Annotated in this window: 53 protein-coding genes and 1 pseudogene (1 of these 54 running past the window's edge); 11 read left to right on the top strand and 43 right to left on the bottom strand. The window is 40.2% G+C overall.

Features of this window, described 5'->3' with window-relative positions; genetic code table 11:
• Positions 1-2,220, bottom strand: partial view of a replication restart helicase PriA gene (gene priA / locus BLP54_RS11545; RefSeq protein WP_090169855.1) — the 5' portion only. 12 nt of this gene lie to the left of the window's left edge; 2,220 of the gene's 2,232 nt are visible here — the first part of the coding sequence; the start codon lies at positions 2,218-2,220; the stop codon falls past the left edge of the window.
• Between the two features lie 95 nt (positions 2,221-2,315).
• Between priA and pyrB the strand changes: the two genes are divergently transcribed.
• A complete protein-coding gene (gene pyrB, locus BLP54_RS11540) occupies positions 2,316-3,230 on the top strand; it encodes an aspartate carbamoyltransferase (protein ID WP_090169813.1) in 915 nt (304 codons plus the stop codon).
• Between the two features lie 13 nt (positions 3,231-3,243).
• Complete coding sequence (locus BLP54_RS11535) at positions 3,244-3,681, top strand: aspartate carbamoyltransferase regulatory subunit (protein ID WP_090169811.1); 438 nt, start codon at positions 3,244-3,246, stop codon at positions 3,679-3,681.
• Between the two features lie 42 nt (positions 3,682-3,723).
• Here BLP54_RS11535 and BLP54_RS11530 read toward each other — a convergent pair whose 3' ends face one another.
• The 21 genes from BLP54_RS11530 to BLP54_RS11435 form a co-directional block, all read right to left on the bottom strand.
• A complete protein-coding gene (locus BLP54_RS11530; protein ID WP_176754544.1) occupies positions 3,724-5,358 on the bottom strand; it encodes a GH25 family lysozyme in 1,635 nt (544 codons plus the stop codon).
• Between the two features lie 45 nt (positions 5,359-5,403).
• Positions 5,404-5,595, bottom strand: coding sequence for a DUF6472 family protein (locus tag BLP54_RS11525; RefSeq protein ID WP_072918289.1), 192 nt, complete (start codon positions 5,593-5,595; stop codon positions 5,404-5,406).
• On the bottom strand, positions 5,583-5,759 hold the full coding sequence (locus BLP54_RS15885) for a hypothetical protein (protein ID WP_159430896.1): 177 nt from the start codon (positions 5,757-5,759) through the stop codon (positions 5,583-5,585). The genes BLP54_RS11525 and BLP54_RS15885 overlap by 13 nt, the downstream gene beginning before the upstream one ends.
• 1 nt (position 5,760) lies before the next feature.
• Positions 5,761-6,252, bottom strand: coding sequence for a COG2426 family protein (locus BLP54_RS11520; protein WP_330386165.1), 492 nt, complete (start codon positions 6,250-6,252; stop codon positions 5,761-5,763).
• The gene (gene hisC, locus BLP54_RS11515) at positions 6,252-7,307 is read right to left on the bottom strand and encodes a histidinol-phosphate transaminase (RefSeq protein WP_090169853.1); all 1,056 of its coding nucleotides are present in this window, start codon (positions 7,305-7,307) and stop codon (positions 6,252-6,254) included. The genes BLP54_RS11520 and hisC overlap by 1 nt, the downstream gene beginning before the upstream one ends.
• Positions 7,291-9,006, bottom strand: coding sequence for a L,D-transpeptidase family protein (locus BLP54_RS11510; RefSeq protein ID WP_090169806.1), 1,716 nt, complete (start codon positions 9,004-9,006; stop codon positions 7,291-7,293). Before BLP54_RS11510 ends, hisC begins: the two co-directional genes overlap by 17 nt.
• A 107-nt stretch (positions 9,007-9,113) precedes the next feature.
• Positions 9,114-9,983, bottom strand: coding sequence for an Hsp33 family molecular chaperone HslO (gene hslO / locus BLP54_RS11505; protein WP_090169803.1), 870 nt, complete (start codon positions 9,981-9,983; stop codon positions 9,114-9,116).
• A complete protein-coding gene (locus BLP54_RS11500) occupies positions 9,983-10,726 on the bottom strand; it encodes a class I SAM-dependent DNA methyltransferase (RefSeq protein WP_090169800.1) in 744 nt (247 codons plus the stop codon). The genes hslO and BLP54_RS11500 overlap by 1 nt, the downstream gene beginning before the upstream one ends.
• Before the next feature lie 3 nt (positions 10,727-10,729).
• On the bottom strand, positions 10,730-11,566 hold the full coding sequence (locus tag BLP54_RS11495; RefSeq protein ID WP_242870696.1) for a DUF6709 family protein: 837 nt from the start codon (positions 11,564-11,566) through the stop codon (positions 10,730-10,732).
• 223 nt (positions 11,567-11,789) lie between these two features.
• Positions 11,790-12,734, bottom strand: coding sequence for an alpha/beta fold hydrolase (locus BLP54_RS11490; RefSeq protein ID WP_090169796.1), 945 nt, complete (start codon positions 12,732-12,734; stop codon positions 11,790-11,792).
• Between the two features lie 82 nt (positions 12,735-12,816).
• Positions 12,817-13,242, bottom strand: coding sequence for an ATP synthase F1 subunit epsilon (gene atpC / locus BLP54_RS11485; RefSeq protein WP_090169793.1), 426 nt, complete (start codon positions 13,240-13,242; stop codon positions 12,817-12,819).
• Positions 13,243-13,245: 3 nt separating this feature from the next.
• Positions 13,246-14,643: a F0F1 ATP synthase subunit beta gene (atpD, locus tag BLP54_RS11480; protein WP_028248520.1), complete on the bottom strand. Its 1,398-nt coding sequence runs from the start codon at positions 14,641-14,643 to the stop codon at positions 13,246-13,248.
• A gap of 55 nt (positions 14,644-14,698) precedes the next feature.
• Positions 14,699-15,709: an ATP synthase F1 subunit gamma gene (gene atpG, locus BLP54_RS11475; protein ID WP_090169792.1), complete on the bottom strand. Its 1,011-nt coding sequence runs from the start codon at positions 15,707-15,709 to the stop codon at positions 14,699-14,701.
• A gap of 3 nt (positions 15,710-15,712) precedes the next feature.
• Positions 15,713-17,722: a F0F1 ATP synthase subunit alpha gene (gene atpA, locus BLP54_RS11470; protein ID WP_242870695.1), complete on the bottom strand. Its 2,010-nt coding sequence runs from the start codon at positions 17,720-17,722 to the stop codon at positions 15,713-15,715.
• A gap of 2 nt (positions 17,723-17,724) precedes the next feature.
• The gene (gene atpF / locus BLP54_RS11465) at positions 17,725-18,207 is read right to left on the bottom strand and encodes a F0F1 ATP synthase subunit B (protein ID WP_072918269.1); all 483 of its coding nucleotides are present in this window, start codon (positions 18,205-18,207) and stop codon (positions 17,725-17,727) included.
• A 130-nt stretch (positions 18,208-18,337) separates the two neighbouring features.
• Positions 18,338-18,562 (bottom strand): ATP synthase F0 subunit C, encoded by a 225-nt coding sequence (gene atpE / locus BLP54_RS11460; RefSeq protein WP_090169789.1) that lies wholly within the window; start codon positions 18,560-18,562, stop codon positions 18,338-18,340.
• Positions 18,563-18,582: 20 nt separating this feature from the next.
• On the bottom strand, positions 18,583-19,269 hold the full coding sequence (locus tag BLP54_RS11455) for a F0F1 ATP synthase subunit A (protein ID WP_090169788.1): 687 nt from the start codon (positions 19,267-19,269) through the stop codon (positions 18,583-18,585).
• 212 nt (positions 19,270-19,481) lie between these two features.
• Positions 19,482-20,777, bottom strand: coding sequence for an amidohydrolase family protein (locus BLP54_RS11450; RefSeq protein WP_090169785.1), 1,296 nt, complete (start codon positions 20,775-20,777; stop codon positions 19,482-19,484).
• On the bottom strand, positions 20,777-21,043 hold the full coding sequence (locus BLP54_RS11445; protein WP_072918264.1) for a kinase to dihydroxyacetone kinase: 267 nt from the start codon (positions 21,041-21,043) through the stop codon (positions 20,777-20,779). Before BLP54_RS11445 ends, BLP54_RS11450 begins: the two co-directional genes overlap by 1 nt.
• A 93-nt stretch (positions 21,044-21,136) precedes the next feature.
• Positions 21,137-23,245 (bottom strand): amylo-alpha-1,6-glucosidase, encoded by a 2,109-nt coding sequence (locus BLP54_RS11440; protein WP_090169784.1) that lies wholly within the window; start codon positions 23,243-23,245, stop codon positions 21,137-21,139.
• A gap of 74 nt (positions 23,246-23,319) precedes the next feature.
• Entirely contained in the window at positions 23,320-23,862 is a 543-nt protein-coding gene (locus tag BLP54_RS11435) for a glutathione peroxidase (RefSeq protein ID WP_090169781.1), read from the bottom strand.
• Positions 23,863-24,056: 194 nt separating this feature from the next.
• Here BLP54_RS11435 and BLP54_RS11430 point away from each other — a divergent pair, with 194 nt between their 5' ends.
• Together BLP54_RS11430 and BLP54_RS11425 are read left to right on the top strand one after the other, a co-directional pair.
• Entirely contained in the window at positions 24,057-25,211 is a 1,155-nt protein-coding gene (locus BLP54_RS11430) for a D-alanyl-D-alanine carboxypeptidase family protein (protein ID WP_090169779.1), read from the top strand.
• A gap of 118 nt (positions 25,212-25,329) precedes the next feature.
• Complete coding sequence (locus BLP54_RS11425) at positions 25,330-26,046, top strand: N-acetylmuramoyl-L-alanine amidase family protein (protein WP_176754543.1); 717 nt, start codon at positions 25,330-25,332, stop codon at positions 26,044-26,046.
• 222 nt (positions 26,047-26,268) lie between these two features.
• Here the strand turns inward: BLP54_RS11425 and BLP54_RS11420 are convergent, their stop codons facing one another.
• From BLP54_RS11420 to BLP54_RS11365, 12 genes are all read right to left on the bottom strand, one after another.
• On the bottom strand, positions 26,269-26,964 hold the full coding sequence (locus tag BLP54_RS11420) for an L-ribulose-5-phosphate 4-epimerase (protein ID WP_090169776.1): 696 nt from the start codon (positions 26,962-26,964) through the stop codon (positions 26,269-26,271).
• A gap of 4 nt (positions 26,965-26,968) precedes the next feature.
• Positions 26,969-28,564 (bottom strand): xylulokinase, encoded by a 1,596-nt coding sequence (locus tag BLP54_RS11415; protein WP_090169775.1) that lies wholly within the window; start codon positions 28,562-28,564, stop codon positions 26,969-26,971.
• A gap of 24 nt (positions 28,565-28,588) precedes the next feature.
• Positions 28,589-29,245 carry a fructose-6-phosphate aldolase gene (fsa, locus tag BLP54_RS11410; RefSeq protein WP_090169773.1) on the bottom strand — a complete coding sequence of 219 codons (657 nt, stop codon included), beginning with the start codon at positions 29,243-29,245 and terminating at the stop codon, positions 28,589-28,591.
• 132 nt (positions 29,246-29,377) lie between these two features.
• Positions 29,378-30,877: an L-arabinose isomerase gene (gene araA / locus BLP54_RS11405; protein WP_090169772.1), complete on the bottom strand. Its 1,500-nt coding sequence runs from the start codon at positions 30,875-30,877 to the stop codon at positions 29,378-29,380.
• 151 nt (positions 30,878-31,028) lie between these two features.
• On the bottom strand, positions 31,029-32,096 hold the full coding sequence (locus tag BLP54_RS11400; RefSeq protein WP_090169770.1) for a GntR family transcriptional regulator: 1,068 nt from the start codon (positions 32,094-32,096) through the stop codon (positions 31,029-31,031).
• A 12-nt stretch (positions 32,097-32,108) separates the two neighbouring features.
• Entirely contained in the window at positions 32,109-33,110 is a 1,002-nt protein-coding gene (locus BLP54_RS11395; protein WP_090169768.1) for an acyltransferase family protein, read from the bottom strand.
• Between the two features lie 125 nt (positions 33,111-33,235).
• The gene (locus BLP54_RS11390) at positions 33,236-34,450 is read right to left on the bottom strand and encodes an LL-diaminopimelate aminotransferase (protein WP_090169766.1); all 1,215 of its coding nucleotides are present in this window, start codon (positions 34,448-34,450) and stop codon (positions 33,236-33,238) included.
• A gap of 31 nt (positions 34,451-34,481) precedes the next feature.
• Positions 34,482-35,270 carry a phosphoribosylformimino-5-aminoimidazole carboxamide ribotide isomerase gene (gene hisA, locus BLP54_RS11385; RefSeq protein ID WP_090169765.1) on the bottom strand — a complete coding sequence of 263 codons (789 nt, stop codon included), beginning with the start codon at positions 35,268-35,270 and terminating at the stop codon, positions 34,482-34,484.
• 62 nt (positions 35,271-35,332) lie between these two features.
• Positions 35,333-36,637: a M18 family aminopeptidase gene (locus tag BLP54_RS11380; RefSeq protein ID WP_090169763.1), complete on the bottom strand. Its 1,305-nt coding sequence runs from the start codon at positions 36,635-36,637 to the stop codon at positions 35,333-35,335.
• The gene (locus BLP54_RS11375; RefSeq protein ID WP_090169762.1) at positions 36,637-37,209 is read right to left on the bottom strand and encodes a flavin reductase family protein; all 573 of its coding nucleotides are present in this window, start codon (positions 37,207-37,209) and stop codon (positions 36,637-36,639) included. Before BLP54_RS11375 ends, BLP54_RS11380 begins: the two co-directional genes overlap by 1 nt.
• Before the next feature lie 124 nt (positions 37,210-37,333).
• Positions 37,334-38,215 carry an exonuclease domain-containing protein gene (locus tag BLP54_RS11370; protein WP_176754542.1) on the bottom strand — a complete coding sequence of 294 codons (882 nt, stop codon included), beginning with the start codon at positions 38,213-38,215 and terminating at the stop codon, positions 37,334-37,336.
• 4 nt (positions 38,216-38,219) lie between these two features.
• Entirely contained in the window at positions 38,220-40,070 is a 1,851-nt protein-coding gene (locus BLP54_RS11365; RefSeq protein WP_090169758.1) for a GGDEF domain-containing protein, read from the bottom strand.
• Positions 40,071-40,591: 521 nt separating this feature from the next.
• Between BLP54_RS11365 and pflB the strand changes: the two genes are divergently transcribed.
• Both pflB and pflA read left to right on the top strand, forming a co-directional pair.
• Entirely contained in the window at positions 40,592-42,850 is a 2,259-nt protein-coding gene (pflB, locus tag BLP54_RS11360) for a formate C-acetyltransferase (RefSeq protein WP_090169756.1), read from the top strand.
• Positions 42,851-42,910: 60 nt separating this feature from the next.
• A complete protein-coding gene (gene pflA / locus BLP54_RS11355) occupies positions 42,911-43,645 on the top strand; it encodes a pyruvate formate-lyase-activating protein (protein WP_090169754.1) in 735 nt (244 codons plus the stop codon).
• Between the two features lie 34 nt (positions 43,646-43,679).
• On the opposite strand, the gene BLP54_RS11350 is transcribed toward pflA, so the two are convergent.
• Positions 43,680-46,997: a DEAD/DEAH box helicase family protein gene (locus BLP54_RS11350; protein ID WP_090169752.1), complete on the bottom strand. Its 3,318-nt coding sequence runs from the start codon at positions 46,995-46,997 to the stop codon at positions 43,680-43,682.
• Between the two features lies 1 nt (position 46,998).
• Positions 46,999-48,027: an Eco57I restriction-modification methylase domain-containing protein gene (locus tag BLP54_RS11345; RefSeq protein ID WP_090169749.1), complete on the bottom strand. Its 1,029-nt coding sequence runs from the start codon at positions 48,025-48,027 to the stop codon at positions 46,999-47,001.
• 222 nt (positions 48,028-48,249) lie between these two features.
• Between BLP54_RS11345 and BLP54_RS11340 the strand changes: the two genes are divergently transcribed.
• Both BLP54_RS11340 and BLP54_RS16120 read left to right on the top strand, forming a co-directional pair.
• Positions 48,250-48,492, top strand: coding sequence for a helix-turn-helix domain-containing protein (locus BLP54_RS11340; RefSeq protein WP_090169747.1), 243 nt, complete (start codon positions 48,250-48,252; stop codon positions 48,490-48,492).
• Positions 48,493-48,738: 246 nt separating this feature from the next.
• A complete protein-coding gene (locus tag BLP54_RS16120; protein ID WP_242870694.1) occupies positions 48,739-48,834 on the top strand; it encodes a putative holin-like toxin in 96 nt (31 codons plus the stop codon).
• Positions 48,835-48,965: 131 nt separating this feature from the next.
• Here BLP54_RS16120 and BLP54_RS11335 read toward each other — a convergent pair whose 3' ends face one another.
• From BLP54_RS11335 to BLP54_RS16255, 3 genes are all read right to left on the bottom strand, one after another.
• Positions 48,966-49,874: a restriction endonuclease subunit M gene (locus BLP54_RS11335; RefSeq protein WP_090169744.1), complete on the bottom strand. Its 909-nt coding sequence runs from the start codon at positions 49,872-49,874 to the stop codon at positions 48,966-48,968.
• 146 nt (positions 49,875-50,020) lie between these two features.
• Complete coding sequence (locus BLP54_RS11330) at positions 50,021-50,227, bottom strand: hypothetical protein (RefSeq protein ID WP_143002019.1); 207 nt, start codon at positions 50,225-50,227, stop codon at positions 50,021-50,023.
• Positions 50,203-50,328 (bottom strand): cyclic nucleotide-binding domain-containing protein, encoded by a 126-nt coding sequence (locus tag BLP54_RS16255; RefSeq protein ID WP_278335362.1) that lies wholly within the window; start codon positions 50,326-50,328, stop codon positions 50,203-50,205. Before BLP54_RS16255 ends, BLP54_RS11330 begins: the two co-directional genes overlap by 25 nt.
• Positions 50,329-50,559: 231 nt before the next feature.
• On the opposite strand from BLP54_RS16255, the gene BLP54_RS11325 reads away from it, so the two are divergent.
• The gene (locus BLP54_RS11325) at positions 50,560-51,015 is read left to right on the top strand and encodes a DUF2798 domain-containing protein (RefSeq protein WP_090169739.1); all 456 of its coding nucleotides are present in this window, start codon (positions 50,560-50,562) and stop codon (positions 51,013-51,015) included.
• A gap of 40 nt (positions 51,016-51,055) precedes the next feature.
• Here the strand turns inward: BLP54_RS11325 and nagE are convergent, their stop codons facing one another.
• Positions 51,056-52,495, bottom strand: a complete 1,440-nt coding sequence (gene nagE, locus BLP54_RS11320; RefSeq protein ID WP_176754541.1) for an N-acetylglucosamine-specific PTS transporter subunit IIBC — start codon at positions 52,493-52,495, stop codon at positions 51,056-51,058.
• A 165-nt stretch (positions 52,496-52,660) separates the two neighbouring features.
• Between nagE and nagB the strand changes: the two genes are divergently transcribed.
• On the top strand, positions 52,661-53,425 hold the full coding sequence (gene nagB, locus BLP54_RS11315; protein WP_090169737.1) for a glucosamine-6-phosphate deaminase: 765 nt from the start codon (positions 52,661-52,663) through the stop codon (positions 53,423-53,425).
• Entirely contained in the window at positions 53,422-54,528 is a 1,107-nt protein-coding gene (gene nagA / locus BLP54_RS11310) for an N-acetylglucosamine-6-phosphate deacetylase (RefSeq protein ID WP_090169735.1), read from the top strand. Before nagB ends, nagA begins: the two co-directional genes overlap by 4 nt.
• 29 nt (positions 54,529-54,557) lie before the next feature.
• Here nagA and BLP54_RS11305 read toward each other — a convergent pair whose 3' ends face one another.
• The 3 genes and pseudogenes from BLP54_RS11305 to BLP54_RS11295 form a co-directional block, all read right to left on the bottom strand.
• Entirely contained in the window at positions 54,558-55,535 is a 978-nt protein-coding gene (locus tag BLP54_RS11305) for a diaminopimelate dehydrogenase (protein ID WP_090169733.1), read from the bottom strand.
• Positions 55,536-55,650: 115 nt separating this feature from the next.
• Positions 55,651-57,243: a DUF3298 and DUF4163 domain-containing protein gene (locus tag BLP54_RS11300; protein ID WP_090169732.1), complete on the bottom strand. Its 1,593-nt coding sequence runs from the start codon at positions 57,241-57,243 to the stop codon at positions 55,651-55,653.
• A 257-nt stretch (positions 57,244-57,500) separates the two neighbouring features.
• A pseudogene (locus BLP54_RS11295) lies at positions 57,501-57,671 on the bottom strand (transposase); the annotation flags it as partial.

Raw genomic sequence — 57,671 nt, 5'->3', positions numbered from 1 at the left:
AATTGGGTCGAAATCAAACCATGTGCTGGTGTTTCGATATTGCTTTTGTTCTAATAAAAATTTATCGATTGCATCTTTAATTCGGACAAGCCTGTCATAATCATCTGCCCTGAGATATATTACCCTGCGGTAAACATCCTTGAGCTTTCCGATATAGGCATCCTCTGGACCCATTATAACAATTTCAGGGTCGGTCCGTCTAATCAGGTCCGCCAGAACATCAGCCTGACCATAGGCATCCTTTTGCTTGTCGCAGCTCACCTGAATACCAAGCATGTGTGAGCATGGTGGATATGACAGAAGTCTTCTGTAGGCAATCTCCTGTGAATAGAAGCTGTCATAATCCTGATTTGCTGATGATACTACAGCATAGTTCTCTGGCTGATAAGTCTGGATAACAGCGATACCTGGCTCAACACCACGGCCTGCACGTCCTACCGCCTGTGTAAGTAGCTGGAAGGTACGCTCTCCACTGTGGAAATCAGACTCATTCAAAGAAATATCTGCTGCGATGATTCCTACCAGTGTAACATTGGCAAAATCATGGCCCTTAACAATCATCTGTGTGCCGATAAGCACATCTGCTTCGTGGGCTGCAAAGGCTGCCAAAATCTCCTCATGACCATTCTTACCTGAGGTGGTGTCAGCATCCATACGAAGTACTCTGGCCTGTGGGAAGGATTCTTTTACAATCTCCTCTAAGCGCTGAGTACCAGCCTTGAAACTGCCGATGTATTTACTGCCGCAGCTAGGACAAATCTTTTCTGCCTTGGTAGTAAATCCACAATAGTGGCACTTCATAATACCGCCATTGTGCAAATGCAGGGCAACATCGCAATGTGGACATTTTAACACATGACCACAAGCCCTACAAGAAACGAAGCCCATAAGGCCTCTTCTATTTAAAAACAGCATGATTTGCTGATTTTTGCTTAATTTGTCAGCCATGAGCTCCTTCAGCCTGCGGCTAATCATGGAGCGATTACCAGACTGCAGCTCTGCTCTAAGATCTACAATCTCGCAGCTGGCCATATCCTGCCCCATAGCTCTATTGTGAAGAGTAATTAGCTGATACTCTCCTGATGTAGCTCTGCTATATGCCTCAAGGCTTGGTGTGGCTGAACCCAAAATTACTGTAGCCCCCGAAAGCTTTGCGCGATACACCGCTGTCTCTCTGGCATGATATCTAGGAATGACTTCTGATTTATAGCTTGGCTCGTGTTCCTCGTCTATGATAATAAGACCAAGATTTGCAAAAGGTGTGAACAAAGCAGAACGTGGTCCTACCATAATGCTAATCTCACCTGACTTGGCACGCTCGAACTGATCGAAACGCTCGCCAGGTGACATGCGGCTATTCAGAATGCTGACCTTATCACCAAAACGGGTGTAGAAACGCATGACCGTCTGATAGGTAAGCGCAATTTCAGGAATCAACACGATAACCTGCTGCCCCATGTTAATCACATGCTCCATAACATCCATGTAGACTTCTGTCTTTCCTGAGCCAGTGACGCCATGTATGAGATATGTCTTGCGGCGTCCTGTATCAATGTCTGCCTTTATCTGCTCTGCCGCTGCTTCCTGTTCTTCATTAAGTGTAATCTGCTTTCTGTTAGCATCTTTATTAAGATGTGGATTACGGAAGGTTCTCACCGATTCTATGTGGATAATCCCCTTCTTTTCCAAATCACGAATGTTTGCTGTAGGAACCTGAAGCTTTTTTGTGGCAAGCTCCCAGTCGAGAGTGTCTACTTCCAGAAGCTCTCTTAAGAGTCGTTCCTTACCAAGGGCGTGACGTGGCTTGGCCATGAGTTCATTAAGCTCAATCTTCGCTTGCTCCAAAGAGATTGCAAGAGCGATTTCCTTCTTCATCTTCTCATTCTCTTTTTTCTTAATAGGAATGACAGTCTTAAGCGCCTGATTCATTGTGCTACCATAATTACGTTTTAAAAAGGCAGCCAAAGAAATAAGCTGAGACTCTATGGCGATACTGTCCTTTACAACTCTCGCAATAGGCTTCAGCTTAGTAACATCGAAACCCGGCTTATCATGGCAATCCACCACATAACCTGTGATAGCACGATTGCCCTGACCGAAGGGAATAACTACCTGTACCCCTTCTGTAACCTGCTCTTCCAACTCATCTGGAATTATATATTCAAATGTTTTATCCAATCTCTCGTGAGAGATATCAATAATAACGTCTGCGTATTTCATAAAAAATATTTTAGCATAAAAGGGTTTTATTTTGAATTCAATATGGTAGAATAAATTGATTTGAAAACAATCATTCATTATCAGGGAGGATACATATGCGTCATCTAATGAGCCCTCTGGACTTTACCAGAGAGGAGCTAGAGCAGCTTATGGACCTGGCGGATGATATTAAAGCTCATCCAAGCTCGTACAGCGAGAAGTGCCACGGCAAAAAGCTAGCTACATGTTTCTATGAACCAAGCACCCGTACAAGACTTTCTTTTGAAGCTGCCATGCTTAATCTTGGTGGTTCTGTCCTTGGTTTTTCTTCAGCTGATTCTTCATCAGCAGCAAAAGGCGAAAGTGTTTCTGATACTATTCGTGTAATTTCTTCTTACGCAGACATCTGCGCTATGCGTCATCCAAAGGAAGGCGCTCCATTAGTCGCTTCTCAGCGATCTCTTATTCCCGTTATCAATGCCGGTGATGGTGGTCATCAACATCCCACACAAACACTTACAGATTTATTTACCATTCGCTCTTTACGTGGCGAAATCAAAGACCTTACTATCGGACTTTGTGGTGATTTGAAATTCGGCCGTACAGTGCACTCTCTTATCAACGCACTTGTTCGTTATCCGGGAATTAAATTCGTTCTTATCTCACCAGAGGAGCTTCGTGTTCCAGAGTATATTCGCGAGGATGTACTAGATAAAAATGGATATGAATATAAGGAAGTAGATTCCTTAGATGATGTTATGGGCGAGCTGGACATCCTCTACATGACAAGAGTTCAGCGTGAGCGTTTCTTCAACGAAGAAGATTACATTCGCTTGAAGGATTTCTTCATTCTCACTCCTGAGAAGATGCGTCTTGCCAAGAAAGATATGATGGTTCTTCATCCACTTCCACGAGTAAACGAAATCTCTGTTGATGTGGACGACGACCCAAGAGCAATGTACTTTACCCAGGCTAAGTACGGTGTATTCATCAGAATGGCGCTGATACTGACGCTTCTTGAATTAGTATAGGGAGGGAATACAAATGCTTAATATTTCTGGAATTCATCAGGGATTCGTACTTGACCACATCAAGGCTGGCGAATCCATGACAATATACAATGATCTTCAGCTTGGCAATCTTGGTTGTGACTGCACCGTGGCCATGATTATGAATGCCAAATCTAACAAGATGGGTCGTAAGGACATCATCAAAATCGAATGCCCTATCGAGCGCGTTGATTTAGATATCCTTGGTTTCATCGACCACAACATCACCTGCAACATTATCAAGGATGATGCCATCGTGGAAAAGCGTAAGCTTGCGCTTCCAAAAGAAATCAAGAACGTAATCTCCTGCAAGAACCCTCGTTGCATCAGCACCGTAGAGCAGGGCCTCGACCAAATCTTCGTATTAACCGACGAAGAAAACGAGGTATATCGCTGCAAATACTGCGAAGAGAAATACACTGGAAAGAAATAAAAAAATGGCTGTGGAAAATCCCCACAGCCATTAATTTTTTAATTATTTTGCAGGTGCTGGTGTTGCTGGAGCCTGAGCTGTTACGATACCTGCTTCGTCTGTCTGATAGTACATGTTGCCAACCTGTACAAGCTGGTTGATTACGAGCTTGCCATCTGCTCCAAAGAGATATGGCTTCTTATCAAGTGTGACAACCTGATTGAATACAAGCTTGCCATCCTTGCCTGCATAGTAGATGCCATCCTTTGTAGCGAAGGTACCTGTAACCATCGCTCCGTCTTCACCGAAGTAGAAGATTCCATCTCCGATAGTCTGCATTCCTGTCTGCATCTTACCGTCAGCTCCGAAGAAGTAGGTTGCTCCGTTGACCTTAATAACGCCAATCTGCATCTGACCCTGCTCGTTGAAGTAATATACTGCTCCATCGATAGCTGTAAGACCTGATACACGGTGAGCATCTGTAGGATCTAAGTAGTAAACGCCAGTAGCATCCTTCCACCAACCCTTGAATAACTTACCACCATCAAGAGGATTGAACATGTATGTAATCTTATCGATTACAACCCAGCCAACCTGAAGGAAGCCCTTCTCATTGAAGTAATAAACATCCTTATCAATGGCATTAAGCCCCTTTACCATATGTCCGTCTGTAGTATCTAAGTAACGAACACCTTCGGCATCGTTCCACCATCCTGTGTAAAGCTTACCATTTTCAGCTGGATTGAAGAGGAATGTGTTTCCGCTAAGCTCTATCCAACCTGTCTGAAGCTGTGCAGCCTCGTTGAAGTAATAAATTCCATTGTCAATTGTGTTGAGACCTGTAACTGCATTAGCTGCTCCTGGAAGGAAGTAGTATGCACCAGTCTCGTCCGCAAACCAGCCTGTGGTGACAATACCTGTAGCAGGATCTGTGTGATATTTAACTCCTGCAATGTCTACCCAACCATACTGCTTACGGAAGTTATTAAAGAAAAATACATTGCCCTGTCCAAGGTCAAGCAAACCAACCTGTGGAATGAAAGCAGTGTAATCCTTAACTGCCACGTTCATATCTACACGACCATTTACACCAGGTACTGCTCCGCCTGAAGAGTACTGCCAAATAGCCCAACCTGCAATATCGTTGTGGTCTGCATACTGTGCAATCCACTTATCGCAAGCAAGTGCAGATGTGAAATGTGCCTTATAGAAATTTGTGTATGTGTAAAGAATTGGTGTGTAACCAGCTGCATTGATAACACTTGCAAATGCATTTGCCATAGCTGTACATGTGTTAGCATCCAATCCCTTTTGAGTCTTGTCCTCAATATCGAAGGCTACTGGGAAATTGATATTGTATCCTTCAATCCACTGTACTACCAGCTGAGCCTCCTGAATAGCTGCCTCTACAGATGTAGCATAGGAATAAATATATACACCTGTACGAATACCCGCTGCCTGAGCTCCCTTTACATTCGCTGCAAAATATGGATCTATTCCACTGTTTGTGCTACCAACCTTAATAAAAGTATAAGTAACACCTGACTGGGCAACTGCTGCCCAATTAATTGCTCCCTGATATTTAGATACATCAATACCCTGAATACCAGCAGCACTAGCTGAAATTGGTGCTGAAACCATAAGTGCTGCTGAAAGCATTAGCGCAGCACACGCCTTTACCAAACGTTTTAAAACCATGAACTTACCCTCCTCAATCATACTAAGTTCATTCTAACACATTTACTAGTTCTGATGTCTAACAACTTTATATTCATCCCCATCTACGAAATATGGACATTCCTTATAGTGTCCTGAAACAAGACGGACATAATCGTCCTCATCCATGTCCATTTCGCAATAATACTGCTCATCCTCTTCGTCCCAGACGAAGTTGTTGCAGTATTCACATGCTGTAGAACTTTTTACACCAGCCATCTGATAAATCCTCCTATTAAAACCGCACAGAGAATTGTTCCAAGCATGATAGCATATTGATATCCTTCATGCTCCTTTCCCCACTTTGTATTTGTAATACCAATGTAGAGAAATAAACCTGATAAAATTGCAACTACGTTTATTAACATATTTGCTGTATCCATACTAAGCTGCCACTCCTATGTAAGCACCAAGGCCTAATGCACAAACTAATCCGATAATACAACCTGCTAATGCAATACCACATACAACTGCAAGAATTGTAGATTTGAAATCCATATCAAGTATTGATGCAGCAAGTGTACCTGTCCAACCGCCAGTTCCTGGAAGTGGAATACCAACAAAAAGCATAAGGGCTACAAAAAGACCACGACCTGCTTTTTCCTGAAGCTTCTGTCCACCCTTTTCACCCTTTTCAAGGCAGAATGTAAAGAAACCACCGATAACTGGCTTATCCTTACCCCACTCAAGAACCTTACGGGCGAAGAAATAAATGATTGGCATTGGAAGCATATTTCCTATTGCAATAATAATGTAAGCAGTAAGCAAATTAAATGTAGGGTCATTTGCCTTGATGAAATATGCTGCTGGAATGGCACCTCTAAGCTCTATAAGTGGTACCATCGAAATAAAAAATACGTATAAATAGTTCTTCATCAAATGATCTCCTTAAGTGAATTTATTAGCGTATGCATCTCCTCATCTGTACCAATACTGATACGAAGGTAATCTGCAATGCGCTCTGGCTTTGAGAAGTGACGGACATAGATGCCCTTCTTTTTAAGCTCCTCAAAAATGTGTACCGCATTTACGGATTCATGTTTTGCAAAAATAAAATTGCTCATTGAATCTGGGAAGGTAAATCCCATTGCTGAAAGCTGCTTTTTGGTCCACTCTCTGGTGGCTATAACAGCATCAACCTTTTCTTTGAAATACTCATCATCCTCTATTGAAGCAACGCCTGCTGCAAGGGTGATAGTATCCATGGTGTAGGAATTGAACGAGAATTTGCAATCAGACAAATACTTTATCAATTCTGGTGAACCGATGGCGTAACCAATACGGTTGCCTGCCATAGCTCTTGATTTTGAGAATGTGCGAACTACTAACACATTATCATATTTATCAGTTAAATCGATGCAGGATTTTGAACCAAAGTCCACATATGCCTCATCGATAATAACTACACATTCTGGGTGAGCCGCAACTATCTTTTCAAAAAATTCTACTGGCTCAGCCACACCTGTTGGTGCGTTTGGATTTGGAATAACTATTCCACCGCACTGCTCCTCATAATCGGTCGCCTTAATTTTAAATGCATCATCAAGTGGCTTCTGAACATAAGGAATCCTAAATAAATCTGCCCAAACATCATAGAAAGAATATGTGATATCTGGGAATAAAACTGGCTTGTCCGAATTGAAAAATGTAAGGAAGCTCATTGCCAGAACATCGTCTGAGCCAACTCCTACAAATACCTTTGAGACATCCTGCATATGATAATCAGCGATTGCTTTTATCAATACCGAGCAGGCTGGATCCGGATATTTTCTAAGTGAATCCATGCTAACATCAGATATAGCTTTACCCACCAAAGGACTTGGTGGGTATGGATTTTCATTTGTATTAAGCTTAATGATGTTTTTAACTTTTGGCTGTTCGCCTGGTGTGTAAGGTGTAACTTTTCTAACGTTGTTATTCCATAACTGCATTTCCATCTACAACTTCTCCCTCTGTAGGTGCTGCTTCTGCTGTCTCTGCTGCCTGTGCCTTTAATGTCTGCAGTACAGTCTCTGCGTTAACAAGGTCCTGATAATTTGTTACAAGAGCTTTCTGCTCTTCAGTAAGTGAATCGTATTTCTGTCTTGCTGCTACTATCTTTGCTTCTGATTCAAGTGTAACTGACTCGATATCAGCAATAAGATTCATAGCATCAATCTGTGGATTCTGAAGACGGAAGTTCTCCTCCTCAGTATCACCTGTGTAAAATACGATTACTGGCCATCCTGCCTCAACGATATCGTAAATCTTCTCTGCCTGTGAAAGTGGAAGGTTTACACATCCATGGCTACCACTAGTCTTATAAATGGTGCCACCGAACTTCGAACGCCAAGTAGCATCGTGAAGTCCTTCACCTAAGTTGAATGGCATCCAGAAATTAACATGTGATTCGTAATTGTCCCCTCTAAGAGTAGCATCCTTCTGCTTGTAGGCAATAGGATAAACTCCTGTGTGGGTGCCGTGTCCCTTTGATACATTACCGGATACACAACTGGTATCAAGTACCATGACACCCTCTTTATAAACATATACATGCTGAGTTGTAAGATTTACCTCAACATATGAATTACCATAATCTTTTTCGCCATGGCTGGTTCCACGATAAAGATATGTGAAATCTCTGGTGACATCCTGGCCTGCTTTTATATCAGCGATGATGGCATCAATCTCACCATCATAGGCTATTCTCCAACCAAATGAACCTGCTGGTACTTCGATTTCTTCACCCTCAGTAGTAACGAACTGTTTCTTCTTTCCATAGGTGTTGTACTTATCGCCCATGGAATTAACATACTCACCGATAGCTTCTCTATCAAAATCAATCTTAAAGTCCTCATCCCATTTGAAGAACTTAGCCTTAACCTCTGTAGGAATCTCTTCTGTGATACCCTCACCTAAATCATAGTGAATATTAACATCCATGTATTTATTAAGAAGGGCTGTGGCTTTATTAATATTAACATCCTCAGCCTTAACTGCTGGCTTGTGATAGCAGGTACCATCTGAAAGATTAATCTTTGTCTGAAGATTCTCTACTGCGAAGATGATTGCCTCTTCTACACCCTCAGCATCGATTACGTCACCGTAAACCTCATCTACAATAACAAACTTGTCACCATCAAATTTGATGTATGCATTTTCTGATTCCTTTGTAGATTTCTGATGGCTAAAATCAAGGCTTGAAACAACCTTCTTAACCTTTTCTTCATCGTAGGCATTACCTGTTTTTGTGTAATTTTCTGCTGGTACAAAAAGACGACCAATCCAATTCATACCAGTCTGCTGATCCAGAAGATACTGAACCTCATCAACCTGATAATTAACCTCTACTCCAAGGTCTGCTGCACTAACCTCGTTCACAACATCCCCTTCGTCATTTATGAAAGTGATAGTGTATTTATCTGCATTTGAAAGAATCTTTTCGTAAGCACCCTCTGCTGTTCTAAAAGAGGCGCCAACGCCGTTAACCTTGCTTCTAATATAGAAGTGATTCTCGAAGAAAACGCTTCCAGCCAAATACACAAATAAAACAATGCCTGCAATAATTTCTATTCGAAGCATTGTTTTCTTATCTAAATAAAATCTATGAGCTTTCTTTTGAGCTTTTACTTTTCTCTTTACTCCACTCATTATCTATATTCCTCTATAAATAAGTATATACTTGTTCCGTGTGTTAGTTTACAGGAAAAACAGAAGTAAAAAATACTAAAGTTTGTCCTGCAAAACCACATATATCATTAATTTTTCCTAAAGCTCTTTAATTCATCGATAGCGAACTCATAAGCCTCATTACAGAACTGGCATCTTACCTCAACAGGCTTGCCATCCGCAATGATGTCGTCCATGTCTTCCTTACCAAGAGAAGCAAGACTCTTAATAACTCTGTCTCTTGAGCAATCGCACTTGTAGCATACCTCGTAAGTCTCCTTGAAATCGATATCAAGACCTGCAAGAACTGTCTCAAGCATCTGCTCAGGTGTCTTTCCAGATGAAAGCATATCTGTTACAGATGGAAGTGTCTGAAGGTTTTCCTCAAGCTTTGCAATAACTTCCTCAGATGTGAAAGGCATAAGCTGAATAATAAATCCACCTGCACAATTTACAGTATTGTCTTTATTCATAAGAACTCCAAGACCTACAGAGGATGGAATCTGCTCTGATACTGCATAGTAATATGTAAGATCCTCTGCAATTTCACCTGTCTGAAGCTCTACTGTACCAACATATGGCTCCTTGAGTCCCATATCCTTGATAACTCGCATGATACCAAGATCGATAGCACCACCTACATCAAGCTTTCCGTTCTTAGGAGGTAAATCTACAACAGAAACATTAGGGAAGCCCTTAACCTCACCCTTGCTGTTTGCTGTTACTGTGATACCCTTCATTGGACCAGAACCCTGAATCTGAAGAGTGACTAAATCATCCTCTCCCTTAAGCATAACACCCATCATTGAGCCTGCTGAAAGCATACGGCCAAGGGCTGCTGTAACTATTGGAGAAGTGTTGTGGCGCTCGCGAGCCTCCTCAACTAAATCCTTGCTTGTAATTGCAAATGCACGGATGGCATCGTTTGCTGCTGTTGCTCTAACTATATAATCACTCATTATTTTGTTACCTCTCTTGCTATAAAATACAACCTGTCACTATCCTCTGCCGGTGCAGACATAGTGGCAACATCTAAAATATCTAAAAGCTCTAAACCACTTTCTTTAATGGCTGCTTTGATTTCATCAATGGAAAATGCATGCTGAAGATGCTCCTCCTCATATCTGTCGAAGGTACCTTCTTCATTCTCTTCATAAATCGTAAGGTAATATGCATTATCTCGTGTCTCAGGGTCGTAATCATTTTCCCAGATAAAGCTGCCTTCTTCACGATTCTCAGCTATGGTACTACTACCAAGCTGCTGATAAAAATGCTCAGTCTTTACATCGAAAATAAAGAGCCCCTTTGGATCCAGATAATTGTTTGCCAGCTTACATACTGTAAGCAGCTCTTCGTAATTACGAAGATAATTAATACTGTCACAGAGACTGACAACTGCGCCAACTGTACCATACAGCTCGAACTCGCGCATATCCTGACATAGATAAAGGATCCCCTCGGAATCCTCAGCTGTCATTGCCTCCATAAGCATATCATAGGAAACATCAATGCCAATCATATCGTAGCCTGCTGCCTTGAGCCTTCTGGTAATCTGACCAGTGCCACAGCCAAGGTCGCAAACTATCTCCATTGGCATATTGTATTTTTCAAATAATGTCTTTATATTTTCCGCCCATGTATCGTAAGGTACATTATCCATGTATCTGTCATATACACTGGCAAAGCTTGTATAAGCTTCCATCTTCTATACCCTCTTAGATAAAAAGCCTGATATCTTTCTAATAATTTCAAAATCGTCCTGAATCTCTTCCACCTTGAGACGATTCTCCTCAGAGAAGCCCACCAAAATATCATGATTAGCCTCTGCCAAGTAGTCCATGATACCGTCAATATCACTCTTAATATTCTTAGGGCACTTGATGTAATGACGCTTAGCCGCTGTGATATAAAGAGTGTAGGTGATTGAAAAGTGATGCCATAGGAATTTGTGCATAGTAGAATACTTATAAATCCAAATGATGGCATCAATAGGAACAATAGCCACGCCATAGCTGCTGGTCTCAATGAAGTAATGCTCAGTAATGAACATATCCTCAGTTGCTAACTGTGGAAGTGTGGCAAGCTCTTCCTCTGCCTCAGCAAGAATCTCCGCTGGACGTCCATAAGCCCTGGTCTTTTGGACAGGAACAGATAATACAGGAAAAGCTATAAAAAGACAATATATAATAATGGATATCAAACTATAAAATCCGCATACTACATAGAAAAACTCAAAGGCTTCTGACACAAATCCAGTGGCATCTGGCTCTGAAATAGTGTAGCTGGAAACAGTGGACATAATGCCATCCTCGCTCCAGTTAAGATCTCTGGCCAAATTCGAAAGAAGGGATCTTGCAGCTTCTGACTCATATAAAACCTCGCCCTTAACTGTAAGCTCTTCTATTGTAGGTGCACCCTGCTCACAGGTATCTGGATCTAACAGAACGATGACACACTCTGGACCAAGCATGGTGTAGTAATAATATCCTCTGGTTCTGTCCAGCCACTTGCTGGTGTAGCCTGTAAAATAAAGATTAGACATCTTGAATCTGCCATAAGTCTCTTTATTGTTATAGAGTTGATACAGACTGACGCTGTCAGCTGAATAATTTCGCGGAAACAGCATGTATCGCACCGGGAAAATCACAGCTAATGCCAGAAGTATAACTAAAAATATGATAGGAGCATAAAGCCTATTTTTGTAATATGATTTTATTGACCTTGTAATTAAATGCTCCAGTGAATCCATATATACTCCAAATTAATTATCTATGTGTCTCCAACCAGTGATAGATGTCCTCAAAAACCTGCTGACGATCCATCTCATGGAGGATTTCATGTCTGTCTCCCATATAGAGCTTCAAAGTAGCATCCTTAATTCCGCCCTTCTTGAAAGCCTCGAAGGCAGCTGTAGTGCCTGCGCCAAGATTTCCAACTGGATCAGAATCGCCTGAAACCACAAGTAGCGGCATACTTGAACGCATCTTTGAAACACACTCAGGAGTGGCAACATATTTAACTGCCTCAGCCAATCCCTTATAGGCATTAACTGTAAACAGGAATGTACAATATTTATCGTGGTAGTATCTCTCTACCTCTTCAACATTCTTGGTAAGCCATGAATTGCCATAATCCTTACCATAACAATCATACTTTTTATAGGGGGCACTATAACTCATATCCCTTACCAAAGTACTTCTATAATTCTTTCCTCTAAATAAAGAAATAAACTTAATAACTGCCAAGCCACCATTACATGTAGCAGCTGACTCCTGACCAGTACCCATAATAATGGCGCCACTCATAGCTTCGATATATGCAGACTTTACTGAAAGGAACTTTCTAACCATGTATGAACCCATAGAATGTCCTAAAATAAAGTATTTTAAAGATGGATAAGCTTTTCTTGTCATTGAATAGTGGGTGTAAATATCCTCCACCATATCATCTGATGGATGAACACCAGTCATAACGCCAAGCTCTTCTTCACTAGTAACAGAATGACCATGACCGATGTGATCATGACCAACAACTACATAACCCTTTTCTGCAAGAAATGTAGCAAACTCATCATATCTTTCAATATATTCAAGCATTCCATGGACAAGCTGCAATACTGCAACTGGCTCACCCTCTGGAAGCCATTTTCTACAGTGAATTACCGAATGGCCATCGGCTGAATTAAATGTATATTCCTCTTGCCTTATCATACCATTTCCTCCCAAAAAAAATGATAACTACCCATACTCCGAGTAGTTATCATTTTAAGGTATTTTTAAGGTATATTCAACGTTATATTTTGTATAGATTCTTCGCTCCAGCGCCTTTAAGTCGCGCCATAGCACGAGCCATATTGTTTGTAGAAATCTGGTAGTCGATACGACTCTGTCTCTGCTGAAGCTGTTCCTGTGCTCGCTCAAGCGCTTCCTGAGCACGGAAGGTATCAATATCCTCTGGACGCTCACATGAATATGCAACTATTACAACGGAACCATCTGGCTCAACTGTAACAAGTCCATCGGAAATAATAGCATTTCTCTTCTCGCCATCACCTGTTGTGAAGCGGATGTTACCAATCTCCACAATACCGGTAAATACCTCGTGATGATTAAGAATAGCATACTCACCATCGGAACCTGGAAATACTAATATCTCACATGGGCCGTCGTAGAAGATTCCATCACAGGCAATTATTTTAAGATTAAATAAAGATGCCATAGATTACTCCTTTGCAAGGTCTGCTGCCTTCTTCTTAACATCTTCAATTGTACCTACATTGAAGAATGCTGCCTCTGGATATTCATCCATCTCACCATTTAAGATAGCCTTAAATCCACGAACTGTCTCTTTTACAGTAACGAACTGCCCCTTTACGCCTGTGAAGTTCTCAGCAACTGAGAATGGCTGTGAAAGGAAACGCTGTACCTTACGGGCACGATATACTGTAAGCTTATCCTCGTCTGAAAGCTCTTCCATACCAAGGATGGCGATGATATCCTGAAGCTCTTTATACTTCTGAAGAATTTCCTGTACGCCACGAGCAACTGCATAGTGCTCCTCACCAACAACATCTGGCTCAAGGATACGTGATGTTGACTCAAGTGGATCAACAGCTGGATAAATACCCTGCTCAACAATCTTACGCGAAAGAACTGTTGTAGCATCCAAGTGTGAGAATGTAGTAGCTGGTGCTGGGTCAGTTAAATCGTCGGCTGGTACATAAACCGCCTGAACTGAAGTGATCGAACCGTTCTTTGTAGAAGCGATTCTCTCCTGAAGCTCACCTAAGTCGTTTGCAAGTGTAGGCTGATAACCTACAGCTGATGGCATACGGCCAAGAAGGGCTGAAACCTCAGAACCTGCCTGTACGAAACGGAAAATATTATCAATGAATAAAAGCACATCCTGATTCTTAACATCACGGAAATACTCTGCCATTGTGAGTCCTGTCTCAGCAACACGCATACGTGCTCCTGGTGGCTCGTTCATCTGACCAAAGACTAAGGCTGTCTTATCAAGAACGCCTGACTCAGCCATTTCTGTCCAAAGGTCATTACCTTCACGGGAACGCTCTCCGACACCTGTAAAGATGGAATAACCACCACTCTCTGTAGCGATGTTGTGGATAAGCTCCTGAATAAGTACGGTCTTACCTACACCGGCACCACCGAAAAGTCCGACCTTACCACCCTTAGCATAAGGAGCAAGAAGATCGATAACCTTGATACCTGTTTCAAGCATCTCAACAACTGGACTCTGATCCTCGAAAGTAGGTGGCTCACGGTGGATACTCCAATGCTCCTCGTTATCAAGCTTCTCACCCTTATCAAGAGTGTCACCGAGAACATTGAATAATCTACCAAGAGTACATTCACCAACAGGAACAGTAATGCTCTCTCCTGTAGCTACTACCTCCATATCGCGGGCAAGTCCCTCAGAAGGTGCAAGTAAGATACATCTTACAACACCAAGACCGATGTGCTGAGAAACCTCCATTACTCTCTTTTCGTCCCCTACCATTACGTAAAGGGCATCTCTGATGGCAGGAAGGTCATTCCCTGAAAATTCTACATCTACGACAGGTCCTGAAACCTGTACGATTTTTCCTTTTAATTTCATGTTTGTTCCTTTCCTAATGTAGAACTGCCTACAAAAAATTTGAAATCAAAAACCTTTACTTTTTTGCTTTCTTCTTTTTCAGTGCCTTAGCACCGCTAATTACCTCAGTAATTTCCTGGGTAATAGCAGCCTGACGCACTCTGTTGTATTCAATAGATAGTTCACGAAGAATTGCCTCTGCATTATCTGTAGCGGACTGCATAGCCATCATACGGGCGTTTTCCTCACTGGCTGAACACTCTACAAGCGCTCCATAAATGAAGCCTGTAAAATTATTGTGAACCAGCTGTTCCAAAACAGCCTTAAGTGATGGGAAGAATGGCATCCATTTGTCGCCACCCTTTGTTACAGCCTCGTACTCGTAACTGTTAATTGAGTGAACGTGCTTAACTCCGGATTTCATTTCCTGAGCAGCCTTACCTGTTCCCTCAATATCCTCCTCAATCTCTTTAGCCTTTTCCTTAATGAACTTGTGTGTTCTAAGAGGAAGAAGACGTTCTACACAGGTTTCCTCTGTTACAGAATTAAGCATCTTAGTGTAGACAACATCAATTCTGTCCAGCTCGCCATTGTTATACTTTTCAATCATGTACTCTGAGATAACTCTGGCTCTGTGCATGGATGGATTATTTGAAGAAAATCTAAAATTCTCATCCACATTGTAGCCGCCGTTAAGGAAGAAATTTCGTCCCACCTCACCAACAACAAACAATGTGTACTCATCCTTTTGCAAATCAGAAATTCGATCAAGGGCCATCTTAATGGCGTTATGGTTATAAGCACCAGCCATGCCCTTATCACCAGTGAAAACAATGAAGCCTCTGTGTTTTAAACACTCCTGCTCATCCTCCACACGATTATCAATATATATATGTCTGATATCTGGGAAATGAACAAGGTTCTCTGCAAGCTCTCGCTGAACTGCATCGAAGAAAGGCTCTGTATCGGCAAGCTTCTGCTTTGCCTTTCTAAGTTTCATTGAGGACATCATGTACATGGCATTGGTAATCTTCATCGTATCCTGAATACTATTTATTCTATTCTGGATTTCTTTTGTACTTGCCATAGCTTACTCCTGATTGTTTTTAAACTCAGTAGCTGCCTCGATGATACTTTCCTTTAACTCATCTGTCATATTCTTAGTTGAATTAAGCTGATTGATAATATCGCTGTGCTCTTCATGGAAGAAAGCAAGCATATCTAATCTGAACTTCTTAATTGCCATAACATCTAAATCACTAAAAATATGTGCATTTGCGGCCACAAGAATAATAACCTGTTCTGCCATTGAGAAAGGTCTGTTAAGTGGCTGCTTTAAAAGCTCCATAAGAGCACGTCCATGAGCAAGCTGCTTCTTTGTAGCATCATCAAGATCTGATGAGAACTGTGTGAAGACTTCCATCTCACGATACTGAGCCAAATCAATACGAATTGAACCTGCGGCCTTCTTCATAGCCTTAGTCTGAGCTGCACCACCTACACGGGATACAGAAAGACCTACGTTAACCGCTGGTCTCTGTCCTGCGTTGAACAGCTGTGACTCAAGGAAAATCTGACCATCAGTAATTGAGATTACGTTGGTAGGGATATATGCTGATAAATCACCTGCCTGTGTCTCAATGATAGGAAGGGCTGTAATAGAACCGCCACCTGCCTCTGGGATAATTCTAGCTGAACGCTCTAATAATCTTGAGTGTAAGTAGAATACATCACCTGGATATGCCTCACGTCCTGGAGAACGCTCAAGCAAAAGTGAAATAGCACGGTATGCAACTGCGTGCTTTGATAAATCATCATATACAATAAGTACGTCCTTGCCTGAATACATGAAATATTCTGCAAGAGCTGTACCTGCATATGGTGCAATATACTGAAGTGGAGCTGGATCTGCTGCTGTGGCACTAACGATGATAGTGTAATCCATAGCACCGTGCTCCTTTAATGTATTAACAAGCTTTGCAATTGTAGATGCCTTCTGTCCGATTGCAACGTAAACGCAGACAACATCCTTGCCCTTCTGATTGATAATTGTATCTGTAGCAATTGATGTCTTACCTGTTTGTCTATCACCAATGATAAGCTCACGCTGACCACGTCCGATAGGGAACATTGAATCAATAGAAAGAAGACCTGTCTCCATAGGCTGGCTAACCGATTTTCTATCTACGATGCTTGGTGCTGGGCACTCAACTGGTCGGAAGCCATCTGCATCGATTTCTCCCTTACCATCGATAGGAGTACCAAGAGCATCTACGATTCTTCCAAGGAAGCCCTCGCCAACAGGAATACCAGCCATCTTGCCAGTACGTACTACCTTTGAGCCTTCCTTTATATCTACATCGCGGTCGAAAAGGATAATACCGATTTCATCACGACGAATATCCTGAACCATACCTTTGACACCACAGTCAAAGATAACAATCTCACCATAAAAAGCGTGGTCGATACCATTTACGTTGACGATACCATCACCAACCCATTTAACGATACCAACTTCCTTATCCTTAACCTCAAAATCATCAATACTTGATCTTAAGATGGAAAGGATATTTTCATCTACTGTACTCTTCTGAACAGCCTCGTTAATCTTCTGTGAAAGCTGCTCGATACGGCTCTGCTCACTCCAGTCATACTCTCTTGAGCCAACTGTAAGAACGAAACCACTCTTAAGTGAAGGATCTTCCTCCTTCTTAATAAGGATATCCTCACTGCCAAATTCCTTTGCAAGGAACTTTCTGATTCCTGCAAGCTGCTCATCTGTAGGTGCTGTAACATATTTAAGTGTTGCATATTCAATGCTTTCACCCTGATTTTCAAGGAATGCCTTGTAATCAGAAACGATTTCACCAAATGAGTCAAAATCACCATTATCGCAAAGTAGTTTCATAAAATCTCTAATTTCACGTGGAAAGATTTTATCAACTATCATGTGCTTTTTAGTGTCAGGCACAGTAGGATCCGCGAGTTCCTCACCGATTGCTGGTATCATCTCAATGATAGACGCAGCATTCTGCAGATGAGATCCCGCATTTTTGATACTATGTAAATCACTAATGTAATTAAAAGACTTATCTGTCACTGTTATTCACCTGCTTTATCAATAAAATCATCAAACAGCTGGCTGTCAATATCAGCCCCTGTTCTTCCTCCGATAACCTTTGCTGTAGCTTCTACAACCATATCAGCAATTTCTTTCTTTGCGCTAGAAATAATCTTATTCTTCTCGATTGTAGCCTCAGCAATAGCATTCTCCTGGATAGTCTTTGCATCTTCCTGAGCCTCTGCAATAATCTTCTGATAATGATTATCTGCATTCTTTCTTGCTTCAAGAATAATCTGCTTCTTCTCAGACTCAACATTAGCAAGCTTATCCTCGTACTGCTTTGCGTACTCTTCTGCCTGTCGGTTTGTCTCTTCTGCTTTGTCGTAGATTTCCTTAGCTTCTTCCTGACGCTTCTCGATGATGTTGTCGATTGGCTTGAAGAAGAATTTCTTGAATGCAAGACAAAGAATCAAAAGATTCACAACAGTCCAGAGTATATTCCAAAATGAAACGTTAATCATTTTTATATCCTCTTAAATTTTTTATTTATCTACATTTTTTCAAGGAAGAACTGCCATTTATAATTGCTTTCAGCAATGGGCAGTTCTGGATATCAAGGAATCTTCCCTAAAGGGCCCCTCCTTGATACATTTACTGAAGCATAACAATAATCATAAGTGCGATAACGAAACCGTAAATAGCTGTTGCCTCTGCAAGGGCACAACCTAAGATAAGGTTCTTCTGAATCTTGCTCTCTGCCTCTGGCTGACGTGCGATACCTTCGCAAGCCTTACCTGTTGCGATACCGATACCGATACCTGCTCCAAGACCTGTTACAACTGCGATACCTGCTCCAATTGCGATAATTGTGTTCATAAATTTTTCCTCCTAGAAGTTTATTCTACTGCCTCTTTAATATATAACGATGTTAAGAATACAAAGACATATGCCTGAAGCAATCCGTCAAACAAATCAAAATATACGCTGAAGATTGCTGGAATAACTGGTGGGCATACAATCTTAAGTAATTCCATGATTACGAATGCACCAAGTACATTTCCGAAAAGTCGCATGCACAATGACAATGGTCTTGTGAATACATCAAGAATATTGAATGGCGTTACGATGGCAACCGGCTCTGTAAAATTATGGAGCCACTTTCGAACCCCGTGCTGGTAAATACCTGCACCTTCAACAAGAATGATACTCATAAGTGCCAATGCTAATGTTACGTTTAAGTCCTTAGTTGGTGACTTAAATCCAATCAATCCAATTATATTTGATAAGCCAATGTATAAAAGGACTGTGGAAAGATAGACCGTGTACTGCTTTGCTTCCTCGCCTAGCATTCCACCTACGATGCTGTGTAGCTTTTCGTAGATAAACTCAGCGAAAGCCTGTTTCTTGCTTATGTTTTGTGTCTTTAATCCGGCCGTTAAGAATATGGCTAGCGGAATAAGAATGCCCATTACAATCCAAGTAACTACTACTGACTCCATAACCGGAATTTCATAGCTGCCTATGTGGAGGGTAAAAACGGCTTCACAATTTAGCTCTTCAATAAGCTCTTCTGCTAAATTCAAGAAAACACCTCCTTATCTTATTCATATGTCCTCTATTTTAGACTTTTTAGACAAAAATATAAGATACAAATTATTGATATTGTATAACTCACCACTCTATAGTTCTACATTAATGGATTATAGTAGAAGTTTTTGTTAGAACTGTGTTTTATCTGTTATCTTTTTAATTTAGGCAAACAAAAAACAGAGCAGCTTTCACCGCTCTGTTTTCATTACTCTGTTCTTGTATAGACCTTACGTCCTTTAACAAATTTATCTTTTATAACTGCGTCTGCATCGTTATAACACATTCTCTCAATGCGCTCACGAATAGACATATCTCGCATAGAATACATCTTGCTGTCATCAATAACTACTGCGTCAAAATCATAGCCTGGTTTGAAAGAACCAACCTTACCAAAATAGCTTCCGCCACCTTCTGTTGCAATATAGAATACCTCTTCAAAAGTAAGTGGCTTAACGTTCTGATCAACAAGACGATAGTACATCTTTGATGCCTGAAGGGTAATAAGCATTGTCTTTACCATGTTCATAGATGAACCTGCTGCCACGTCTGTAGCAAGACCAATGTTAATACCTGCATCCAGAAACTTTCTGACAGGTGCAATACCTGATGTAAGATTCATATTAGAATCTGCACAGTGAGCAATGTAAGCTCCATGCTTCTTGAGAATCTCCATTTCCTTTTCATCCGAATGAACACAGTGTGCCATGATTGTAGGACATTCTGGAGTACCCATTGTATCAAAAAGCTCGTAGGCATTTGCATAACAGCTTGATGATGGAACCAGTTCTTTAACCCATGCTATCTCAGAAAGATTTTCTGAAAGATGTGACTGAATACGAAGTCCGGTCTCTCTTGAAAGATCTCCCAATCCCTGCATAAGCTCATTAGAGCATGATGGGATAAATCTAGGTGTAAGAATTGGATTCGTATTTACGTATCTGCCCTTGCACTTTTCAAGCCATTCAACTGTAGCCTGAAGTGATGCCTCAGCACTCTCTTCCTGTAGAATCTCTCCACCGTTTCTATCCATGTTTACCTTACCAACATATGTGATAAGGCCTGTCTCCTCAAGCTGATCCATCAGCTCAAGAGTTGCTTCATTATGAAGTGTGCCAAAGACTACTGCACGTGTAGAGAAGCAACGGCGTAAATCCTCAGTAAAATACTTGTAAGCGCGGCGCGCATACTCCAAATCAGCATACTTTGCTTCTTCTGGGAAAGTGTATGTAGAAAGCCACTCTAAAAGCTCTTCATCCATACCGATTCCACGGAATGTATACTGAGGCGCATGAACATGAAGATCTGTCATGCCCGGAATGATAAGTCTCTCGCCGTAATCATAAAGTGGAAGGCCTTTGTATTCCTCAGGCAAGGTAGGGAACGCACCCACGCAAACGCCATCTACACAGACAATATATCCTCTATAATATGTAGTTATACTTTTTTTACTTTCAGGAAAGGCAATGCCTCCCCTAAGTACAAAACTGCTATTATCTCTCATTAGCCCTGAAGACCTCTTGCCTGTCTATCCATATCCTCAACTACGATATCATAAATCTCGCCAAGGCTACGGCAATACTCTAATACCTTCCATGGCTCGTTTGTGTGATAGTGAATCTTAATAAGCTCCTCATCACCTACTGCAAGAAGGCAATCCCCCTTGAAGTTCTCTGTAATATAATCGTTGATTGCATCCTCATCAAGGTCCTCACCTTCGATAAGAAGCTGTGTATCATATCTAAATTCAATTGACTGCTCTGGTAACATATTTTTGTCCTCCAAAATTTATTATTTAAACAGGTATAATTTACCATAAGTTTTATAAAAAAGGTAGTAAGTTAATTCTAACCATTTCCATAATTATTCAGATTTTAGCAACGCATAGGCTCTGAGCACCTCGCCTACAGACCATGCCTGGGCATAGCAGCCACGTCCGTAGTGTGGCTCGTCTCCGTCAAAAATCTCACAGATTGAACCGATGCAATTCTTAACAAGATGCTGCTCTACTGGCTCAAAGAAAGCTTTTGCCTCCTCGATAGACTGAGGGCTTCCGCCACCAACCTTTAAGTAGCTTTCAATGAATGCACCAAGTAAAAATCCCCAAGCTGTTCCCTGATGATATGCATGGTCACGCTTTTCAAGTGCCCCCTTATAAATACCAACATATTGTGGGTCATCCACATCAAGTGAACGAAGTCCCACTCCAACATAAAGTCTGTCCTTAACCACACGCACAACTGACTTTTCCTTTTCAGGATCAAGCATTGTAAATGGAAGGCTGACTGCAAAAATCTGATTTGGTCGAAGGCTGACATCCTTGAAATCATCGCTTACTACATCATAAAGATAACCGCCCTCTTCATACCAGAATTCCTCATTAAAGGCTTCCTTTACCCACATAGCAAGCTGACTGCAGCCGCCTGCGTAAGCAAGATAATTTTCTGGCTTGTTGTGAGTTCTCCTTGCAATGCCGCGAGAAATCTCTTCCATGGTCATAAGCGCATTATACCAAAGTGCGTTAATCTCAACTGGCTTGCCGTGACGTGGTGTAACAACCTCATCATTGATACGCACATCCATCCATGTAACCTGATCAAGACCAGATCCTGCACGCATAAGAGCATCGTCATCCATTCCGATTGAGAACAAGGTTCCCTTTCGATAAGCTCCCATGATTTCCTGAAGTCCAGGGTATATCTCAGTCTCCACGAACTTCCATGCTTCATCCGTATCTACGTATTTCAGATAATTGTATACTGCATAGAAATACCAAAGGGACGCATCTGCTGTATTGTAAAGTGGTTCCTTTCCGTCATCAGGGAACATATTTGGAACCAAACCATTTTTTATATACTTTGAAAAAGAAAGGAGAATTGATTTAGCATCGTCAAATCTTCCTGTTTCAAGGCAAAGACCTGTGAAAGCAATCATAGTATCGCGGCCCCAGTCTGTAAACCATGGATAGCCTGCCATGATAGTCTTTTCACCTGTAGAGCGTCTATCCACAATAAACTGATCAGCGGCAACTGTAAGAAGCTGTGCAAGCTCATCCTCCTCTGTGAATTCTGCCTTTTCGATTAATTCGGCAACTCTCTTTTTAGCTTTCTCTATCTCAACAAAGGCTGTGTCCTTTTCTATAGCAGGAAGCTTCTCGAAAGCACCTTTCTTTTTACCAACATTTTCACGAACATCTACAGTACATACGAAGGAACATTTTGATACTCCTCCTTCTTCAACTTCCATAACGAAATCGTATGGCTTCAGGTGACAATCCAGACCATCTGCTTCGTTATCCAACTCAAATTGAAGCTCCATATTTTCATCGTAGATGTTGTTACGCTTAACCATCTCGCAGCCTGCGCTGATAAGAGAAATACGCACGTTTGAATGCCCAACCGGCTTGTAGAAGAAGCCAATATTTCCACTAGCTTCATCCCTAACCTCCTGGAATACTTCCTCTGGAAGCTCCCATCGTAAATCATCAACAGTCATGTGCTGGCCATGCTCTCTAAAATTCATAAGTGGAGTGATGACTACTCCTGCAGCTGGCCCATTGTTTTCTAACGTATATGCGATAACACACTGATTCTTACCGTAAACCAATGAGATAGTCTTGGTAAGACGCATGCCGCCTGCCTCATAAACATAAGTGATGGTGCCATCATATTTGAAATACTTCAGATGCATATTGCCCTGGTTGAACTCACTGGTATATGGGCCTTTGTGCTGAGCAGTAGTCAAATCATAGATTCTGCTGCCGCAAACAAGCCTTTCATTAGTCTTAGAAAATACCAGGTATCTATCCACTGGTGGACGAAGGCTAGCAATCAAATAGCCCTGATGGGTACGCATGTGCGCACCGATAATGGTGCTTCCAGCATAGCCACCAAGGCCATTTGTCAAAAGCCACTCCTTGTCCAGATTAGCTTTATAATTATTTAACTTGTCAAAAACGTATTCAAAACTCATTACAATTCTCCATTTCGTCATAATCCCCAACGAATTAATTGTAACGATTTTGCCCCAAAAAGACTACCCCTATATTAAATAAGAGAAGCGACACATTCTTCTACTTTTTTCATGTCAGCTGTTGGCTCAAAACGAGCGACTACATTACCCTGACGGTCAACGATAAACTTTGTAAAGTTCCACTTGATTTCTGGGTTATTCTTGTAATCCTTGTCAATCTTCTTAAGCATCACACCCATAGCAAGTGCTGCAGGTCCCTTTCCGAAACCTTCAAAGCCCTTCTGAGACTTAAGATACTTGAATAACTCATTAGCATTCTCGCCATTAACGTCTGCCTTCTTCATCTGTGGGAACTGAGTATTGTAATTAAGCTGGCAGAACTCATGAATCTCCTCATCATTTCCAGGTGTCTGTCCTGCAAACTGGTTACAAGGTACATCTACTACCTCGAAGCCTTTCTCATGATACAACTCATAGATACGCTCAATATCCTTGTAGTGAGGTGTGAAGCCACAGCCTGTAGCTGTATTAACTACCATAACAACCTTGCCCTCAAATTCCTTCATTGAAAGCATCTCGCCATTTGTCTGCTCAACTGATAAATCATAGAATCCCATCTTTATAATCCTCCATTTCCTTTTGATTATATTTTTGTTTTGAATTTAATTGTGCGCAATCGATTTATATTTTAGATTGTACGCAATTCAATTTTGTTTGTCAACATCTTTTTTGTGAATTTTTATCGATTGAGCTCTAATATCCACTTCTGCTAAAATAATTATAGTATATTTACATTGGGGAGGGGTGATTAATGAGAAAGTCTTTTTATTCTGCGAGGATTGTCTTAAATCTTCTATTATCAGTATTTGTTATCACACTTTTGATGGGGTTCATTCCTGAAAATTCAATTTATGCAAGAGCAGCATCCTACACTATTTCAGAGGCAAATGGCACACTTTTGTCCTGTAATGGTACAGAAGTATTCGCTGACGCAGATCCATCAACATATGTAACTACATTAACAGCCAACAAGCCTGTACTAGTAACAGGATTAACCAGCAACGGTTACTGGCGTGTCGATATAGGTGGCTCACCTTTTTTTATTTCACAGCAGGCTCTTTCAATGCAGCCTAATACTACAGCTTATAAGCTTACATCCATGGATGCAAAAGCCGCTTTGGTCATGAACCTTAGCAACGGTAAGCCGCTCTACTCTCAGGGAGCCACTGACAGATTAGAGCCAGCCAGCACCACAAAGATGATGACTGCTTTGCTTACAATAGAAGCTATTGAAGCAGGACAAATTTCTCTGGATACGCCTGTAATGGTCTCAGCTACTTCCGTTGCGGGGATGCCAAGAGATGCAAGCCATGTATCTCCACGTATTCAGGCTGGGGAAGTATTTAATGTAGATCAACTTCTTACCGCAATGATGGTAAGCTCAGACTGCCATTCTTGTAATGTGCTGGCAGAATTAATCGCTGGCTCCGTTCCAAACTTTGTGGCTATGATGAATACAAGGGCAGCTCAGCTAGGCTGTGTTGATACAAATTTCACTAATCCTTCAGGTTATCCTGACAAAAGCATGTACACCAATGCATACAGCTTATATTTAATTGCAGCAAATGGTATTCAGCATCCTTTATTTAATAAGTACTTTAATGTTACTACTGCTGTACTGCCAGCCACTAATCTATGTCCTACACCAAGATTGCTTGAAAATACAGATTCAATAATCAATCCTGCCAGCGGCTATTACAATCCATATGTAATTGGTGGAAAGACTGGTACTGCAAACCGAGCTGGTCAATGTTTGGTCTGTGTGGCAAAGCAGAATGAAAAATCGATAATTTCTGTAGTTTTAGGGGCTAAAAATCGAACTATGTTTGATGGAAATACAATATCCATGCGCTACTACGAAACTAACAGATTGATAAATATGGGCTTCCAAAACTATTATTTATGAAAACCTTAGAAACTTAATCGTTTAACATGTTTTTTAATGGAAAAATAACATACATTTTTCACAGTAAAAGCCGATAATATATTTAGGTTCAGAATTTTGTATGAAGGGAGTGTTTTCCATGGTTAAAAATCTCAAAAAATTCAACTCAATAGCTTTGGTAATTCTCCTATTTGCCGCATTTAGTCTTTCCACTATTAATGTACATGCGAAACAGCGTGTTATCGTAATAGACCCTGGTTGTCAGGCTATTGAAAATAACCAAAAAGAATCAATCGGACCAGGAGCTTGGAAGCGTGTTTCCGAAGACATGATTGGTGCAAAAGGTACTGTTTCCGAAAACAATGAGTATGATATCAATCTTCGTATCGCCTTAAAGGTTAATGAACTACTTGGAGACAACTACAAGGTAGAGCTTACTCGCACTTCAAATGATGTGGATATGTCAAACTCAGACAGAGCCATGATTGCTAATGCACTTAAAGCAAACCTTTACATCAGTATTCATGCCAGCTCACCTAAGGACGATACCAGCGGTATTACAGTAATTTGCCAGACAGAGGATAATCCTTATGGCATTACTAATTACAGAAACAGCAGATTGCTTGCAGATACGTTACTTGGAAGCCTTGCTGATAAAACTGGTGCCAAGAACTATCAGGTTGTAGAATCTGATAAGCTAATGGGAATCAATTGGTGCTCCGTTCCAAATGCTATTGTAAATGTTGGCAATATGAACAATCCTGAGGACGATGAAAATCTTTCCCAGGAAGAATATCAGCAGAAGGTTGCTGAAGGAATCGTGGCCGGAATTGATAGTTATTTTTCTCAGAAATAAATCTTAATGAAGTTACAGGAGGTGGCTTATCAGCCATCTCCTTTTTATTGCCAACATACGAAAAAGCCACCCGCTACCCCGTTCGGTAACGAATGGCTTAATCTATTATTAGTGATACCATTATATAACTTCACTTATTTCTAATTGTGAAGAAACTGAGTAAAAAATAAGAACTTTCTCTTAATTATTCATCAAGTTACGCTCTCAAGCCTGAGATTATCACTAATTTTGTCCGTAGTATGCGTTTGCTCCGTGTTTACGGTTGAAATGTTTGTCGCGGATGCAATCTGGAGCTGGCTGAACTCGTGAATTTACCTGCTCTGTGAAGAGTGCCATCTTGGCAACCTCCTCAAGTACTACTGCATTGTATACAGCCTGATCTGCATCCTTACCCCATGTAAATGGGCCGTGGTTCTTGCAGATAACACCTGGTACATACTTTGTATTGATGCCTCTCTCCTGGAAAGTCTCGATAATAACCTTACCAGTGTTAACTTCATAGGCTTCATTAATTTCCTTTTCTGTAAGGTTTCTTGTACATGGAATGGTTCCACAGAAATAATCTGCATGTGTGGTACCGTAAAGAGGAATATCTCTGCCAGCCTGAGCCCATGCTACTGCATAGGTAGAATGAGTGTGAACAACACCACCGATATTCTCATACTTCTTATAAAGCTCGCAGTGAGTAGCTGTATCTGAGCTAGGACGATACTTTCCTTCAACAACCTCACCATCAAGATTAACAAGCACCATATCCTCTGGCTTTAAATCTTCGTACTCAACGCCTGATGGCTTGATTGCAAAGATTCCAGACTCTCTGTCGATACCAGAAACATTTCCCCAGGTATAAGTAACAAGGCCGCGCTTCGGAAGCTCCATGTTAGCCTCGTAAACCTGTTTCTTTAATTCTTCTAACATATCATTATCTCCAATTCTCTACAGCTGCTGCCTCTGCCTTAAGTGCCTTCTTGTATTCTGCGATCCACTCATCGTAGCCCTTAACCATCTCTGGATCTGGCTCCATTGTAGTAGATTCCTGTCCTGCGAATACCTTTTCATCAAGGTAGCTCTGGAAGTTCTGTGACTTATCATCACGGATGCAGTAATTTGCAAGTACTGCCATACCCCATGCACCACCTTCACCAGCTGTTGCCATTACAGTGATAGGTGCATTAAGAGCAGCTGCAAGTACTGACTGTCCAACCCCCTTTGTCTTAAAGAATCCACCATGTCCTGTAATAGATTTGATGTTAACCTTCTCCTGCTTTAAGAGAATATCGTTACCAATCTTAAGAACACCAAGAGCTCCATAAAGGTTTGAACGCATAAAGTTTGCAAGTGTAAACTTTGCATCTGGCTGACGAACCACCATTGGACGACCTTCGTTTACGCCAACAACTGGCTCGCCGCCGAAGTAGTTGTATGATAATACTCCGCCGCAGTTAGCATCCTCTGTAAGAGCCTTGCGATAAAGAGTACCGTAAATATCATTCATTGAAATATCTACACCAAAGGCATCAGCAAACTCCTTGAAGATACCAATCCAAGAGTTAAGATCTGATGTACAGTTGTTGCAGTGAACCATAGCTACTGCCTCACCTGTAGGTGTTGTTACCATATCGATTTCCTCGTATGGCTTAGAAAGAGCCTTCTCCAAAACAACCATAGAGAATACTGATGTACCAGCTGATACATTACCCGTTCCAACTGAAACAGCATTTGTAGCAACCATACCTGTACCTGCGTCACCTTCTGGTGGAGCAAGTGGGCAACCTGGCTCAAGCTCTCCTGTAGGATCGAGAAGCTTTGCACCTGCTGCTGTAAGAGTACCAGCATCATCACCTGCTACAAGTACCTCTGGAAGAAGATCCTCAACCTTTGTGCTAACACCATGTGCTGCTGCAAGCTTGTTGAACTTCTCAAGCATAGCCTTGTCATACTGACAGGTTGTTGAGTCGATTGGGAACATACCTGATGCTTCGCCAACACCTGCAACCTTTCTGCCTGTCATCTTATAGTGAACGTAGCATGCAAGAGTCATAAAGTAAGCTACATTTGGAACATGTGGCTCTTTATTTAAGATGCACTGATAGTAGTGTGAAATACTCCAGCGTTGAGGCATGTTAAAGTTGAGCTCCTTAGAAAGCTCAGCCGCAGCCTCACCTGTGATTGTATTTCTCCATGTTCTAAATGGAACAAGAAGATTATCCTCTTTATCAAATGCAAGATAACCATGCATCATAGCGGAAAATCCGATTGCACCAAGCTTTGTAAGCTTAACGTCATACTTGTCGCTAACATCTTTCTTAAGCTTAGCATAGCAATCCTGAACGCCTTCCCATACCTCTTCAAGTGGGTATGTCCAAATGCCGTTATCTAAGTGATTCTCCCACTCATGATCCCCCTGAGCAAGAACCTTATTGTCCTCGTCAACGAGCACAGCTTTGATACGTGTTGACCCGAACTCGATACCGAGAGCTGTCTTCTTGCCCTCAGCGATAATCTCATTAATATTCATAAGTAAAATTCCCCCAATATTATTTTACTCACCAAATACAGCGATATAATCCTTCTGGAACTTCTCAATACCAGCTGTAGTTAATGGATGGTTAATCATTGTCTCGATTACAGAGTATGGTACTGTTGCAATGTGAGCACCTGCAAGTGCGCAGTCTGTAACGTGGATTGGGTTACGAACTGATGCAGCAATAATCTCTGTATCATATCCATAGATGTCGAAGATTTCTGCGATATCACGGATAAGATCAATACCTGCCATGTTAATGTCATCAAGTCTGCCAAGGAATGGTGATACATATGTAGCTCCAGCATTTGCAGCAAGAATAGCCTGGTTTGCTGAGAAGATAAGTGTAACATTTGTCTTGATGCCCTCAGCTGAAAGAACCTTCACTGCCTTAAGACCTTCTGCAGTCATAGGAATCTTTACAACCATGTTTGGATGCATAGCAGCAATCTCACGGCCTTCCTTAATCATACCCTCAGCATCAACTGTAGTAGCCTTTACCTCTCCTGAGATAGGACCATCAACGATTGAAGCAATTTCCTTAAGGATGTCTTCCTGAGCACGACCACCCTCTTTAGCGATAAGTGATGGGTTTGTTGTAACTCCACAGATTACTCCAAGATCATTTGCCTTCTTAATGTCCTCAATTTTTCCAGTGTCAACGAATAACTTCATTTCTTTTTCTCCTTCTTTTTACCTGCTCAAATACTTGAGCCATATTTTTAATCAATTGTGGTTATGCTAGTAATTCTATTACTACGTTAAAACCTCCACAATCAAATTAATGACTAACTAATGGCAAGATTTTTACTTTCCATATACGAGACTTCCAAGTGCAAGGTCGCGCTTAAAGTCACGAATCTTTGTGTCAGCATCAATGTAAACAGCTTCAATTCCCATAGCTGCAGCCCAGTCTCCCATCTGCTCAGCAGTAAGATCATATGTAAATGCTGTATGATGAGCACCACCTGCAAGGAGCCATGCCTCTGTTCCTGTATAGAAGTCTGGCTGTGGTGTCCAGAAGTTGATAGCTGTAGGAAGCTTTGGAAGTGGCTTCTCAACCTTCTTGCAATCAACATCCTGAATAATGAGACGGAAGCGATTTCCTAAATCAATAAGTGATGTAGCAATACCCTTGCCTTCCTTGGACTGGAATACAAGACGTGCTGGATCCTCACGATTTCCCATTGAAAGTGGCTGGCACTTAATCTGGATTGGGCCATCTGAAATAGTTGGGCAAATCTCAAGCATGTGAGCCTGAATGATGCCCTCCTTGCCCTTTACAAGATTGTATGTGTAATCCTCAAGCATTGAAGTACCCTTAGCATCCTTCATGCCTGTAGTCATTATCTTCATAAGACGAACCATGGCAGCAACCTTCCAGTCGCCCTCTGCACCAAAACCGTAACCCTTTTCCATAAGTCTCTGAATAGCAAGACCTGGAAGCTGCTGTAATGCGCCAAGATCACCGAAGTGAGTTACGATTGCCTGATAGTTCTTCTCCTCAAGGAATCTCTCGAAGCCAAGCTCAATCTGAGCCTGAACTGCTACATGTCTTCTGAACTCCTCTGGATTACGTCCCTCGAGACAAATATCGTATTTACCATAATATTCATCTACAAGTGCATTAACATCTGACTGACCAACTGCAGCAACTGCCTCTGCGATTTCATTTACTGGATAAGCATCTACCTCCCAGCCAAACTTAAGCTGAGCCTCTACCTTATCACCTTCTGTAACTGCAACGTTACGCATGTTGTCAGCAATTCTCATAACACGGATATGGCTTGATTCTACAACACCGATTGCTGTGCGCATCCAAGATGCCAGCTTCTCCTGAACCTCTGCATCCTGCCAGTATCCAACTATTGTCTTTCTCTCAACGCCCATTCTTGAAAGGATGTGAGCATACTCTCTGTCACCATGAGCTGCCTGATTCTCATTCATGAAATCCATATCCATTGTCTCGTATGGAATCTCACGGTTGTACTGTGTGTGTAAGTGGCAAAGTGGCTTTCTAAGCTCCTGATGTCCAAGTATCCATGACTTTGCTGGTGAAAATGTGTGCATCCATGTAATTACACCAGCACATGTTGGGTCATTGTTTGCCTCGTTAAAAGTACGTCTGATTACTTCGTTTGTAATCATTGTTGGCTTCCATACTACCTCAAATGGAAGCTTTCCTGATTTGTTAAGACACTCAACGATTTCCTTTGAGTGTGCTGCTACGTGTGATAAGCACTCATCACCGTAGAGATCCTGCGAACCTGTACAGAACCAGAACTTGTAATTAAGCTGTGTCTTCATAAATTATCCTCCAATACAAAAAACTATTTTCCTGCTAATAAAAAGGATACAACTTGTACACATTCGTGCACAAGTTGTATCCTCGTTATCAACAATCCTTATATTTACAGACTATAAGCATAGTGTACAAGTTAGTTTTTATATATACAAGTTATAATGTACTCTTTCTTTCCACAAGCTCTGGGGTAAGCAGGATATGAGCATCCTTTCTTGTAACATTCCCTTCGATAAGTCCAATAAGAGTCTCTGCTGCCTTTCTCCCCATTTCCTCCTGAGGATGGGAAACAGTGGTAATTCCCCTGCTCTTAGCAAGTAATGAATTGTCAAAACCTGTAACTGAAATATCATGTGGCACCTGGCGTCCTATGCCTGTGAGCCCCTTTATAACATCTGCTGCAATCTCATCATTGTAGCAAACCACAGCGTGACAGCTGATGCCACTTTCCAAAATATGAAGTATGCCTTCCAGTGGGCGCATTGTCCTGTCCTTCGTGTGATACCAAACCACCAGATCAGGATTGTAAGGAATCCCTGCCTCAGTAAGAGCCTTTACATATCCCTTGTGACGGAATATTCCCTGCATATCATCAGCCTTGAAGATTCCAGCGATATTCTTATGCCCCAGTTTTATCAAATGCTCTGTTATAAGCCTTCCGCCCTCCACATCGTCAAGCATAACGTGCGGCTTGTCCAGCATAGCCTCATAACACCCCTGTATAAAAACATAGGGAATTCCCATAGAATCCATCTGTTCATAAAGCACCTGATGCTGGCAGCTGATGGCGCTTTGGCTAGGCTCAATAATCATTCCATCGATATTCTTTGACAGAAGCTCCTCCATACACCAGGCTTCACCCTTACGGGAATTGTTGGTGGTTTTCAGGAGAATACTATAACCACTTTCTGACAAAACTTTATTGATTCCCTGAATGACCCTGGGAAAAATATAATCGGACATATAAGTTGTGACAACAGCTATATTTTTACTGTTGCCTCGTTTTTTTAATTGAGGTGCCACAAAGGTACCACTACCCTGTTTTGAATATAGATATCCTTCACTAATAAGAACCGATAGAGCATGTCTCACCGTCTGACGTGTCACATCATACTTTTGCGCAAGCTGATTCTCAGATGGAATCTTTTCGTTAACAGAATAAGCCCCCAGATTAATCTGCTTCTTTATGTCATTAACTATAAACTCATACTTAGTAGAAACCATATTCCCCCTGAATTAAGCATTTTGAAGCTTACGAATACCTACAATCATCAATCTGCTTAAATAATACATAACAATAGAAAAAACCGTAACCGCAATTATATATATCACTATAACTTTAGCGGATAATGACTCAAAATATTTAGGCATAATATATGCTCTGAAAATAACATGATTCAAAAAAATTGAATATGATATTGTATCCAAAAAGGCTAATAGCTTCGACTCAAATGGAAGCTTTGTATTGAAGGCAATAGCCACACCTATTGAGATGAGCAGTAAATGAAAATACTCCACTTTACCCGCATAGAAATATGAGGAAATCGCGGTGAACAAAAGCATCAAAAATCCAATCCACTGTACCACCTTATTCTTAAGGTACTCAGAATATTTCTCGTTAAAATCAAACAGTAATATTCCTATTCCCATCTCCATAAAACCTCTCATAAACTTCTGAGAGTAGATGAAGTCACCATAGTAATCTGTTACCAGACTGCCAGTAACTCTATACGAGAAGGTCAGGCCTATGATTATAGCTAAAGGAATAATTATTTCTCTTGTAATATCAGGCAAACGTTTGCACAAACTGTATAAAAGTAATCCTGCCAATACCAGTATAGAAACATACCAGGTGACTACATTTGCAATCTGAGTTTCCTGCCATGGCCAGTAATGAATCAATAATAGTTCTCTAAAACCGACTGTTTCAAACCAGAAAAGACTATCCTTTGCAGAAAATCCATTGAATACCAAAAAGAAAATTCCGCTGACCAAAAATGAAAGGAAATACTCCGGATACAAACGCTTAATTCTGTGCCAGGTATATCCATAAGGAGTCCTGTCTTTTTTCTTCAAATCTGCAGCCAAAAGCCAACCACTAACAACGAAAAAGAACTCTACGCCTATTGTCCATCCTGTTATATGAAAATATTGATTAAATAAGTGAAGGAGAATTATTAGATATGTAAAAACGACTCTCCAAAATGAAATCATATTATTCTTATTAGTTTTAGGCATTATTCCCTCCTAAATAAATCCATTTTTTCTTTAATAAGTTTATCTTATCAAAGGCTTATTCTCCTCTCAAGCAAAAAGAGGTCTGGGCGCTGCCCAAACCTCTCATAAATAATCTATTTTTTTAATTAGAGAGTCTTAATTCTCTCAATAGCTCTTGCAGTATTCTCCGCAGAACCAAATGCTGTCAATCTGAAGTAGCCTTCACCGGAAGGACCAAAGCCTGCGCCTGGTGTACCAACGATCTGAACCTTATCAAGAAGGTAATCGAAGAAGTCCCAAGATGTCATGTTATCTGGAGTCTTGAGCCAGATATAAGGTGCGTTCACACCACCATAAACCTCAAAGCCAGCGTCCTTAAGACCTGTGTAGATTGTCTTTGCATTGTTCATGTAGTAGCCAACCTGCTCTTTAATCTGAGCCTGTCCCTCTGCTGAGTAAACAGCCTCACCAGCACGCTGAATGATGTAAGGAGCACCGTTGAACTTTGTACCGTGGCGACGAGCCCACATAGCATTAAGTGAAGCACCGTCAAATACAAGGTCCTTAGGTACTACTGTGTAGCCAAGACGAACACCTGTGAAGCCTGCGTTCTTTGAGAAAGAGTGAATCTCGATTGCACATGTCTTTGCACCTGTGCACTCGTAGATTGAGTGAGGAACATCAGCCTCTGAAATGTATGCCTCATAAGCTGCATCAAAGATAATAAGGCTTCCGTTCTTATTTGCATAATCAACCCAAAGCTGAAGCTGGCTCTTTGTAAGAGTTGTTCCTGTTGGGTTGTTTGGAAGACAAAGATAAATTACATCTGGAGTCTCTTTTGGAAACTCTGGAACGAATTTGTTCTCTGCTGTTGTAGGCATGTAGATAAGATCAGACCACTTACCTGTCTTTTCATCGTAATTACCAAGGCGTCCTGCCATAACATTTGAATCAACATATACTGGATATACAGGATCACAAACTGCAATCTTAACATCTGCTGCAAAAAGCTCCTGAATATCTGCTGAATCAGACTTCGCACCATCTGAAACGAAGATTTCGTCTGCAGAAATATCACAACCTCTTGCCTGATAATCATTCTTTGCAATTGTCTCACGAAGGAATGGATATCCTAAATCTGGAGCGTAACCATGAAAAGTAGAAGCGCTTCCCATCTCATCAACTGAATCGTGAAGAGCCTTAATCATTGCTGGTGCAATTGGCTGTGTAACATCACCAATACCAAGTCTGATGATATCTGCGTTTGGATTAGCCTCACTGTATGCCGCTACCTTTTTTGCAATTGTTGAAAATAAATAGCTGCCTGGAAGCTTCTGAAAATTAGTGTTTACCTTGAACATGTTTACCTCCTTAAGTGACCGATTAAAAAAACTATCGGCTTACAATTCTCTTAACTATTCTGTCATATGATAGATGTCCACCAAACAAGTCCAAAGCAGAACCTACAGTGAAATCCATATTGTTATCAGAAAGATAGCTGATAAGCTCGATGTCACCATAATCAGAAACACCTCCAGCATATGTAACTGGCACCTTTTTATAGGATGACAACAAACCAACTAAATCTCTGTCTATACCATTTTGCCTGCCCTCCACATCAGCTGCATGAACTAAAAATTCATCGCAGTAGAAAGCAAGTTTATCGAGGAAATTATAAGTGATAATTTCGTCTGTTCTCTTCTGCCATCTATCAGTAACAATGTAGAATTTGTCGTCTACTCTTGTGCAGGATAAATCAAGAACAAGATGCTCTCGACCTACCTTCTTTGACAGATGTTTTAATGCATCATAATCGACGCGACCACCATTAAATACAAATGATGTTACAATAACGTGGCTGGCTCCTGCCTCAATAAAATCCAAGGCATTTTTATCATCTACACCACCGCCGTATTGTAATCCATTAGGATAAGCTCTCAGGGCTTTCAGTGCCGCTTCCTTTGATGCCTCGTATTCCTTAGTCCCTTTTTTGTTAAGATTGATAATGTGTCCACCCTTTAGTCCATCTCGCTTGTAAAGATTAGCGTAATATACTGCATCCTTATCTGCTACAAAATTCTCCTCCGGGTGACCATTCTCCTTCCACAAATCCGCTATTGTGGAACCAACAATCTGCTTGACCTTACCATCATGAATATCAATGCATGGTCTAAATTCCATACTCTCAAAATCCTCCCAGTGAAATTTAATTTATTGCGTTCTTTATCACGCTAAAGTAAAAATCACTTCAAAGTATAACTGTCTACAGCTGTACTTTCAATGACAGTTTCGTAAAATTTGGTAGCAATTTTTAATAAATATTCGGTATCTTTCACACCTGCTGTCTCGAATGGAGAATGCATAGCAAGCTGAGCCAAACCTATATCCACGCCGTTAATAGACACGTGTGCATTTGAGATGTTTCCAAGTGTTGAACCACCTGCCACATCGGAACGATTAACAAAGGTCTGGAAAGGCACCTTAGCCTTCTTGCAAATTTCTGTAAATATTCCAAAAGCCAATCCATCTGTCATGTACTTCTGATTGGCATTGAACTTAATAACAACACCCTCATTCATGTACACTTTATTAGTAGGATCGCTCTTCTCAGCATAGTTTGGATGAAGGGCATGTGCGTTGTCAGCAGATACCATAAATGAATTTGCAATTGTCTCAAGAAGCTTTGAATTATTTCCATTCATCGCTTCGTTTATACGAACCAATGTATCATAAAGGAAGGTAGAATCGGCACCCTGCTTTGTACCACTTCCTACTTCCTCGTTATCAAAGGTAACGTGAAGCTCTACAGCCGAATCACTATTCTTCGCATTTACGATACCCATCATTGAACTGTATGAGCACTGTAAATCATCGAGACGTCCGATAGAAATGAACTCATCCTTAGCGCCCCATACACGACCTGCATCTCTGTTATATAAGAATAAATCAGAACCAACGATATCGTCAGCCTTTACGCCAAGAGACTCTGCCACCATCTCCTTAAGGTTGAACTTTTCATCCATGGAAATAAGTGGAAGTAAATCCTTCTGGGCATTGTATTTGTATCCCTCATTTGCCTCACGATTCATGTGAATAGCAAGGGATGGAAGCATACATAAATCTCTGTCTAAATTAACAAGCTTTGTCTGAATACCTGTCTTTGTTCTGACAATGGCACGACCTGCAATTGAAAGAGGTCTGTCAAACCAAGGTGCCATAAGCATGCCGCCGTAACGCTCAGTGTTAAGCTTTACATAATGGCCTTCCTTCATCTCCGGCATTTCCTTGATTCTAAAGGTTGGTGAATCAGTGTGAGATGCCATAATCATGAAGCTCTTGTATTCTTTCTTAGGCATTCTGAAAGCAAGAATAGAGGACCCATTTCTTGTAACGAAATAATTACCACCAAGCTTTAAATTCCAGCTGCTGGCCTCTGTCAGTTCCTCAAAACCTGCCTCTAAGAAAACCTTGCGCTGATTATCTACAACGTGAAACTGAGAAGGACTCTTCTCTATAAAATCAAATAAACCCTTAACTGTCTTATTCATTATTTTTTTCCTTCTTTCTTTACTGAATATCCAAAGGTGCCCTGTGGCTTTGTCAATCCATAATAAGTGCCATGGCTATATGCCAAAAGCCCTGCATTTTCCAGTTCAAATTTGCCTGTCTCGTTCATGTATTTTTCGTCGGCATGAACACAAAGAACATCAGCAACGAACATGGTGTGACTGCCATACTCATGGACCTCGCGAACTCTGCACTCAATGTTAACTGGAGACTCCTCTATCAGAGGAACATTTATCTCATCAGCCTCAACCTTGTGAAGACCGCACTTTTTAAATTTATCTACATCTCTTCCAGAAGTAACACCACAGTAATCTGTAGCAAAGGACAACTCCTCTGTAGTGAGATTAATAGCAAACTCTCCTGTCTCCATAATCATTGTATAAGAATGTCTGCTAGGTCTAACTGAAATATATGCCATAGGTGGATTAGTGCAAACTGTACCTGTCCAGGCAACCGTTAAAATATTATCCTTTCCATCTTTTCCACGGCAGGTAACCATAACCGCAGGAAGTGGGTAAACCATATTTCCAGGTTTCCATTTTTGCTTTGCCATAAGCACCTCCTAAACGCTCTAAATCTATACCAATATACCTTAATTTCCCTGTAAAAAAAAGAGGTTAAAATGCAGGCGCGGATTTCTACATTTTAACCTCTAAACCGAAAAACGGTCGTAATCTTTATTCGTTCATCATCTCAGAGAAAGTACCCATATAGACATTTCCTTTACCAAGAATGAAACCAAGGTCATCCATGAATGCCTTTGTCTTAGGGTCATCTGCAAAGCCTCTGCCCTTAAGCTCCTCTAAGAACTGTAATCCAAGTGGTGAATCAATAATGTAATCTTCATCCACCTCTGGATCATCGAAACTTCTGTTTTTAACGTATTCACCTCTGAACCTCTTATATTCAGCAGCCTCAACACCATCGTATTTCATCTCATCCTTCTCGATAATTCTGATACACTCAAGCATATCCTCTGCATCATTCAAGGCGTTGTGTGCTACGTGACCGCCAAGTCCGCAGATGGTCTTCATATCTGCCAGAGATAGATTTGCATCCAATCCGCCTGTGATATCAAGACTCACATCCTTTTGAATATTCTCAAAGGTGCTGATGAATTTTGCAACGCTTCTCTTAAGTGGCTTCTCCAGATTACGAGATTCAAAATCCCTCTGGAAATTATTCTTATCGCCACCCCAGACACAAATCTTACCAACCTGCCATTTCTTAACGAGATTAATAAGCTCTGTCATAACTTCTTCGTAGCTAGGTGCAAATTCAAGCTCTTCATTTGTAAGACCTGTAAGCTCCGTAATAAGAGGTGGGAGCTTGTGACCTCTTGTAAGCTGAACCGTAGAATAAAATCTGTCCAACTCCTCGTGCTCTGGATTAGTAATGACCACTCCCACAGAGATAACATCCTCTATCGAGGTCTTTTTAAATCTGGCACTTAAGTATTCAGCATCAAGAAACGCCTGATTCTTCCCCTTGAAGCCCATAGGTGCTGTCTGACTTGGCCCCTTTTTCTTTGTGGTTTGTTTTTCTGTGTTTGTGCTCACTAAATTACCGCCCTTCTTTGACCCTGCGTTTTGCGCTGTACATCTGTTCATCTGCATGGCCAATAACTTCTTCCAAATCTATTTCTTCATGGAAGACTGTCTCATATATTCCGAGGCTGGCAGAAATTGTATAATCCAACCTCTCGCTTTCATCATTTAATTCCTCTTCTATATCAGAAATAATCTCATCTGTATCACAATCACCAATAACGAAACTAAACATCTCATCACCGCCAAATCTAACGCTGATAGCGCTAGGTGGGCAGGCTTCAGTAAGTGCCTTAGCAACGGTGGCAATAGCATGATCGCCCGCACTGTGACCACAGGTGTCGTTGATATTTTTTAGTCCATTCAAATCAGCCATGATAACAGTAAGTGGCTGACCATTATTTATTGGATCTTCTTTCAGTTCCTCGAAATGTCCCTTGAAAGCCATTCTATTATATAGGCCTGTAAGGGCATCATTCTGATACATTCTCCTAATCTTATCGCGGAGATACCTCTGATATTTCATTGAAACGTACCCGCCAATTCCCATGCCAATGCTATTGGTAATGGCTGGCATTTTCGCGTAGTCAATAATATCAAATCGAGGATAGGTATAGCAAATAAATCCTGGAGATTTTCCCATGTATTCAAGTGCATTAAAAACTAAATGATATCCTTTTTCCAAAATACCATCTAAATGAGGAATGATTGTCTCTGGATTATAAAGCACAATCCTGTCCTCCTCAGAATATGAATCTAAGAAAACGCATTTCTTTCCACTGGCTTTTTCTTCCATGAAGAAATTGTTTTCCAAATCGAAGCAGGACTCCTCAATAACACAACAGGTGTGGGCTGTCATAGGATTCTTCAAATAATGAATGCACTCCTCTATCGACTGACCTCCCATTGTTCGGGATGCAATATTTTGCATAATATGGATATCATCCTGATGATGATAAAATCTATTGTTCAAACCATCCACCACTGACAACAAATCCAGCTTGCATCTAGGACATCCGCAGGATTCGTTTGCAATAAAGGATGGTTCAATCCACTTTTCAATATTTCTTTTGCCATCAAACAGCTGGCGAACCACGTCCATAATGGCTGCTGCAAGTTCCTTGCTGTTGCAGGCTGCAGTAGTGATTCCCGGAACTGACCAAAAAGCCTCCTCGATGCCATCAAAGCCAGTAACAATAATGTCCTCAGGAATCTTGAGACCTACCTCCTGAAAAACATCGCAGACATTTATTGCCATAATGTCATTGGCACATATTACAGCTTCTGGCAGATTTCCAGATCTGACTATGTCCTGCGCAGCGAGTCTGGCTGGCATAGACCAGAAATCACCATAGCTCAGCATGCTATCCTCAAAGGCAATTCCATTCTCTGCAATTACCTTTTTAAAGACTTCTATTCTGGCATTTGAAAACTCGCTTGTGCGTTTACCTGCCATAAAATGAGGTCTGGTAACATGATGTTCTTCTATAACATGACGCACTACCGCCTCAAAGCCCTTCTCATAATCATAGTTAACAAAGGACACTCCATCATAATGTCCATCAATGACTACAGATGGAACCTCATGGATTTCTGCCTTTGCAAGGATGTCCTGAACCAGCTCACGGCATTTTATCTTTTCATCCATGATTACAACAGCATCCGCCTTATCATAAGGAATCAAATCAAAAACAGCCGTCTCTGCCTGATTGTCACCGCTGTTTCCTATTTCAGAATTCAATGCATAAACAAACAGACAACAATCCTTTTCATTAAGTAGTCTGTTGAGTTCTGCAATAAAACTGAATACCTGTGCATCGTAGACACGATAAGCGCATAGAACCACTAATTTCTTGCCGTTAATCATAGTATTTCTCCCAATACAAAATTCACCCCATACGACTGCATCTATTGTACTCTATTTTTATGAATTTTTCGTTATTTATTTTTAAAAAAGTTACTATTCACAGTTATAAAATATTAAAAAGATATTCTGTCCAAATTCATTTGGTAAAGAATAATTTTTAATATTTTATAAACTGGAATCAATGGCTCTACCATATGAATAATGTTAAGTGCTTTAGCACTGAGAAAGAAGTCTGAAAGACTTCCATTATGAATATGGGTAGAGCTACTGTGAATAGTAACTTAATTATCAATAAGTTTCCATCTCTGGGGTCAAAAAATTTCTTTATTTTTGGTTAATTGAACAAAAATTATATCTGCAATGTATTAATTGAGGTACATTGTTATTTTTTTGTCAGACATATGTTATAGTATTTCTCAGCTAGCGTGTTAGACGCATCTAACTGTCCAAGGATATGCGCAGACACAACCCCAACTAGCGTGAAGCATTTAATGTTTTTGTAGTAGAAAGGAAGAATAATCATGGCAAATCACGATTTCTCACAGTGGGATGGATTCGTAGGTCGCGTTTGGAAAGACAACGTTGATGTACGTGATTTCATCCAGAACAACTACACTCCATATGATGGAGATGAATCTTTCTTAGCAGACCCAACAGAGGCTACTAACACTCTCTGGGGAAAGCTTCAGGAACTTCAGGCAGCTGAACGTGCAAAGGGTGGCGTTCTCGACATGGATACAGATATTGTATCTTCACTTACTTCTCATGGCGCAGGTTACATTTCAGAGGAGACAAAGGAGCTCGAGCAGATTGTTGGTCTTCAGACAGACAAGCCTCTTAAGAGAGCTTTCATGCCATTTGGTGGTATCACTATGGCTGAGCAGTCTTGCAGAATGTATGGTTATGAGCCAAGCGAGAAGCTTCACGAGATTTTTACTAAATATCACAAGACACATAATCAGGGTGTATTCGACATCTACACACCAGAGATGAAGAAAGCCCGTCACAATAAAATTCTTACAGGTCTACCTGATACATACGGACGTGGTCGTATCGTAGGCGATTACAGACGTGTTGCTCTTTATGGTATTGATTACCTTATCGAGAAGAAGAAGGCTGATTTCGATGCAACTGCTCGTCAGGGTATGCGTCGTTACGATTTCCAGCTTCGTGAGGAAATCACAGATCAGATTAATGCTCTTAAGGGCATGAAGGAAATGGCTGCTATTTATGGCATCGATATTTCTAAGCCAGCTGGCACAGCTAAGGAAGCTGTTCAGTGGTTATACTTCGGTTACCTTGCAGCAATCAAGACACAGAACGGCGCTGCTATGTCAGTAGGTCGTGTTTCTACTTTCCTTGATATCTACTTCTCACGTGACCTTGCAAAGGGAATCATCACTGAGTCAGAGGCTCAGGAAATCATCGACCACTTCACAATGAAGTGCCGTATGGTTAAGTTTGCTCGTATCGAGTCTTACAACCAGCTCTTCTCAGGTGACCCAGTTTGGGCTACTCTCGAGGTTGGTGGTATCGGTCTTGATGGACGTCATCAGGTTACAAAGACTTGCTACAGATTCCTTCACACACTTGAAAACATGGGACCTTCACCAGAGCCAAACCTTACTGTTATGTATTCAAGCCGTCTTCCTGAGTCCTTCAAGAAGTACGCTTCAAAGATTTCTGTTACTACATCTTCAATCCAGTACGAGAATGATGATGTAATGCGTGTTACATGGGGCGATGATTACTCAATCTGCTGCTGCGTATCTGCAACAGAGACAGGTAAGGAGCTTCAGTTCTTCGGTGCTCGTGCAAACCTTGCTAAGTGTCTTCTCTACGCTATCAACGGTGGTGTTGATGAGAAGTCTGGCGACCAGGTAGGTCCAGAGTACAAGGCTATCACTTCAGAGTACCTTGATTATGATGAGGTTATGCAGAAGTTCGACCAGATGATGGATTGGCTTGCACACCTCTATGTAGGTACACTTAACATGATTCACTACATGCACGACAAGTACTACTATGAGGCTTGCCAGATGGCACTCATCGATACACATGTACGTCGTTCATTTGCTACAGGTATCGCTGGATTCTCACACTGTGTAGACTCACTTTCAGCTATCAAGTATGCAAAGGTTAAGGCTGTTCGTGATGAGAACGGCGTTACAAAGGACTTTGAGATAGAGGGAGATTTCCCACGTTACGGTAACGATGATGACAGAGCAGACGAAATCGCTATCTGGCTTCTTCGTACATTCATGGGCAAGCTTCGTCACATCCATACATACAGAGATTCAGAGCCTACAACATCAATACTTACAATTACTTCAAACGTAGTTTATGGTAAGGCTACAGGTGCTCTTCCAGATGGACGTCCAGCTGGCGAGCCACTTTCACCAGGTGCTAACCCATCTTACGGTGCTGAGGTTAACGGACTTATCGCTTCCCTCAACTCTGTTGCTAAGCTTCCATACGAAGAGGCACTTGATGGAATTTCTAATACACAGACAATCAACCCAGGTGCCCTTGGTCACACTGAGGAAGAGCGTGTAAACAACCTTGTAAATGTACTTGACGGTTACTTCGATCAGGGTGCACATCACCTTAACGTCAACGTATTTGGCAAGGAGAAGCTCATCGATGCTATGGAGCATCCAGAGAAGCCAGAGTATGCTAACTTCACTATCCGTGTATCTGGATACGCTGTTAAGTTCATTGACTTAACAAAGGAGCAGCAGCTCGACGTAATCTCTCGTACTTGCCACGAGGCACTTTAAAACCTACGCCTTTTTCTAAATATCTTAGTAGCAAGTACTAGAAATACTGGAGGTACTGAATTGAGCAACGTTATTGGATACGTTAATAAATTGGAATCATTTGGCGCAGTGGATGGTCCTGGGGTACGATACCTGATTTTCTTGAATGGATGTAGGATGAGATGTGCTTTTTGTCATAATCCTGAGACATGGGCTGAGGGTCATGGGCAGGAATTCACTGCAGATGAGCTATTGAAAAAGGCTCTCCGCTTCAAGCCATATTGGAAAAAAGACGGCGGCATCACAGTCAGTGGTGGTGAACCACTTCTTCAGATTGACTTTGTGCTTGATTTATTTAAAAAAGCAAAGGCTCAGGGCATCAGCACCTGCATCGATACAGCAGGCCAGCCTTTCACTCATGATGAACCTTTTTATTCTAAGTGGAAGGAGCTTATGAGCCTTACTGATATAGTTTTACTAGATATTAAAAATATTGACCCTGTAGCTCACAAGGAGCTTACAGGTGTTGATAATGCCAACATTCTTCAGATGGCTCAGGAGATTTCAGATATGAATATTCCTATCTGGATAAGACATGTGCTTGTGCCAGGTGGTAGCGATAATGATGACTACCTTAGAAGGACTAGAGAATTCATAGACACCTTAAAATCAGTAGAACGTGTAGAGGTTCTTCCATATCATACTCTCGGTGTTCCTAAATACATCGAGATGGGTATTCCATATCGCCTCGAGGGTGTGGAATCACCAAGTTCAGAGCGCATAGAAAACGCCAAGAAGATTCTTGGAGTTAAATAATGAAGAGGATTCGCATATGCGAATCCTCCTTTTTTTAATCGAATAATTCATCAAGTTTCTGCTGTAATGTTCCTTCTTTTGCATAAGGTAAAGCATCAACCTGCTTAAAGTTATGTTTAGTTATTGCCACTTCTTCATCAAATCCTAAAATAAAGCTGGTGGCAATTTTATATATAATCTCTGTTGGTGCAAGACCATAAACCTGCTTTTCAAATATATGTCTTAATCTATCAGCCTTATCTGGATAAAGTCTTTGTATTTCCTTACTCTGATATAGTCTCTTCACTATCTCTGTAATATACAAACCAGACTTCATATATAAGTCAATAAATGTCTTATCTGGCATATCGAAACATCCAGGATTTTCTTCTTCAAGCATGTCTACCATACGCTTTACAACATCCTTTGGTGTATATATCTGATTTGTTTTCTGAGGTGGAATGTAATCAAATATATCCTCTACACTCTTCTCATCAAAATAGTCTGCAAGCTTCTTTTTGAGATTTAAAAATTCTTTTACTGAATCATCAAATACAACCGAGTCAAAGAGATGACCATTAAAGTATCTCTTTTCTCCTGTTTCTGAATCAATATATTCTCCACCGTCTCTAAGAAATCTAAATTGTTCCAGTGTTATACTGGTCACCTCTAGGAAAACCTTATCAGGAATAATATTATCAAATGTAGCTAGTGTAACCGTATCGTCACCATATGCCATTAGGAAAGATGGAATTGTACGTGAAAATCCTCGAAGGTGATCTCTGATGCCATCTTCGATAGTATCCTTTTCACGTTCTTTTATCTTAGTCTCAACAGTTCTAGTTGTCTCCACTTTTGATTCTTTATCAAACTGCTCAATAGCATCCATTAAACCTGTTTGGAATCTTTCTATTACATCCTGCTTTTTATCTTCAAACTCTTTCTCGATTTCATCAGTAGTCTTACCAGTCTCATGACGAGCCTGTAAGGCTTCTTTCTTTTCTATCTCCAAGGTGTTTTCCTGGATAGTCAGCTCAGTAACTGCTTTATCGATAATTCTATCCACATCCTGAGTGAGCTTAGACTCCAATTGCTTAGCGTCGTTCTTACGTAGATCTTCTTTAAAGTTATCTTTAGTTGTTTGAATAATAGAATCTACCACTTCAGATTTTGCAATCTTTTTAAGTGTTTCGGCCATCTTCTTTTTGCGCTCACTGGTCTCAGGCTCTTTACCAAATATCTCTACCTTCTGCTTAAGCTCAGTTGTATCAACTACCTTATCTCCAAAAATGTCCTTTGCCAAACCTATTACGTATTCCTCTGGTAGTTCAACATTTCCATCTTCGTTAATTGATAAATCTTTTTTTACCTCGTCTGTAAGATTTACTTTTTCCTTAGGCTCTGAATAGGCTGTGAACTGCTCAATAATATCCATTACCTCTTTTGGCGCCGAGAAAACATTCCCTATATTTTGGAAAAGAAAATTACTCATAAATCCTCGACGAACAACCTCTACAGATTTGATCTTTCTAGGGATAGTTAATACCTGCTCTGCATCAAGCTCAACAAGTTCACCATTTTCATCCTCACCTATTACAGGAAAGAAGTTTAAAAGCTCTGTGATATTCTCTTTTCTAGTATTAATCTCCCCTCTACCCGATACCGTATTTACGGATAAGTCATTAGCAAATTCCTCGAAGATTATTAGAGTACGAGCCGGATCAAAGTCAAACACATACGCATTTTCTTTACGTCTAAATTCATTTCCTTCCATAAATAAACATGGATTCTGAGCGCGGAATGCAGCTTGCATATATAATGATGGCGATTTCATGTTTGATAACATTAATACACCAGTCCATTCTGGAATAGTTATTCCTGTGGTAAGCTGGCCTACTGATATAGTGATAGTTTTCTCATATTTCGATATAGCATCTACCACTTTGTCGTATGACTTTTGATTTTCATCGTCATCATCAATTTTTCCATCACCTGCTGCAAGTACAATAAAGTAATTGCTAAACACAGGATGCTCTTGTAGCTTCTTTGCTAAAGCTTTTGCACTATCTACTCTGTCCAAAATCCAGAAAGTATGCTTAAGCTCATTTCTTAACTCTTCAGTAGAAAAAGGAAATTTCGTTTTCCTGGTTAACGCATCAAGGAATTTATCTACAGAACTATTGTGAATAAACTTTCCGTTATTTGTAGCAAAGAACTCATTAAGGTCAAATGCATACTCTACTGTCTCTCCCTGTATTTCTATTCCCTGCGAAAGCTCATCCTTAATAATCTCTGACATTTGGTATGTATAGAGATTTAACTTTGGTAATATAGCATAAGGATTTTCATGTTCGTTGGAATCATCCCAATCTCTTTTTCTCTTCTGCTCATCTGCATAGGTATAGTTATAGATTGCATCATCAGCAAATTTATTATTTGCAAGAGCCTTAAATGGAGTTCCAGAAAGATGCAATGTAAATTTTCGCTTAATTTGGTCAAAGGCCACGTCAGTTTTATATGTATCAACACCTTCATGCGCCTCGTCTACTACCAGCAAATCCCATTCCATTCCCTTAGACTTGCTTATCTCTGAAAGCTTATCATACTGACCACCAAAGTATACTGAGCCTTTCATATCTTGAAGGCTTACAAATTCGATACATCCCAACTCATCATCCCTAGATGCTCTGGTATACTCTTGTCTACTTAAGACCCCTGTCCTTCCCTTTAAAGCTTCTACTTCACTGACAAAGTAGTAACCTGATTCTGTGCCCAAGAATCTCATGTAATCGCTATACCATGAATTAGCTATAGCAGGGCGATTTGTAACTATGAGAACAGTAGTGGCGCCTATTTTCTTACAAAAATCATATACCGCAAGCGTCTTTCCAAATCTAGGTTTTGCGTTCCAAAGAAATTCACCCTCAGAATGAGAATCATGGTACTCCTTGGTAAGCTCTACTGCATCTATCTGCTCATCTCTTAACTGATACGGAATAATAGTATGATTTAGTTTTACTATTCCATGATTCTGCCTAAATGTATTGAACTTTACATTTGAATCCGGGCCAGTAATTTTAAACCATTCATTATTCTTACCTTCTTCTTGTTCAACACCATCTTTTCTCAGATATGCATGAAAATCTTTGTCGGTAAATCTTTCCTCAGACCCGTCATCAAATACAGCTCTTCCCTGCCATTCAAGGTTATACTCTATATCTGCAGTATGAGTTTGCTGCTCGATTCGTGTAATAACATCCTGCTCTGTATATCCAATCTTAGTCCAGCCGTTATGTCTCACAATTTCAGGAGTAGTATATGCATAAATCATTGGAACAATCTTTTCAGTTGTTTTAATGTTTGGTGTAATCATATTATTCAACTCCTTCTATACTACTTTCTATCAACTCAATCTCATTTGCCAACAAATTATATTTTGCGTATAGAATTTTATCTATTTCACTAATAGATAAATTCCAGTCAATATCTGATTTACTTGTGAAATCCTGTAGTGGCACAAACTTATATACTATTTGTGTTACATTCTGTGACATCTTAACTATACTAACCAAATATCGCAAAAATTTCGTTTTCATATATTTGGCCAAATTTATAGCCTCTATTTCCGTCTCAAAAGAACCAATAGGAAATAACGAATCTGTACAAACTGACCCAATGCCTCCAACATAAGGTATTCCTATAACTTTTCTATCTTTATTAGGGTTTCCAGCAGATTTTGATATATAAACTTTATACTTATCAATTAAATCAACATTCTTTGTTATAAACTCTCTCTTTGTCCATCTAATTTCATCTGCCATACATCTTAATTCTATAGCATCATCTTTTCTCTCCGTGTAGGAAATTGATTCAACAACATCTTTCTTTCCAATAACACCAAATGCATTCCTTCCCTTGGTAATTGTATATAGCGATATAAAATCCTTATCATCTTTAACTTTTTTCAATATCTCATAGTTTATTTGATCGCTAATAATAATGTCCAAATCATCTTCAAAAAGATTTCTTATCTCAACTTTTTCATACCCTGCTTCTACATTTACAAATTTAACCTTTCCTTCGTAACATTTGTCATATAAAAAATAATTAACTCCCCCTTTTATTTCAGCATTTGGAAACACTTCCTTCCCATTTTTGTAATTATACATAACACGCATATGATTATTGTCATGTATATATTCTCTCAACTTCAAAAAAGATTTATCCTGAGCGTCTCCCGCAAACCATCGGGAAGGAGTAATCATAGCAACCTTTTCTGCCGAAGTTTCAATAGCAGCCTTCATGAAGATAGGAAACAACTGCTTGGAAAGAGATTTATTGCTACTAGAATCACTGATACTTTCTTGATATGGAGGATTTCCAATCACATAATCAAACTTCATTTATACATTCCCCTTTTCATTCGTTTTTGACATTCACTAGATGTCATTTCACATATAAGCAAAGGCTCGATTTTGACATTCACTAAATGTCGCTTCGAGCCAAAAAACATTCATAGAATGCCAATAAAGCATCCTATGAATGTCATTCTAATTCTCAATATAACGCAAAATATTGTTTGTGACAATCAGTGAATGTCAAATTGATTGAAGGAGAATGTCAATATGTTTGGAAACAAAGCATCTGATGGAAGAAATAATATTTGTGGTTATAATGTCCACAACCTTAGAATTGAATTAAGATTTTCTCAAAATGGCTTAGCTGAAGAATTGCAAAGATTAGGTCTCGATGTAGATAAGAACGCCATCCAGCGTATAGAATGTGGTAAGCGCTTTGTTACAGATATAGAATTACAGTATCTGGCTAAGGCACTCCACTGCGGAATTTTAGATCTTCTAAAACAATAAAAAAGGAAGTACTTCATCTCTGAAATACTTCCTCTAACAATCCTATAATTTCCTTATATATTCCCTTTTATTTCCCTAAAAACATGCACATACAAGACCTTTTTCGATACGAAAGTTTGTTCGAAAAGTCAATAGAATTTCAACCATAGATTTGCTATTATATATCCCATGAGCACTCGTGTTTCAAGGTGCGGTTAATCTCCCTAGTTTAGTGTTACTCATTCATTAAAACGGGAGGTGGTGCAGATGGATACATACCAAGTACTTACATTGTTGTTTCTTGAAGGTTCTTTTCTTCTTGCATTGCTTACCTATATCGATAGGAATAATAAGCGAAAATAAAAATAGCCCATCCTTGTACTTTGGCGAGACCGGGATAGGCTATTTGTCATCCTAGGGAGCTAACCCACCTTTCGGGCGAGTGCTCTTTCTTATGGATAAATCATAATGCTATTACTACATTTTGTCAAACTTTACTGTATCTTCCTATATACTACTTCTTCCTTCTTTTCCCAATCATAAATCACACAATCTACTTGCTCTGGCTCTGTGTCATTTATTCCTTGTTGATAATCAAAGAACGTCATCTGATGAAACTCTTCAACTGGCTTTCCAAATGGTACTGTTCCTGTAATTCCATCCATCTGCCAGAAATTCCATACTATAATTTTTACTAATTCATTTAACTCTTTATCAGTAGGCTGTCTCTTCCATCTATCCTCTAAATAATCTACAAATGTAAGAAGAAGATTTACTCTTGCTATAAGAAGATTATCACCTTGAAACTCGTATCCATATACACTCTTAAAAGCATTAAAAACCCACTTGAGCCACTCTTTTTCCTCATGAACATTTTCATTTATAATTCTAATTTTTCTATCAAGTATTCCTATACGGTTACTCAAAGAAATTATTTCTCCAGTGGCGGCATCATATCTTGAAGCTATATATGGAGCCTCTCCACAGGTAATCTCCAACCTTTTTGAAAGAATATAATCTTTCCAATTCCTACCTTTTGGAAACTCAATCGGTCCTCCTACACTTTTCCAAGACTCGCCATCTTCAACATTAAAAACATTATCTCTTCCAAACCATTCACTATCACAATGGTTATTCATCTTGTTACAAATCCAAGACGGCGTGAATACTTCGGCTTTTTTTCTGGTTCGATCGTTTTGAAGATTACTATCTTTCTCAACGCGAGGGCAAATCTCGTACTCAGTCCCATTAGATAAAATAAACTCTTCAGTAATTTCATCTCTAGGATTCCCTGTATAGATATCAGTAGCAAAAATTATATTTCTACCAGTTGTATTGTCCTTTAACATTTTTTTTAAACAAATGATAATAGGGTACTCACGAAAATTGATTAGTCTTGCCATTTTTATTCTCCATTTACTTTGACATTTAGTGAATGTCATTATTGATAAAAAGAAATGACATCTAGTTGATGTCATTTCATAAAATCAATATAACGCAAACAGTTTATTATGGCAATCTAGAAGTTTATTATTACACCATCTAGACCTTACTCATCCCTGCCTAAAAATCTCATCTTGGCCTTGCCTCCCACATGAGGATTTTTAGGATTGAAGATTCTATGGGTACCACTATTATCCTTTAGGATGATTTCTTCTGGCTCAGATTCATCAGGCGATTCTTTTTTCTTATACTTTAAAAGCTCCTTATTTACATCGCTGTACATGGTCTTCATCCTGACCATATCCTTAGCCATGCCCTTCCCGACAGGATAATATATAAATATGAATCTGGCTGCCCCTCAACTACAATCTTCATTCCCTGAGGTGCAGTAAAAACCTTATCTTTACTTTCCATACAATCACCTATATGCTGTCTAAAACATAATCTTCCTCCATTTAGTTTATTCAACATATATGATATTTCGGTGAAAATATATAAAATATCAAAAAAACTGTTACATGACCTGAAAAAATATGATAAGATAACCGAGCTTTAGAAATGGTTTTATTGGAAACGACACATCCTCCGGATGATAACGAACAACACATTTTTATTATGTTATTCATTATCAGAAGGAGGATTTTTATGCCTAAAAACAAATTTCAGGATGTAGTATTTACAATTATTATGGCCACAGTTATGGTCTATGGAATGGTAGTTTACAATGTAGCCCTTGCAACAGGTGGTGTTACAAACGCTACTTTCGTTATGGCTCTTAGAGAGCTTCCAATTATGGTGCCTATCGCATTTGTATTAGAGTTTTTCATCGTTGGAAAGATTGCAAAAGGACTTGCTTTTTCAGTTATTGATCCAGCTAAGGACAATCCACATTTCATCACTTATGCTATTTCAATCTGCATCTGCTGTATTATGTGCCCTACAATGAGCCTCATCGCTATGTTCCTTTTCAAGGATACACACTCTTTTGGAACATGGATTCAGACATGGGCAATGAACTTCCCAATGGCTCTTTTATATCAGCTCTTCTACTGTGGACCATTTGTAAGATTAATTTTTAGAACTATATTTAGAGATAAATAAAAGACGAGGATTCGCATTTGCGAATCCTCATTTTTATAAACTACATTAATTTTTTAATTTCATCAAATACAAACTGTACCTTTGGTCCTACAACAACCTGCACTGTATTCTTGGATGGTCGTACGATGCCAGGTACACCTGAACTCTTAATCTTCTTCTCATCTACCTGAGTGTAGTCAGCGATTTCAACACGTACTCGTGTAGCGCAATAATCAAGTTCTTTGATATTTTCTTTGCCACCTAATCCCTCAAGGATTGTAGCAGCCATTGCTGCAAAATTTGAATCTCCGATTTCAATATTTACTTCATCTTCTTCATCGTCCTCACGACCTGGTGTCTTTAGATCAAACTTCGTAATTACGAATCTAAATATTACATAGTAAACAACTGCAAATGCTGCACCAATTGGGAACAACAGCCATGGATTTAATGCCATAGGAGCCTTGAAGCTCAAAAGCCAATCTACAAACCCTGCAGAGAAGTTGAAGCCAACTCTAAATGGAAGAGCTGCGCAGACTGCTGCAGAAATACCAGCTAAGATTGCATGTACCAGGTAGAGACCAGGTGCCATGAACATGAATGAGAATTCAATTGGCTCTGTAATTCCTGTGAAGATTGAAGAGATTGCTCCAGCCATCATAAGGGAATAAACTACCTTCTTCTTAGAATCCTTTGCTGTGTGATACATAGCAAGGGCTCCTGCTGGAAGACCAAACATCATTACAGGGAAGAATCCTGTCATATACTGACCAGTAACACCCTTAACTGCTCCATCAGCACCTGACCAGAATAAGCCAAGATCGTTGATGTTTGCTGTATCAAACCAGAATACAGCATTTAAAGCATGATGTAATCCAAGTGGAAGTAATGCTCTGTTGAGCATTACATAGATACCTGCACCTATTGGTCCAAGACCAAGAATAGATGTACCAAAGGCAACAAGAGCGCCATAAATAATTGGCCATACAAAGTAAAGTACAAAGGATGCCACTATAGATGCCAAAGCCGTAACAATAGCAACACATCGTTTACCGCTAAAGAACGCCAGCCAATCCGGCAGCTGGGTATTCCTAAAACGGTTGTAACAGGTTGAACCAATAAGACCTGAAAGAATACCGATGAACGCATTACTGATTTTTCCGAAAGCTGCTGGAACTTCAGATGGATCAACCTTTGTGTACATAGCAACAGCGCTTGTTCCAAGAAGTGTGGTAATCATCAGGAAGGAAACAAGACCTGATAATGCGCTGGTTCCATCATGATCTGTCGCCATACCGATAGATACACCAACAGCAAATAGAATAGGAATCTGATCGATAATAGCTGATGCAGCCTTAATTAAGAATGCTGCGATAACACTATTTGCGCCCCAGCCCGTTGGATCAATCCAGTAACCAATTCCATAAAGAATACCTGCAGCCGGCAGGACAGCTACTGGAAGCATCAAGGATTTACCAATTTTTTGTAAATACTTCATCATAATACTCAATCTCCCTTCGTTAAATGATATGCCAATTATATCATTTCATCTTTATTATTAGAATATTCTCTCAATTTAATTTATATGTATTTTTTGACATACACTTTATTACGATAGATTTATTCACAACTTGCTCCTATAATATAAGATATAGGAGGTGTAAATATGCGTATTTACAAAGCAAAAGATTACAATGAACTTAGTCGAAAAGCTGCCAACATTATTTCAGCACAAATAATAATGAAGCCTGACGCAGTTATTGGTCTTGCAACAGGCGAATCTCCTATTGGCACTTATAAGCAGCTTATTGACTGGTACAAAAAAGGGGATTTGGATTTTTCGGAAATACGAAGTGTAAATCTGGATGAATATAAAGGCCTTTCTGCCGACGATCCTCAAAGCTATGCCTATTATATGCATACAAATCTCTTTGACTATGTAAACATACCTCCTGAGAATATTAATATTCCAAATGGACTGGAATTTGATGCGGCAATAGAATGTGCAAGATATGACACTGTTCTTCAACAACTTGGCGGAATCGACTTGCAGCTTCTAGGCATTGGTGGAAATGGTCATATAGGTTTTAATGAGCCTGGCAACAACTTTGATAAGAGTACTCACTGTGTAGCTCTTACCGAAAATACGATACAGGCCAATTCCAGATTTTTTGATTCCATAGACGAAGTCCCAAAATTCGCATATACGATGGGAATCAAAAATATAATGCAGGCAAAGAGTATCCTATTAATTGCCTCTGGAGAGGCCAAGGCTCAGGCTATGTATGATTCCTTCTACGGTCCTATCACTCCATCCTGCCCAGGTTCTATTCTTCAGCTTCACAATAATGTAACCGTGGTTGCAGATGAAGCTGCCCTTGCCTTAATATTGAAGAAACACAAGATTACCTCTGGAGGTCATATCCTATGATTATAAAAAACGGAAATGTATTTTGCTCGGATGGGAGCTTTCATATAAAAGATTTGCTTATAGCTGATGGACGAATTACTGACGATATTAACGTAGCTGGTTCAGATGGGAAAGTAATTGATGCAAATCGTAAATACGTTATTCCTGGACTTGTTGATATTCACTCTCACGGTGCTGTGGGCCATGACTTCTGCGATGCAGACTCTGAGGGTATTCGTGAGATTTTAAAATATGAAAAGTCATGCGGAATTACCAGCTACTGCCCTACATCCATGACACTAGCCAAGGATATGTTGATAGATATTTTTAAAACTGCTACTGAGATTTCACCAAGCCCTGAGTTGGCTAATATAGTAGGAATAAATATGGAGGGGCCTTTTATATCTGAAAAGAAAAAGGCTGCTCAAAATGGAAAGTATATTTTTAGACCTGACGCCTCATTTTTCAATGAATGCCAGGCTGCCTCAGACAACCTTATAAAGCTTGTCACTCTTGCTCCTGAAGAGGACGGTGCAATTGATTTTATTAATAAATGTAAAGGCAGTGTAAACATCTCGCTTGGCCATACAGCCGCCACCTATGAGCAGGCTTGTTCGGCATTTACTGCTGGTGCAAATCACGTCACCCACCTTTGTAATGGAATGACAGAATTCACCCACAGGGAACCTGGTGTTTTTGGTGCTGCTATCGAAAATACTGATGTCTTTGTTGAATTGATTTGCGATGGAATTCACAACCATCCTACTATGATACGCACTATCTTCAAGCTCTTTGGTGCGGACCGAGTAGCTCTTATTAGTGACTCCATGGAAGCCACCGGAATGCCTGATGGCGACTACGAGCTTGGCAAACAGCACGTAATAAAAAAAGGATTCCATGCCACCCTCGAAGATGGCACTCTGGCTGGCTCAGCAACCAATCTTTTTGATTGCATGAGAAAAGCCATTGAGTTTGGAATCCCTGTTTATGATGCAATTAAATCTGCCACATCAACTCCTGCCAAAAGCATCGGTCTTTATCCTGAAATCGGAAGCCTTGAGCCTGGTGCCAGAGCTGATGTTTTGATTTTAAATGATGAATTTAAGCTTGAGAAGATAATCTAATATCTATTACACCTACTATCCCCTCGTATTTATAAGAAATGAGCTCTGAGCTCTTCTGGGCTGATTGGTGATAAATATGCTGGTGCAATATCAAATACTGTTTTGGCACCTGTAACACCTTCAGAATTGAGACGAACAACGGCTCTTGCATAAGCAGTAAGTGTAGCACCTGTAAATTCTGGATTTGAATCCAAATCTAATCGATACTCGATAACATGCTTATTGCCATCAAAACCTGTCTCACCTGTGTAGATTACGCTTCCTCCATGTGGAAGTCCACTATGGTTTGCCTTAAGTTCTTCAGCAGAAATAAAGTTTACTGTTGTATCGTAATCTGAGAAATAGTTAGGCATTTCCTTGATTTCTTTTTCTATGCGAGCCTTGTCAGCGCCCTCTTCAACAACTACGAAGCACTCTCTTGTATGCTTTTCTCTGGTAGTAAGTTCTGGGTTTTCTCCGCTTCTAACTCTCTCTAACGCAGCTGGTACTGGAACTGTGTACTGTCTGGCATCAACAACACCTTCAATGCGACGGATAGCATCTGAGTGTCCCTGGCTAACGCCCTTGCCCCAGAATGTATAAGCATGTCCCTTTGGAAGAATTGAGGCTGCATATAAGCGATTTAACGAGAACATTCCTGGATCCCATCCACAAGAGATAAGTCCAATCTTTCCAGCTTCCTTTGAAGCTGCATCAACATTTGCAAAATGTTCTGGAATTCTTGCGTGTGTATCGAAAGAATCGATTACATTGTAAAGCTTCGCGTACTTTGGTGTCATCTCTGGAAGGTCTGTAGCACTACCGCCACAAATAACTAAAACATCAATATCCTCTTTTCCTGTATCCAAATCATCTGTACTCTTAACTGGCGCGTTTGATTTTACTGTAACTGTCTTTGGGTCTCTTCTTGTATAAATGGCAACAAGCTCCATATCTTCGCTTAATGAAACTGCTGCTTCTACTCCACGTCCAAGGTTTCCGTAACCTAATATTCCAACTTTAATCATCTTAATCCTCCATGATTTGTTTATAGCTATAACCCATTATAGCAACTAATAGCAGAAATAAAAGAACATATTAAAAAAGCCTTATAGCAGTCATTTCTGCTACAAGGCTGTTTTTCTATCCTGCATACCAAAGCATTTCAAACAAATCGTATGCATTTACACCATTGATTTCTATATCATCAATAAATCCCTCTCCGTTTGAATCCTCTAGATGGAAACGAATGATGCGGCCATCCTCTATAGTGCAGTCCACCTCATCATCTCCATTTGTACGGATAATACTGTAATGTGTGCCAGCTGGAAGTGTTACTTCCTCGCCGGTTTCTTCTCCTGCTTCATCTACAACTGGGACAGTAAGCTCCGTCTTAGATACTAAATCCTGCTGATGAGTACGGCTTGTTTTGTAATACTTATCCACTGATGTAAATGTTCCATTGCTCTCAAAAGAATAGTTTCTGGTTCCACCAAATGTAGCAAGTAAATCAAAACGACTAACAAATGCAACCTTCTCTGGATCAATTGGAACAATTTGGCCGTAATCATCTCCCTCACAAACCATACCATGAGAAAAATTGTCATTAGATAATAACTTAATCTGACCATCTAATGAATATACATAGCTACAACTATAATCATTATCACCTGTGGTCATAAGCATAAGACTTTCTGTGCCATCTGGCATATGAATAATATATGCTTCAACATCCCATACATATAAATCATCTGTAGTGAATGTCTGTCCATCCTTACTAATATTCAATGACTGAATCCAGAACAAATCCAGATTATTTGGATCGTAATTAGGTGAAATTGATATACCCTCATCCAGAGAATCTACTATATCAATATGAGTAGTATCAGGATAATAGAGTGGAATCTGTGAGATATAGCCTTCATTTGAATTAATCGCAAAATCCTGTGTAAGGAATGAGCTATCGTATGGCAAATTAGCAGTAATTACTCCTGCTGAATATGAGGCAAATTCATTTAAATAGAAAGTAATTCCATTATAATCAAAGGCCCACTCGTAATTATCTAAACTTAAATCTGCCAGATTACCCTCTAAGTCATTAAAGGTATCCTCACCATATTTTTCAGTGAGAGCCTGGGCTAACTTACTTTGAAATGCTTCCTTATCAGTCACAATATCTGCAAGTAAGATTTCTTTTCCTGACTGCACATCAAAATTGTAGCTTTCATATCGGGTAACTCCATGAGCACCTGCTGCATACTCAGTATCCTGATCCACAAAGCTTATTACTTTTTCATCAGCTCTTCTAAGGAAAAGATCTGACTCTAAAACGAAGGTACTTACCTCACCGCTTTCACGTAGCTGTTTGCTGGAATCCAAATATTCAGCGTGAGTCTCGTCATATTTCTTTTTACGAGCGTTCATGCTATCCTCAATAGCTGTGTTCAGGGCAGGATATGCTTCCCTTGTTTCTGGTGATAATTTGTACATATCATAGTGGCCTGTTACGTATGCATCTGAATATACACCATCCTCATATGCCTCTTCAAAAATATATTCTTTACCACTATATATTTCTGGACGATAATTAGAATTCTCCTGAGTCGCTACTTCTGTAGTTTGGCTATCCTCTTTTGTAGAATTATCTTCTACTGCTGGACTCTCCACTGAGCCCTTACATCCTGTAGCCACAAGGGCCACACACAATAATGATAAAAATAATTTCGTTCTTTTCATAAAAAAACTCCTTCCAAATATATATATTACTCAATTTGGAAGGAGAGTGCATTAAATTTATAGACAATCCATTTTTTATACTGTACTATGTTTACCAAAATAATAAAACAAGACCACCGGCTAAACCCGGTGGTCTTGTCAGAGTGTAGACAAAGAGGATGCTGCAAAACTAAAATTTTGCAGCATCCTTTCCTTTTTTCTAAGATTATATTTTGATTTTTGTGTAAAAAGGCCTTCCTTTAGGCCATTTTCAAATCCCATTCTTGCTGTATTTTTGCCAGTTTCTTTAAATTCATACACGCAAAGGTAAGCGCGACTTTCATTATCATGCGCGCCTTACCATACATCTGTGTATATCTAAAACCATGATTCTCTTTAGCTGTTCCAAAGATTCTTTCAATGGTTTCTTTTCTGTGAGAGTATAAATC

Source organism: Pseudobutyrivibrio sp. 49 (genome assembly GCF_900100545.1).
GTDB lineage: Bacteria > Bacillota > Clostridia > Lachnospirales > Lachnospiraceae > Pseudobutyrivibrio.
The sequence above is the reverse complement of the archived record's forward strand: the minus strand, read 5'-3'. Positions and strand labels throughout refer to the sequence as shown.

What these genes read in the sequence shown, in the direction of transcription:
- BLP54_RS11420 (WP_090169776.1), bottom strand. Translation starts at nt 26,964, where the DNA reads ATGTTAGAAGAATTAAAGAAACAGGTTTACGAGGCTAACATGGAGCTT.
- BLP54_RS11450 (WP_090169785.1), bottom strand. Translation starts at nt 20,777, where the DNA reads ATGAGAGATAATAGCAGTTTTGTACTTAGGGGAGGCATTGCCTTTCCT.
- atpE (WP_090169789.1), bottom strand. Translation starts at nt 18,562, where the DNA reads ATGAACACAATTATCGCAATTGGAGCAGGTATCGCAGTTGTAACAGGT.
- hisC (WP_090169853.1), bottom strand. Translation starts at nt 7,307, where the DNA reads ATGCAGTTATGGAATAACAACGTTAGAAAAGTTACACCTTACACACCA.
- BLP54_RS11325 (WP_090169739.1), top strand. Translation starts at nt 50,560, where the DNA reads ATGCCTAAAAACAAATTTCAGGATGTAGTATTTACAATTATTATGGCC.
- pyrB (WP_090169813.1), top strand. Translation starts at nt 2,316, where the DNA reads ATGCGTCATCTAATGAGCCCTCTGGACTTTACCAGAGAGGAGCTAGAG.
- hisA (WP_090169765.1), bottom strand. Translation starts at nt 35,270, where the DNA reads ATGGAATTTAGACCATGCATTGATATTCATGATGGTAAGGTCAAGCAG.
- BLP54_RS11500 (WP_090169800.1), bottom strand. Translation starts at nt 10,726, where the DNA reads ATGGAAGCTTATACAAGCTTTGCCAGTGTATATGACAGATACATGGAT.
- BLP54_RS11520 (WP_330386165.1), bottom strand. Translation starts at nt 6,252, where the DNA reads ATGAAGAACTATTTATACGTATTTTTTATTTCGATGGTACCACTTATA.
- BLP54_RS11430 (WP_090169779.1), top strand. Translation starts at nt 24,057, where the DNA reads ATGAGAAAGTCTTTTTATTCTGCGAGGATTGTCTTAAATCTTCTATTA.
- BLP54_RS11400 (WP_090169770.1), bottom strand. Translation starts at nt 32,096, where the DNA reads ATGGTTTCTACTAAGTATGAGTTTATAGTTAATGACATAAAGAAGCAG.
- BLP54_RS11365 (WP_090169758.1), bottom strand. Translation starts at nt 40,070, where the DNA reads ATGATTAACGGCAAGAAATTAGTGGTTCTATGCGCTTATCGTGTCTAC.
- BLP54_RS11525 (WP_072918289.1), bottom strand. Translation starts at nt 5,595, where the DNA reads ATGGCTGGTGTAAAAAGTTCTACAGCATGTGAATACTGCAACAACTTC.
- pflB (WP_090169756.1), top strand. Translation starts at nt 40,592, where the DNA reads ATGGCAAATCACGATTTCTCACAGTGGGATGGATTCGTAGGTCGCGTT.
- BLP54_RS11375 (WP_090169762.1), bottom strand. Translation starts at nt 37,209, where the DNA reads ATGGCAAAGCAAAAATGGAAACCTGGAAATATGGTTTACCCACTTCCT.
- BLP54_RS11495 (WP_242870696.1), bottom strand. Translation starts at nt 11,566, where the DNA reads ATGTCTAATCTTTATTTTACAGGCTACACCAGCAAGTGGCTGGACAGA.
- BLP54_RS11535 (WP_090169811.1), top strand. Translation starts at nt 3,244, where the DNA reads ATGCTTAATATTTCTGGAATTCATCAGGGATTCGTACTTGACCACATC.
- BLP54_RS11395 (WP_090169768.1), bottom strand. Translation starts at nt 33,110, where the DNA reads ATGCCTAAAACTAATAAGAATAATATGATTTCATTTTGGAGAGTCGTT.
- BLP54_RS11530 (WP_176754544.1), bottom strand. Translation starts at nt 5,358, where the DNA reads ATGGTTTTAAAACGTTTGGTAAAGGCGTGTGCTGCGCTAATGCTTTCA.
- BLP54_RS11415 (WP_090169775.1), bottom strand. Translation starts at nt 28,564, where the DNA reads ATGAATATTAATGAGATTATCGCTGAGGGCAAGAAGACAGCTCTCGGT.
- fsa (WP_090169773.1), bottom strand. Translation starts at nt 29,245, where the DNA reads ATGAAGTTATTCGTTGACACTGGAAAAATTGAGGACATTAAGAAGGCA.
- nagE (WP_176754541.1), bottom strand. Translation starts at nt 52,495, where the DNA reads ATGATGAAGTATTTACAAAAAATTGGTAAATCCTTGATGCTTCCAGTA.
- BLP54_RS11380 (WP_090169763.1), bottom strand. Translation starts at nt 36,637, where the DNA reads ATGAATAAGACAGTTAAGGGTTTATTTGATTTTATAGAGAAGAGTCCT.
- BLP54_RS11340 (WP_090169747.1), top strand. Translation starts at nt 48,250, where the DNA reads ATGTTTGGAAACAAAGCATCTGATGGAAGAAATAATATTTGTGGTTAT.
- BLP54_RS11305 (WP_090169733.1), bottom strand. Translation starts at nt 55,535, where the DNA reads ATGATTAAAGTTGGAATATTAGGTTACGGAAACCTTGGACGTGGAGTA.
- atpG (WP_090169792.1), bottom strand. Translation starts at nt 15,709, where the DNA reads ATGGCAAGTACAAAAGAAATCCAGAATAGAATAAATAGTATTCAGGAT.
- araA (WP_090169772.1), bottom strand. Translation starts at nt 30,877, where the DNA reads ATGAAGACACAGCTTAATTACAAGTTCTGGTTCTGTACAGGTTCGCAG.
- BLP54_RS15885 (WP_159430896.1), bottom strand. Translation starts at nt 5,759, where the DNA reads ATGGATACAGCAAATATGTTAATAAACGTAGTTGCAATTTTATCAGGT.
- BLP54_RS11345 (WP_090169749.1), bottom strand. Translation starts at nt 48,027, where the DNA reads ATGAAGTTTGATTATGTGATTGGAAATCCTCCATATCAAGAAAGTATC.
- BLP54_RS11490 (WP_090169796.1), bottom strand. Translation starts at nt 12,734, where the DNA reads ATGATAAGGCAAGAGGAATATACATTTAATTCAGCCGATGGCCATTCG.
- BLP54_RS11390 (WP_090169766.1), bottom strand. Translation starts at nt 34,450, where the DNA reads ATGTTCAAGGTAAACACTAATTTTCAGAAGCTTCCAGGCAGCTATTTA.
- BLP54_RS11300 (WP_090169732.1), bottom strand. Translation starts at nt 57,243, where the DNA reads ATGAAAAGAACGAAATTATTTTTATCATTATTGTGTGTGGCCCTTGTG.
- atpD (WP_028248520.1), bottom strand. Translation starts at nt 14,643, where the DNA reads ATGAAATTAAAAGGAAAAATCGTACAGGTTTCAGGACCTGTCGTAGAT.
- BLP54_RS16255 (WP_278335362.1), bottom strand. Translation starts at nt 50,328, where the DNA reads ATGGAAAGTAAAGATAAGGTTTTTACTGCACCTCAGGGAATGAAGATT.
- BLP54_RS16120 (WP_242870694.1), top strand. Translation starts at nt 48,739, where the DNA reads ATGGATACATACCAAGTACTTACATTGTTGTTTCTTGAAGGTTCTTTT.
- hslO (WP_090169803.1), bottom strand. Translation starts at nt 9,983, where the DNA reads ATGAGTGATTATATAGTTAGAGCAACAGCAGCAAACGATGCCATCCGT.
- atpC (WP_090169793.1), bottom strand. Translation starts at nt 13,242, where the DNA reads ATGGCATCTTTATTTAATCTTAAAATAATTGCCTGTGATGGAATCTTC.
- BLP54_RS11440 (WP_090169784.1), bottom strand. Translation starts at nt 23,245, where the DNA reads ATGAGTTTTGAATACGTTTTTGACAAGTTAAATAATTATAAAGCTAAT.
- BLP54_RS11335 (WP_090169744.1), bottom strand. Translation starts at nt 49,874, where the DNA reads ATGGCAAGACTAATCAATTTTCGTGAGTACCCTATTATCATTTGTTTA.
- BLP54_RS11425 (WP_176754543.1), top strand. Translation starts at nt 25,330, where the DNA reads ATGGTTAAAAATCTCAAAAAATTCAACTCAATAGCTTTGGTAATTCTC.
- BLP54_RS11510 (WP_090169806.1), bottom strand. Translation starts at nt 9,006, where the DNA reads ATGAGTGGAGTAAAGAGAAAAGTAAAAGCTCAAAAGAAAGCTCATAGA.
- BLP54_RS11350 (WP_090169752.1), bottom strand. Translation starts at nt 46,997, where the DNA reads ATGATTACACCAAACATTAAAACAACTGAAAAGATTGTTCCAATGATT.
- atpF (WP_072918269.1), bottom strand. Translation starts at nt 18,207, where the DNA reads ATGATTAACGTTTCATTTTGGAATATACTCTGGACTGTTGTGAATCTT.
- BLP54_RS11445 (WP_072918264.1), bottom strand. Translation starts at nt 21,043, where the DNA reads ATGTTACCAGAGCAGTCAATTGAATTTAGATATGATACACAGCTTCTT.
- nagB (WP_090169737.1), top strand. Translation starts at nt 52,661, where the DNA reads ATGCGTATTTACAAAGCAAAAGATTACAATGAACTTAGTCGAAAAGCT.
- BLP54_RS11435 (WP_090169781.1), bottom strand. Translation starts at nt 23,862, where the DNA reads ATGGGATTCTATGATTTATCAGTTGAGCAGACAAATGGCGAGATGCTT.
- nagA (WP_090169735.1), top strand. Translation starts at nt 53,422, where the DNA reads ATGATTATAAAAAACGGAAATGTATTTTGCTCGGATGGGAGCTTTCAT.
- BLP54_RS11330 (WP_143002019.1), bottom strand. Translation starts at nt 50,227, where the DNA reads ATGGCTAAGGATATGGTCAGGATGAAGACCATGTACAGCGATGTAAAT.